The following is a 57671-nucleotide window of genomic DNA, read 5'->3' as shown; positions in this document are numbered from 1 at the left end:
GAGTACTTACAGTGTCGGAGTAAGCGCATTGAACGCTGCCCAAGCGGGTCTTACCACGACAAGCCATAACATCAGCAACGTCAATACGCCGGGTTTTCATCGCCAGCAAATTGTTCAAAGTACCAAAATTCCGCAGTATAGCGGGATCGGATTTCTGGGTCAGGGTACCCAGGTGGACACGGTGAAGCGCTTATACAACAACCTGCTGGACGGTCAGGTCATGCAGGCACAGGCACAGTCCAGCCAGCTTGACTCCTATTATTCCCAGATTCGTCAGATCGATAACATGCTTGCCGATCCCAACTCCGGGCTGTCTCCGGCGCTACAGGATTTTTTCAATGGCGTGCAGGATGTGGCAGCGAATCCTGCCTCGGTTCCATCGCGACAGGCGATGCTGAGCAGCGGGCAGACGATGGTTTCGCGTTTCCAGGCAATTGACCAGCGCTTTAGCCAAATACGTGATGGCGTTAACAGCGAAATCCGCAGCAGCTTAGAGGCCATCAATACCTACGCGCAACAGATCGCAAATATGAACCAGCAGATCGGGGTCGCACAGAGTTCATCGGGAGACTTGCAGCCCGCCAACGATTTGCTCGATCAGCGCGACCAGATGTTGGCGGAACTCAACAAGCTCGTCAAGGTGTCGACGGTCAAGCAGAGCGATGGCAGCCTCAGTGTCTTTATCGGCAACGGCCAGACGCTGGTGATTAATAAACAGTCGTTCGCCCTGGCCGCAGTTCCTTCCCTGGAGGATCCTGAACGTTTCGAAGTGGGGTTAAAAACAGCCGGCAACACGGTTCTTCTCAGCCAGGGAAGCTTGCAGGGCGGAAGCCTGGGTGGGATTCTGGCTTTCCGCAGTGAAACTCTGGATGCTGCGCAGAATCAACTGGGGCGCGTTGCGATTGGGTTGGCGCAAACATTCAATGACCAACACCAACTCGGTGTGGATCTGAATGGGGCAATGGGCACGAAATTTTTCAATGTTCCTCCCCCCAAGGTGATCCCGAATTCAACCAACCCGGCGGGGACGGTTAGTCCCACCGTAAAATTTAACAATGTCGCCGCCGTGACGACCAGCGATTATCGTTTGAGTTTTAGCGGAGCAAGTTGGAGTCTGCTGGATGCCACGACCGGGCAAGCGGTGGCCATGACAGGCGCGGGTACTGCGGCCAGCCCCTACTTTGCGGATGGCTTGAGTATCGAGGTGCCGAACCCGGCGCCTTCCGGTGCCGCCAGTTTCCTGATCAAGCCGACGATCAACGGGGCGCGCGATGTTAGCGTCGGCCTGACGGACCCGGCGAAAATTGCGGCTGCTGCGCCGATCAGGACTGAGGCCACGCTGAGCAATACCGGCTCTGGGCGTATCAGTGCCGGAACGGTTAATTCTTTCAACGATAAGGTGACGATCAAGTTTAATTCAGCCAGTGATTTTGACGTCGTGGATAATACCTCAGGCGCCACCTTGGCAAAAAATGTGTCATACACTTCCGGCAGCTCAATTAGCTACAACGGCTGGACCGTCAATATTTCGAACGGAACGGGCGCGCCAGCTGCCGGGGATGTCTTCACCATCGACAAGACGGTTACCTCGACCTCTTCGACCACGGCGACCATCGGTATGGCAACGCCGTTATCTCCGCCGGTCGATCCGAATTTGAGCAGTAACATACAGATCATTTTCGGCAGTTCGAATACCTATCATCTTGCCGGCAGAACCAATAATTTCACTGGCCAAAGTACGGTTGTAGGTACAAATGGATTTATGTCGGCGGCAGCTCTTGCGGCGGCAGTGGCCGGTGGTGGGAGTAATCCCGGCTTCACGGGTGTGGCCGGCGGAACGACCTCCATCGGCACGGGTGCCGGGTCTTACACCGCGACGGGTACGACCACGACCATTTCCGGCGGCACTATTAGCGGGCCGGTTGGGACTGTATATACCATAACCGGCGCAACACTGACGGTTGGAAATGGGACGTCGGCCAATACGAGCACAGTCAGCGGATTGACGATCACGGTTGATACGGCTGCTGCTGCCGGCACGGTGACGATTCAAGACCCTGCAACTGCTACCAACCCGGTTGCGTCTACCTTTACTTACACGGGCAAGCCGGCAACCGGGAGTTATGTTTCCGGTCAGCCGATTTCCTTCAACGGCTGGACAGCGCAGATTACAGGTTCGCCAGTTGCAGGGGATACTTTTACCGTCGGTGCAAATGCCGGTGGTGTGGCCGATAACCGTAACGCGTTACTGCTGGCGGGGCTGCAAACACAAAATACCCTCGCTGGAGGGACCGTCTCTTACCAGAGCGCCTACAGCCAGCTGGTCAGCATGGTGGGTAACAAGACCCACGAACTGGATGTGACCTCGAAAGCTCAGACCAGTCTGGTGGCTCAGACACAGGAAATTCAACAGTCGTTGTCAGGCGTCAATCTGGACGAAGAGGCCGCTAACCTGATGCGCTACCAACAAGCCTACCAGGCGGCGGGCAAGATGATGCAGATTGCCAGCACGCTGTTTGACACGTTGCTTAGTTTGGGAAGATAGGGAGTAAATCATGCGCATAAGCACGAGCATGTTGTTTGATAAGGGTGTTGCCAGTATTCAGCAGCAGACAGCCGACTGGATCAAAACGCAACAACAGGTTTCTTCTGGCCGCCGGATTTTGACTCCATCCGATGACCCGGTTGCCGCTGCGCGCGTGTTGGAGGTGTCGCAGTCTCAATCGCTCAACAAGCAGTTTGACGTCAATACGGGCACGGCAACCAGCAAGTTGGGTCTGGAAGACAGCATCCTGAATAGTATTGGTAATCTGATCCAGAATGCGCAGACAACAGCGGTGTATGCGGGGAATGCATCGCTTACAAGTAGTGATCGCGCCGCCCTGGCAACGGAGTTACGCTCGAATTATCAAGAACTGTTGGGCTTGGCAAACAGCACTGATGGTAATGGCCAATACATGTTTTCGGGTTACAAGGGAGACACTCGCCCATTCGGCGAGACTGCGCCAGGGGTGATGGCCTACTCGGGGGATGAGGGGCAGCGCCTGATTCAGATCAGCCCGTCACGGCAAATTCCGGTGAGTGATTCCGGATCTAGCGTTTTTCAGCAGATCAAGAACGGGAATGGTACCTTTGTCTCAAGAGCGGCGACGACTAATGCCGGGGCTGGGATTGTCGATCCTGGAACGGTCAGCGATCCGGCCAAATGGAATGCTGGTAGCAAGGATTACTCGATTCGTTTTGCAGCCAATACTGACGTGAAGCCCAGCTCGAATTTCGGAACTGGTGCAGTAGCGGCTACGATTAACAACGCAGCGGCGTGGTCCGCAAGCGGCAGTGGGCTTAAAATCGCCGTGGCTGCGGGGGCGGCTGTAAACACCTTCGACTACACCATTACTGATTTGGCGGTACCGCCGCATAGCTTTACTTTCAATTACGACACGACTCTAGCTCCTCCTGTTACCGTGAATCTGGATGGCACTCTTGGCACCATTAACGCAGGGATTAGTCTTGATCTTACGGGTGTGCCGCTGCCAGGGGATGGTTTCCGTGTCGCTGCCAATGGTGTAGTTGTAAACTCTCCTGCGAGTCCTAAGACTAATGGCGGCACGGTAGCGGTGACGGCAGGAATCGTGGATCAAGCGGCATGGAACGCAGGTGGCAAGAATCTGCTCGTTTCCTTTGCGGGTGCTGGCGCTCCCTTCACCTTCACCGTTACTGACACGGTGTCTGGTGCTAATACAACCGGGAGTTATACGCCTGGAACACCTCTGACCCAGAGTTTTGAGGGGGCGGATATCGTGTTCAATGGTACCCCTGTGGCTGGCGATAGTTTTGTCGTAGCGCCTAGTGCTACGGCGGGCTGGACATACGATATTATCAACAATAAAACCAATAATTCGCTACTGACTTCGGGTGCTTCGGGTTGGTCGTCAAACTGGCGAACCTACACGAGTGGGCAGACCATACCGTTAACCAGTCAGGGAACCGAGCCGGCTTTTGATTTCGGCGTGTCGACCAAGATAGAAGGCAACCCCGCCGGGGGCGATCAATTCACGGTCAAGGCAAGCCAGAACGAAGATTTGTTTACGACCCTGCACAACCTGATTACGGCTTTGGAGGCGGGTGTTGGTACCCCTGCGGCTGCAGCCAGCTACCAGAATAATCTGAATTTGGCCATGACCAGCCTTAGTAATGCGCAGACCAGCGTTCTGACCGTACGGGCGGCGGTGGGTTCACGGATGAAGGAAGTGGATTCGGTTAAAAGCACGGGTGAGGATTTGCAGTTGCAGTATCAGCAAACCATTTCAGGCTTGCAGGATCTGGACTACGCCAAGTCGATTACTGATCTGACTCGTCAGAAGGCCTCGCTGGAAGCGGCGCAGCAGTCTTTCGTTAAAATTCAGGGGCTGTCGCTGTTCAATTATATGTAGGCATTTTTATTACGATTTGGCGAATAGCTTGATGACTCCATCCAGACCGGCGCTTTCCAATGCGTAATGGGTCTGTGACTTGACCACGGGTTTTGCGCAATAGGCGATGCTGACTCCGGCAGTAGCCAGCATTTCCAGGTCGTTGGCACCGTCGCCGATGGCGATAGTCTGTTCCTTCGCAAGTCCAAGCTTCACCCGAATTTTGTCCAGGTAGCCAGCCTTGCCCTGGCCGTCGAGAATCTTGCCCGAAATCCTTCCGGTAAGCTTGCCATCCACGATTTCGATTCGGTTGGATATAGAGAAATCCAGCCTTAGTCGGATTTTCAGTCGCTCTGTAAAATAATCGAAGCCACTGGAAATGAGTACAGTCTTAATGCCTAGCCGCTTAAGCTCGGCGATAAGCAGTTCCGCACCGGGAGTGAGTCTCACACGCTCGTCGTAGATCCGCTGCAACACGCTTTGATCCAGTCCCTTGAACAGCGCGACCCTACGGGTCAGGCTTTCGCAGAAGTCGATCTCGCCTCGCATGGCCGCATCCGTGATTGGCGCTACCTGTTCCCTGATGCCGGCCAGGTCGGCGATTTCATCCAGAGTTTCGACGGTAACCAGGGTGGAATCCATGTCCATGGCCGCCAGACCAAATTCCGCGAGGCGGCGTTTCCCCGGCATCAATCCAGCACGTGCGACACCAGACCGTCGGCCAGTTTAGGCTCGAACCAGGTGGACTTGGGTGGCATCACCTCGCCCGCATCGGCGACGGCCATCAGGTCTTCCATGCGGGTTGCGCACAGGGCGAAAGCCACGGCCATTTCACCGCTGTCGACGCGTTTTTCCAGCTCAGCCAGGCCGCGGATGCCACCGACGAAGTCGATGCGTTTATCGCGGCGCGGATCATTGATGCCAAGCACCGGTGAGATGAGATGATTCTGTAGCAGGCTGACATCTAGGCGTGCTACGGGATCGTTTTGTGGAATCAGGTCGGCGCGAATTTCCAGACGGTACCACTGGCCAGGCAGATAGAGGCCGAACTCATTGGGTTTGGCTGGCTTGACCTGGGAGGCGCTCGCCTGCACAGAGAACTGTTCGGCGATGCGCTTGAGGAAAGCTTTCGTGTCCAGGCCATTCAGGTCGATGACGACACGGTTGTAGTCCATGATTTTCATCTGGTGATGGGGAAAGATCACGGACAGGAAATAGTTGTAGCTTTCCTCGCCGCTATGCTGCGGATTGGCGGCCTTGCGGGCGGCGCTGATGCGTGAGGCGGCGGCCGAACGGTGGTGGCCGTCGGCAATATAAATCGCATGCATGGCATCGAAGGCGGCTGTTAACTTGTCCAGCGTTGCGCTGTCGCGTATCACCCAGATCGTGTGGCGGACACCGTCCTCGGCGGTCACGTCGGCATCCGGTGCGGCGGATGCGGCAAGTGCCAGGATTTCGTCTACTTCCGGGGCATCGGGGTAGGCCAGCAGCACCGGGCCGGTCTGGGCATTCAGCGCATCAATCTGGCGCACCCGGTCGTCTTCCTTGTCGGGCCGGGTGAACTCGTGCTTGCGGATGCGGTTGGTGTCGTAATCCGCCACCGAAGCCGCCGCCACCAGGCCAATCTGGCTGTGCCCGCCCATGATCAGGCGATAGGCGTAATAGCAGGGCATTGTGTCACGCGCCAGTATGCCTTCGGCCAGCATTTTCTTCAGGTTCTCTGCTGCCTTCGCGTAGACCTCGGGTGCATAAGGATTGGTGCCAGCCGGCAAGTCGATTTCCGGCTTGGAAATGTGCAGGAAGCTCCAGGGATGGTCTTCGGCTCGGATACGTGCCTCATCGGTGGAAAGCACGTCGTAGGGCGGGGCGGCGACTTCGGTGGCGCGGTTGTGGGCGGGTCTGAGACCGGTAAATGGGCGGATCAGGTGCATGAAGAATTCCTTGGTTTTTTCAACCCGCCTATTTTAACCGTCAACACCGTCGGCAACTATAAAAAAAGTGGCAAATCGACCTGGGGCTGCGGTGCAGGGAAATTGGCCGGCATATTTTATTCATGCCGTAAAGCCTCGATCGGATCCAGTTGTGCCGCGCGGCGCGCCGGAAAGTAGCCGAAAATTACTCCGATCGCAGCCGAGAACAGGAAAGATAGCAGGTTGATGCCGGGATTGAAGAGGAAGGGTACCTGCATCAATTGCGCCAGTCCGATCGAGGCCAGGGTGGCCAGAGCAACGCCCACTAAACCGCCGAAGGAGGACAGGGCAACCGCTTCGATAAGAAACTGCAGCAGCACCTCACGTTCCAGCGCACCGATGGCGAGGCGAATGCCGATTTCACGAGTACGCTCGGTTACCGACACCAGCATGATGTTCATGATGCCGATGCCACCCACCAGCAGGCTCACCGCCGCCACTGCGCCGAGCAACCCGGTCATGATGCGGATGGTGCCAGACAGGGTTTCAGCGATCTGCTTGGTGTCGAGGACGTTAAAATCGTCTTCCTCATTACCGGAAATCTTGCGCCGCTCGCGCATCAGCAGGTTGATCTGCTCGATCACTTTCGCCGTGGAAGCGCTGGTCTTCACCGAAATCATCAGCATGCTCACATCCTGGCTGCCGGTCAGCCGGCGTTGCACCGTGCGCAGGGGCATGATCACCGTGTCGTCCTGATCCATGCCCATTGCGCCCTGGCCTTTCGATGCCAGCAGGCCGATGATCTCGCAGGAGAACTGTTTGATGCGGATTTCGTTGCCGAGGGGGTTCTGGTTGCCGAACAGTTCTCGCCGCACAGTCTCGCCGATCACGCACACGGATTTTCCGGCGCGCTCATCTGCATCGCTGAACGTGCGCCCGGCAGCTAGTTTCCAGTTGCCGGTCAGGAAATAGGCATTGGTACTGCCATTGATGGTGGTGGACCAGTTCCTGGCACCGTAAACTACGGTTACGCTTCGGCCGACTGTGGGCGCAACCGCATCCAGGCCACCAACCTGGGTTCGGATGGCATCGGCGTCGGCGATCTTGAAACTGGGCGCGCCGGCGGAATCCCGGCCCGGCCCGAGCCGCTTGCCGGGGCGCACCATCAGCAGATTGCTGCCGAGGCTGGAAATCTGGTCAGACACTACCTTTGTAGCGCCGTTGCCCAGAGTCACCATAGTGATCACCGCGCTGACGCCGATGACAATGCCGAGGATAGTGAGAAAAGAGCGCATCAGGTTGCGCCGGATTTCACGCAAGGCCAGCAGGAAAGTGCTCCAGATCATCAGGCTTGCTCCCCGTTGCGAATGTCGCTGTCCACCTGGCCGTCTACGAAATGCACGATACGATGGGCATACTGAGCCATATCCGGCTCATGCGTGACCATCAGGATGGTAATGCCCTGATCTCGGTTGAGGGCCGTCAGCAGTTCCATGATTTCGCGGCTGGTTTTGCTGTCCAGGTTGCCAGTGGGCTCATCCGCCAAGAGGACGGTTGGCTTTGTGACGATGGCGCGCGCAACGGCAACGCGCTGTTGCTGGCCGCCGGAGAGTTCAGCCTGGGTATGGTGCTCCCACCCCTTCAAGCCAACGGATGCCAGCGCCGCACGTGCCATCGCATGGCGTGAGGCTGCGCTTTCACCGCGATAGAGCAGGGGCAATTCCACGTTCTCCTGAGCCGAGGTGCGAGCCAGCAGATTGAATCCCTGAAACACAAAGCCGAGGTAATGGCGGCGCAGCAGCGCGCGCTGATTGCGGCTCAGCTGTTCCACATGGACGCCACGAAATAGATAGGCGCCGCTGCTGGGGATATCGAGGCAGCCGAGGATGTTCATCGCGGTAGACTTGCCCGACCCGCTTGGCCCCATGATGGCGACGAATTCCCCTTTCTGGATCGTGAGATCGATGCCGCTCAGAGCCTGGAAGGCAGCCTGCCCCTGGCCGTAGGTCTTGGTGATGGCGCTCAGTTCGATGAGTGAAGCGGGAGTGTTGTCGCCGTTCATTTCTGCGTGACCACGCTTTCCGTGATTACCTGCATGCCTGGTTTTAACTCGCCGCCGGTCACTTCGGTCTGGTGTCCGTTGCTCACACCCACGGTGACCGGCACGGCCACGGGCTGCCCGTCGCGCAGCACCCACACCAGTTGCGAGCTGTCTTTTGTGGGAGAACCGACTGGTTTTGACGAAGTGCTGCTGGGTGGTTTGGGCAGCAGGTTGGAAACAAAGCTGCCGCTTTTTTTATCCTCTTTGCCGGATTGCTTCGGCGGTGTGAAACGCAATGCTGCGTTCGGCACCAGCAGTACGTTCTCGCGCGTCGCCGTGGTGATCTCGGAGGTGGCCGTCATGCCGGGGCGCAGGCTGAGGTCATCGTTGTCCACCTTGAGGATGGTCTTGTAAGACACCACGCCATCTTTGGTCTGCGAGCCGTAACCGACGCGGATGATGTTTGCCGGGTACTTGCGCCCGGCGTAGGCGTCTACGTTGAAGGTGGCGGACTGGCCTGCGTGTACCTGGCCCACATCGGCTTCGTCCACATCCACCTGGAGTTCCATCTGTGCCAGATTTTCGGCCAGGGTGAACAGCACCGGTGCCTGGAGGGAGGCGGCGACGGTCTGTCCCGGCTCCACCTTACGCGCCAGCACCACGCCATCGATGGGGGAGCGGATCGAGGCCTTGGCCAGGTTGGTCTGGTCGGATTTGAGTGTGGCGCGCGCCTGCGTCACTGCGGCGTGGGAACCCGCCTCGTTGGCGGTGGCCCGGTTCAGGGTGGCTTGTGCGGTATCGAGCTCGGCCCTGGATGGTACTTTACCACCAGATAGTTCGGCTACCTGCCGCAGCCGCGCAAGGTTGGCGCGGGACTCCTCTACTGTCGCCCGCATCAGATCAACCTGGGCTTCGGCAGAGACAAGCGCCGCCTCGGACTTGGCGACCTGATCGTTCAGCTTGGAAAGGTCTAGCCGGGCAAGAAGCTGGCCTTTATGCACCCGGTCGTTGTCGTCTACCAGAACTGATTCGATGGTGCCGGAAAGTTCGCTGCCCACGTCCACCTGGTTGGTGGGTTGCAGGTTGCCGGTAGCCGAGACTGTGACAGTGAGATTGCCACGCACTACTTCCTCGGCGAGGTATTGGGGTGTTGAAGCAGCGCTGCGAGCACGCAGGTAAAATACACCGATTGCCATGAACAAGACCAATACAACGATCACCCAGACACGGCCAGAGAGTCCCAGAAAACGCGCTGATTTTTCCGCCGCGACGATTCGGGCCAGTGGGTCTTTTTCATCGATAGAGGCGTTATTCATGATGTGCTGCCTTGCTGTAGAGGTGGGGTTTCGTTAACTGCAGCGGGCTTCCAGCCGCCGCCCAGGGCCTTGTAGAGCCGAATCAGAGTTGAAATACTTTCTGCTTCCGTGACCTTCAGACTGTCCTGAACCGTGAGCAAGGTGCGCTCGGTATCGAGCACTTTCTGGAAATCGATAATGCCGGTTGAATAACGGTGGTGCGCCATGAGCACGGCGTTATGGGCCGCATCTGCAGCCTCACGCAGGGCCTGTTCGCGCTTGCGGCTGTTGGCGTGGGAAACCAGTGCGTTTTCCACCTCTTCCAAAGCGCTGAGCACGGTTTTTTCATAATTGACCAGGGCCTGTTCCTGGACTGCGTTCTGGATTTCGATGCGCTGCCGGATGCGGCCGCCGTCGAACAGGGTAGTGGCGACGCTGCCCAGCAGGGAGCGGGCGAGACTGTCGCCGCCGCCCAGGGCACCAAAACTCAGCGCCTCCCAGCCGATGGAGCCGCTCAGTTTGAAGCCGGGATAAAGGGCGGCAGTAGTTTCTCCGATACGCGCGGTTTCCGCTGCCAGCCTGCGTTCGGCGACGCGCACATCGGGTCGCTGGCGTAGTGTGTCGGCGGGTATGCCGATAGCCACGCTGTCGGGTGCCGTCGGAATCAGTGCGGGCTTTGCCAGCTTGTCGTGCAGTGTGCCCGGCGCCTGGCCGAGCAGGATGGCCAGACGGTGTTCCGCCTGGGCGAGGCTGGTTTCCAGGGCGGGGATCTGGGCGCGCGTCTGCTCCCGGTTGGTGCGCGCCTGCTCCACGTCCAGCGAACTGGTCAGCCCGGCCTCTGCCCGCCAGCCGGTCAGTTCCAGGGTTTCGCTCTGGCTCGCCAGGTTGTCCCGGGCAATGCCAAGCCGGGCCTGGAAGGCGCGCAATTCCACATAGTTGAGCGCTACTTCTGCCACCAGCGAAACCTGGGTGTTATGCAGGCTGGCCTCGCTACCTTCCAGATCGGCCTGGGATGCTTCAAGCGCGCGCCGGGTGCCGCCGAAGATGTCCGGTTCCCAGCTAGCATCGAAACCCGCGCTATACAGCTCGCGCGTCAACCCGCTGCCGGTCGCGGCGCTGCTCTTGCTACGGCTTTCCGAGACGGAAGCGCTGACGGTCGGGAGCTGGTTGGCTCCTGCAAGTCCGCGCCGGGCGCGTGATTCGCGCAGCTTTGCCTGCGCACTGCGCAAATCGGGGCTGGCTTTGAGCGATTGTTCGATGAGATCGGACAGCAGCGGGTCATGCAATTGCTGCCACCACTGTGACAGATCTTGCGCCGCATCGGATTTTGTCGATGCATTTGCCCAATTCGCTGATATTCCCATATCAGGCTTGATGTAGTCAGGCCCGACCGAGGCGCAACCGCTCAGTACAGCAAGAAGTATGGCTGGCAGGGCAAAGCCTGTGAGTTTTTTCATAACTGTTTTTTGCTTACCTACCTGGATGTTAAGGAACTGCAAATTTATTCATCACCCCAGAGAAAGCCAGGATCTGGCTTGTTGATTCATCTGGATTCTGGCCTTCGCCGGAATGACGGAATTTGATTTCTACGGCATCTCCTTAAATTAACAAAGCACCCATACCTTATTTTGTCCGTTACTGGAAAATATCAGTCAGAGTCAACTGCCGCCACCCAGAGCCTTGTAAAGCTGGGCGGCAGTGGTGAGCCATGCGCGCCGGATTTGCACCGTGGTTTGCTGGGCAGTAAAAGACTCGCGTTGCGCATCCAGCATTTCGAGGTGGCTGGTGATGCCCGCCTTGTAGCGGGCTTCTGCCAGGCGCAGGCGCTCGTTCTGGGCCTTTTCTGCCGCCTGTTGCGCACGCAGTTGCTCAACCAGATAGGTGCGGGCGGCGAGGAGGTCGGCCACTTCGCGGAAGGCCTGCTGGATGGTCTTTTCGTACTCGGCCACGGCGATGACCTTGCGAGCCTCAGCGAGATCCACCCCGGCGGCGCTGCGGCCACCATCGAACAGCGGCAAGCGCAATGCCGGCTGGAAATTCCAGCTTCCGCTGCCGCTGCCGAACAGGCCGGAAAGCGCGCTGCTCGCCGTCCCCAGTCCTGCGGTCAGGCTGATGCGCGGCAGGAAGGCTGCGCGGGCGGCACCGATGTTGGCATTGGCGGCAATCAGCCTTTTTTCCGCGGCCAGTACATCGGGGCGCTGGAGCAGAACTTCCGCTGGCAGGTCAGCGGTCAGGTCGGCAACGATGCCCTGATCCGTGAGCATGCGCCCCTCGGGCAGGCTGGAAGGCTGCTGGCCGACGAGCAGCGCCAGTGCATTTTCGGCGGCGGCCTGCTGGCGCTGCAGGCTGGCAAGTTCCACACGCACCAGTTCCAGGGCGCCGTCCGCCTGCAGGAAGTCGAGGTCGCCGGCCAATCCCACTTCCCGCCGGCGAGCGATCAGGGTGCGGGTTTCCTCACGGCTCTTCACGGTTTCACGCGCAAGTTGCGTGCGCTCATCCATTTCCAGCAGAGTGAAATAGGCATTGGCGACCTCGGAAATCAGCGACAGGCGCAGAGCGTGTTGTGCTTCCTCGGTGGCAAGGAAGCTGGCCAGTGCCGCTTCATCGAGGCTTTTCACCCGGCCCCAGAAATCCAGCTCGAAAGAAAGCAGGGAAAGCCCCACGTCGTAGCGATGGCTTATATTGGCTTTTCCGGTGGAGGAAAGGTCGCCTGGCGTGCGCATAGCTTGTCCACCGGCAGCCGCATCGATACCGGGCAAGCGGTCGGCGCGGGTGATGCCATGGAGAGCGCGAGATTCTTCGACACGCGCGGCGGCAATGCGCATATCACGGTTGTGTTCGAGCGCGGTTGAGATCAGGGCTTGCAGCCTTTGATCAGGGAAAAAAGTTCGCCATTCGGTAGCTGTTGCCTTGCGCACGCCACCCGTCTGGGCAGCTTGCGGCCATTGCGCGGAAACTGGAGGTTCTGGTCGCTGGTATTCTGGCATCAGCGAACATCCTGCCAGAGTGGCACCCAGGATGATGAAGAGTGACTTACGCATGATCGTTCTCCTCGTGTCGGCGGGGATGGCCAGGAAATATTTTGCGCACCACGACGAAAAATACCGGGACCAGGAAAATTGCCAGAAAGGTCGCCGCAAGCATGCCGCCGATGACGCCGGTGCCAATCGCATGACGGCTGTTGGCGCCGGCGCCGGTTGATATCGCCAGCGGCATTACGCCGAGAATAAAGGCGAAGGAAGTCATCAGGATCGGTCTGAATCGCAAACGGCAGGCTTCCAGTGTGGCATCGACCAGACTCATGCCCTGTTCCTGCAAGTCACGTGCAAATTCGATAATCAGAATGGCATTTTTGCTGGAAAGTCCAATGATGGCGATGAGGCCTACTTTGAAATAGACATCATTGGGCAATTCGCGCAGGGTGACAGCCAGCGTTGCGCCGAAGATGCCCAGCGGCACGACCAGAAGCACGGCAAAGGGAATCGACCAGCTCTCGTACAATGCGGCCAGCGCTAGGAAAACCACCAGCAGCGAAAGCGCGAAAAGGAAGGGCGCCTGACTGCCGGAGAGTTTTTCTTCGAATGAAGTGCCGGCCCATTCATAGCCAAACCCGGCGGGCAGTTTTTTGGCCAGTTCTTCCATGGTTTGCATCGCTTCGCCGGTGCTGTGGCCGGGGGCAGGGGAGCCCGCTATTTTCATGGCGGGCAGGCCATTAAAACGATCCAGCTTGGGTGAACCGACTATCCAGCGTGGAGTAATCAGCTCGGCTAGTGGCACCATGCCTCCAGCCTTGTTTCTGACTGACAGACGTAACAGATTTTCCGGTGTAGATCGCAAATCTGATTCGGCCTGCATCTGCACACGCAGGATCCGGCCCTGACGTTCAAAGTCATTAATGTAGGCGACACCCAGAGTGGATTGCAGTGTTTCGTTGAGATCGGCAATTGAAACACCGAGGGTTTCAGCTTTGCGCCGGTCGATGTCGAGCAACAGTTGCGGTCCGGCCTCCTGACCTTCCGGGCGCACGCCGGCCAGACTATGGTCTTGCCCGGCTATCCCCAGCGCCATATTGCGCGCTTCCAAAAGTTTTTCACGTCCGGCACCGGCGCGATCCTGCAAACGGAAATCGAAACCGCCGGTGGAAGCGAGTTCAGGAATCGGCGGTGGATTCACAGCAAAAATCATCGCCTGTTTGATCTGGAACAGCGCCATGTTGGCGCGCTGCACCATCGCGGTTGAGGAATGTTCCTGGCCTTTGCGTTCGTCCCACTCCTTGAGCCGTACGAAAGCGAGAGCAGCATTCTGGCCACGACCAAAAAAGGAGAAGCCGACCACGCCGATGACCTTGGCGACTTCCGGTTGTTTGAGGTAATACTCCTCGACTTGCTTGAGAACCTCGATGGTGCGTTCCTGCGAGGCGCCCGGTGGGAGTTGCACCATGTTGATGAAATAGCCCTGATCCTCATCGGGCAAAAAACTGCCTGGCAGGTTCATGAACAGCCAACCCGTCGCGCCGATGATGGCTGCGTAAAGCACAAGGTAGCGTCCGGTTTTCCCGATTGCCCGCGCGACCCAGGACTGATAGCCCAGCGTGGTGCGGTCAAAAAAACGATTGAACCAGCCGAAGAAGCCCGTGGTAGGCCGGTATTCCTTGCCGGCTTCGTGCTTGAGCAGCGTGGCGCACAGGGCAGGAGTCAGCGTTAGAGCCATCAAGGCCGAGAACAGCATGGTGAGGATCAGGGTAACGGCGAACTGGCGGTAGATGACGCCAACCGAACCGCCGAAAAAAATCATCGGTGCGAAGACGGCAGAAAGTACTAATGTAATGCCGATGATGGCGTTGAAAATCTGGTCCATCGCCTTGCGAGCCGCTTCGCGAGGTGCAAGCCCTTCCGAACGCATGATGCGCTCCACTGCTTCCACCACTACGATGGCATCGTCTACCACGATGCCGATGGCTAGCACCATGGCGAAAAGGGTGAGCACGTTGATMGAGTAGCCGAACACGTAGAGTCCGGCCATGGCACCGGTCAGTGCGACGGGCACGACGATGGTAGGAATCAGCGTGGCGCGGAAATTTTCCAGAAACAGAAACATCACCAGGAATACCAGCACCACGGCTTGTATCAGAGTCAGCAACACCTCGTGGATGGAAATATCAACGAAGCGGGAGGTGTCGTAGGGAACGTCCCAGGTCAGCCCCTTGGGGAAATAGGGCGCCATTTCCTCCATTTTGGCGCGCACTGCCTTGACCACATCGAGTGCATTGCCATTGGGCGCGACGCGGATGGCAATGGCTGCCGCCGGCTGCTTGTTGAGGCGGGCAAAAATGTTGTAGTCCTGCGAACCCAACTCTATGCGGGCAACGTCTTTTAATCTGACAGCAGAGCCATCTGCCTGCGTGCGGATGAGAATATTGCCAAATTCTTCAGGCGTGGACAAACGGCTACGTGTCACGATCACGGCGTTCAACTGCTGACCGGCTGCGGCAGGCGCCTGACCCAGTTCGCCAGTGGCGAGTTCGACGTTCTGGGCACGCACCGCTCGGGTGATGTCGGCAGGTGAAAGCGCGTAGGCATGAAGCTTTTCAGGCTGGAGCCAGATGCGCATCGAGTATTCTGTGCCGAAAAGAATCGCCTCGCCAACGCCTTTGACTCGCCGTAGCGGGTCGAGCACGCTGGCAGCGGCAAAGCTGCCCAGATCGACGGCTTTAAGACTGTTATCTGGCGAGTGCAGTGCGACAAACATCACATAGTTACGCGATGGCTTGGTTACCGTCACGCCGACCCGGCGCACATCGTCGGGCAGGCGCGCTTCAATGCGTTTGTAGCGGTTTTGTGCTTCTACCGAGGCGATGTCTATATTGGTGCCGGGCTCGAAGGTCAGGGTGACTGTGCCAGTGCCCAGTTCAGAGGCCGACTCCATGTAAAGCAGGTGTTCTATACCGTTCATTTCCTGTTCGATCAGGGCGGTGACGGTATCCTCGACAGCCTTGGCCGAGGCACCCGGATAAACGATGTTGAATGCGATGGAAGGTGGCGCAACTGCGGGATACTGGGACAACGGCAGACCTCGGATGGAGAGGACGCCGGCGAGCATGATTGCCAGTGCAATCACCCAGGCGAAGACGGGACGGTCGATGAAGAATTTGGCGAACATGACTAACCTCTATTTCTTCTCAACCGCCGGCGGTTGCGCGGCTGGGGTGGCGTTAGGGTTCCATTGAACGGGCTTGACTGGTGTACCGGGACGCGCCTTCTGCAGGCCGTTAACAATCACTTGTTCGCCGCCTTTCAAACCTTCGGCAATGACGAAATCGCCGCCGCTCATGCCGCCAGTTTTGACCGGTCTAGGCGCAGCTTTGCCTTCGCCATCCACAATCATGACCATTTGACCCTGTTGGCCAGGCTGCACGGCGCGCTGAGGTACACGGATAGCTTGGTCGAGGCTGGCTTCAGGGAAGCGGATGCGCACAAAGGCGCCGGGCAGCAACTCATGCTTCGGGTTGGGAAACACGGCGCGCAGAGAAACACTGCCGGTGGCCGGGTCGATGGCGAGATCAGAAAACAGCAGCTTGCCCGGCAGCGGATAGATGCTGCCGTCTTCCAGAATCATTTCCACCCTGGCCTGTTCTGCTGCCTTGAGCTTACCATCCTTGATGGCTTGCCTGAGTCGCAACAGATCGGCGCCGGGCTGGGTAAAGTTGGCGTAGATGGGATCAACCTGCTCGATGGTGGCCAGATGCGTTGCTGTGTCTTTGCTGACCAGCGCCCCTTCGGTCACCAGAGCGCGTCCTATGCGACCGGAAATCGGAGCCGGTACGGTGGTGTTTTCCTGGTCGATACGGGCTCGGGTTAGCGCAACTTCGGCCTGTTTCACCTTGGCCTCGGCCAGATCAACTTCTTGTTGGCTCACCGCCTTGATTTCAAGCAGGGGGCGGTAGCGATCCAGAGTCAACTTGGCAACGACGAGATCTGCCTTGGCCGCGTCGAAAGAAGCCTGATAGTTGCGTGGATCGATGCGAAACAAGGCGGCGCCTTCCTTGACATCGGTGCCTTCGGCAAACAGGCGTTTCTCCAGAATGCCATCCACCTGCGCCCGTACTTGAGCGGTGCGAAATGCCTGCAACCGGCCCGGCAGTTCCTGGGTGAGGGTGGCCGAACCCGGCGTAGCGGTGATGACATCGACTTCCGGTGGCGGCATGGCCGGACCCCCGGGACCAGCGGCGGATTTTTGGTCGCCCCCTTTACCGCAACCCGCAAGCGCGGCTGTCAGCAGAAGCATCAGCAGAATAGTTCGGTTCATGTTCGGCTCCTTGTTAGTGATTCGGGGCGTAGGCGCGCAGGAAGCAGTCGGTAATCTGCTCGATTCGAGCTTTTTCGTGGGGTTCAGATAACTCGGTATTGCCGCTGATGTGGCGGAAATGTTCAATGTTCTTGAGCATGCCTATCAGCATTTCGGCGGCAAAGCGTGGGTCGTCCTGGCGCAGCTGGCTGGCAGCCATTGCGCGGCCGAGGAAATTCGCCAGTCGGGCGGTGGTCTGCTCCGGTCCCTTGGCGAAGAAGGCCTGGGCCAGGGTAGGGAAGCGTACCGCTTCGGCCATAAGGGTGCGGAACATGGCTAGCCCCTCGGCTCCGAGTACCTTCTGGCGGAATGTCGTGCCAAAGCGGATGAGCGTGGCACGCACGTCGTCGGTCTGACCATCCAGCGAAACCACAATGGCATCTGAAACCTGGCCGGCTGACTCGCTGAACAACTCGTCCTTGCTGGGGAAATGGTTGTAGAGCGTCTGTTTGGCCACGCCGGCACGGGATGCGATGCTATCCACGCTGGCCCGGTAACCTTCCTCCATGAAGGCTTCTCTGGCCGCCTGGATCAGGCGGTTGCGGGTCTCGGTGATGGCGGATTCGGCAGGGTGGCCCATGGTGTTTCTCTAACATTTAATTAAAATAGACTGGACAGTCTAGTCCATGAATTGGCAAGGGTCAATCGTGGTGTGATGAATGACAGCGATGATCAGCAGACCGGGTCAGGCTGTCGCTGTTACGCTACCAACTGCACCCGCTTGATTTGATCCGTGCCCACTATTACTTACGCGCGCCAGCCGCCATCACTGCGTCATATGCCGATGAGCCGACATAACCGTCGGCATCGAGATGATGGGCATGCTGGAAATCACGCAAGGCGCGGCGGGTATTAGGCCCGGCCAAGCCGTCTGGCTGGCCCGAATTATGCCCCAGCGCATTGAGAGCGGCCTGCAATTCGCGGGTTTGTGAAAGGGTCAACGGGACATTGTCTTTCGGCCAAGGCCCGACAAAGGCCTCGCCACCGGCAATACGATCAGCTAGATGCGCAACACCGAGTGCATACGAGGTGGAATTGTTATAGCGCTTGATCACCCGAAAATTCGGGAAAGTCAAAAACCCCGGTCCGGCTCGACCTGCAGGCAGTTCCAACATGGCAGACCGCACCAGATCATCGGCCCCCCAGGGTGCATTGCCAACAAGGCGAAGCCCAAGCTTCGCCCATTCACTGACCAGGCGGCTGCGCTCGGGGTCCCACTGATCCAGTTCAAATGTGTCGGGAAGCACCACTTCCAGCACCACCGGCGCGTCAGCTTGCCAACCTGCCTGCTTGAGCAAATTGGCGGCAGATGCCAGGGCATCAAACTCATCAGTCCAGATGTTGCGGCGACCATCGCCATCCCAGTCAGCGGACCATTCCAGATAAGTCGTAGGGATAAATTGTGTTTGTCCCATTGCACCGGCCCAGGAGCCGGTGAGCTGATCGCGTGTGGCAAAGCCGCGGTCGATCATTTGCGCGGCAGCGATGAGCTGGCGCTCCGCCCAGTCACGGCGGCGGCCTTCCCAGGCCAATGTTGCCAAGGATCGAACGATATCATTTTTGCCGATGGTCGCACCGTAAGCGCTTTCCAGACCCCAGACGGCGAGCAGAATTTCAGCGCGCACACCATAGTGCTCGGCAATTGCGTCTATAGTTTTACGACGCGATGCATAGGCCTTCTGCCCGTTGGATATCCGCAAATCGGATGCCGCAATGTCGAGATAGGACCAGATCGGACGAACAAACTCCGGCTGACTTTGGTCACGCTCGATAATGCGTTCATCGGGCTCAAGACCATCAAACATCGATACGATCGTCTCAGCCTTGGCACCGGAATGGCTCAATCGGACACGAAATCCGGTAAGCCAATCGGAAAAGCTCTCCCTCTTCGGCTTCGCATCCGTCAGGTCTGCAGTTTTTAAATCACAGCTGACACAGGGTTCAGTCGCCAAGGGTTGGCTTTGGGGGGCGGGTGTATCGACATCTCGCACCTCTGTTGCACAACCGAAGGTTGCCAGAATAACCGCTAATGTGGCCGCTTTCGCAACTATTTTCATATCAATTATTCTCATCCGGCCTCATTCCTCATTCTTGATTCGGCAGGTCAGATATTTCTGTTTTTCTTGATCAAGTCGTAGGCAAGCTGAATCTCTTTTGCTTGCTCAGTTGCAACGGCGATCATATCTTCCGGCATGCCCTGTCCCATCAATTTGTCGGGGTGGTATTGGCTCATCAACTTGCGGTAGGCGCGCTTGATTTCCTGATCCGTATTTTCTTTAGTAACCCCCAAGGCTTTATAGGCATCATCTAATGCTTCTGCTGGATTGGTTTGTTGACTGCCGAAGCGGGATTGATTCAGCACCATGTCCATCAACTGCTTGAACGCAGCCTGGTCGTAGCCAAGATAACGTGCGACCTCAGTGAGCAGTGCTTCTTCAACCGGATGGAAGTGCCCGTCCGCCAGTGCGATGACGATGAGATATACCAGCAGCACTTGCTTCAGATCCCGGGTCTGGCCGCAAATAGACATAAAACGTTTGCACGTCGGCTCAATTTCGAATGCCGGGTCAGCCCCCTTGTTGAACCATCTGATCGCCTGCGTGCGGTGATCTGTTGTCATGCCCAGTTTCTGTATGAACTGCTCGACATGATCTATTTCGATTTGTGAGATCTGCCCGTCAGCCTTGGCCAGTTTGCCCATCAAGAGGAACACTGTTTCCAGGAATACGCCTTGGCGAAGTGCATTCGTCAGGGGGTTCATCCCGCCGGCGCCCAGGGCTCTCGCGCGATCAATAATAGCCCCGACGATATAACCAAGGATCGAACCGAAAAATCCGAACAAGAGAAAACCTGCAATGACGCCGATGAACTTAAACAAGGTGAAAACTCCAAAGTGAATAATTGAGCGGGACGGACTGCGCTGAATACATGAATTATACCGACATCCATGTCGCTGTTTCACCCAATCACGGCAACACGGCGTAATGCCTGTCTACTCAGCAGTAGGCGGGTATGCGGAGTCGACTTTTGCTATGATAGCGTCTTTTCACTGGCCAAGCTGGCGCCACTGCCTAGGCCAGCGGACCCTCTACGGAGTAGCACATATGGCTTCCTTCCAAGATCAGTTTTTGAAAGCTGGCCTGGTCGACAAAAATAAAGTCAAACAGGCCAATCATGACAAGAGCAAGCAGAATAAGGTCGAGCGCCGGACCGGTACGCAGAGTGTTGATGAAGTGCGTCTGGCTGCACTCGAAACGCAACGCAAGAATGCCGAGCGGGCCCGCGAACTCAATGCTCAGCGCGATGCAGCTGCCACCCAAAAGGCGATCGTGGCGCAAATTGCACAGATGGTGCAAGAGAATCGCCAGAGCAAGGGCAACGGCGACATTGCCTACAATTTTACCCGCGACAATAAGATCGAACGGCTGTATGTGTCGGCCACGGTCCAGGCACATTTAACGGCCGGCCGCCTGGTGATCGTCTGCCAGGGCGGTTTCACCGAATTGGTACCCAGAGTTATCGCCGACAAGATCGCCGAGCGCGATGCCTCGCTCGTCGTTCGGGTGAACAAGGCCAACACCGAGATCGATGCGAACGATCCGTATGCCGCCTTCCAGATCCCGGACGACTTGATGTGGTAGCTCGTTGGCTGCCTTGCGCGGGACCGTGCCATGAGCAGCTGCTCAGATTATCCGATGTGTATGTCCTCTCCTCGGCAATTGCTGCCGGTGGCATCCAGAGGCGCCAATGGCTGGTATGAAATCTTGGATTCAACCGGTGGATGCAACAGATTGGCTGAATCGTTCAGCAGGCGTTTCGTAGTTTAGTGTTTTCCTTGGCCGCTCATTCAATTTCCTAGCCACGGCATTTAGTTGTGCTTGTGAGTAGTTTGAGATGTCGGTTCCCTTGGGGAAATACTGCCTCAACAGCCCATTCGTATTTTCATTAGACCCGCGCTGCCAAGGACTATGAGGATCGCAGAAGTAGACCTGCTTGCCGTGATTGATTGGGCGAGCCGCCGAGTATTGTCGTGGCGGTTGTCCAACACCCTGAGCACAGACTTCTGCGTCGAGGCGGGACAGGAGTGTTGAGCATAGAGCAGCCACTAGCGCTAAATGCTAAAATTGGCCCATCGATTCTATAGCAGTCATTCGTTGTTACCGATTTTTTAGCCTCGCTGACTGGCGGCTTAGGCAGACAAGATGAAGATCGTGTAAAGCCGGTAAGAGGTGGTTATCTTCTAGCAGTTGTCCACGTTCAGTTGCAGCCACAGTTCCAGCAGGGCCAGGTGCCATAGCTTGCTGCCCTGGATACGGGTGAAATGGGCTTCCGGTTCGGCCAGCAGCTTGTCCACATAGGAACGCTGGTAGAGGCCGCGTTTTATGCAGGCGTCCGACAGCAGGATGCCGCGCATGAAGTCGAGGAAATCCCCGCGCACGTATTTTAGCGCCGGTACCGGAAAGTAGCCCTTGGGGCGGTCGATCACCGCATCCGGGATTATGCCGCGGGCGATGGCCTTGAGTGGAAACTTTCCGCCTTCCTTGAGTTTCAGCGAAGGCGGCATCTTGGCCGCCAGTTCCACCAGTTCGTGGTCGAGGAAGGGGACGCGCGCTTCCAGGCCCCACGCCATGGTCATGTTATCGACACGCTTGACCGGGTCGTCGACGACCAGCGTGGTGGCGTCGAAACGCAGCACCTGGTCGAGGAAACAATCGGCTTTGGGTTTGGTGAGTTCCCGCTCTACCAGTTCGGCGGTGACGTCCGGCACATGCCAGGCCGGGGCGACGGTTTCCAGGTACTCGACATGGTCGCGGTCGAAATAGTTGAGGCGGAAGCGGTCGATGGCGGAGTCTGTGGCTTCGTCCATTCGCGGATACCAGAAGTAGCCGCCGAATACCTCGTCCGCACCTTGCCCGGAGAGCACCACCTTCACTTCATCCGCAACCCGCTCGCCGAGCAGGTAGAACGCCACCGCGTCCTGGCCGACCATCGGTTCGGCCATGCTGGAAACCGCCTCGGGCAGGCGCTTCAGGACTTCAGCGTTGGGTATCAGGTATTTGTGGTGGCGGGTCTTGAAGCGTTCCACCACCTGGTCTGAATACTCGAACTCGTCGGCCTTTTCCGCGCCTTCGCCGACATCCTCGAAACCCACCGAGAAGGTCAGCAGATCGTCCACATGGTCGGCCAGCAGGCCCACCAGCAGGCTGGAGTCCAGTCCGCCAGAGAGTAGCACCCCGACCGGCACGTCGGAGGCCAGGCGATGGCGCTCCACGGCGCGGGTCAGCACGGTGCGGGTGGCGCTAAGCCAGTCCTGTTCGGACAGTGCATGCGCCGGGCGGGTGGCGTCCAGGCTCCAGTAGGTGCGCTGGGTAAATTGGCCTTCGGTACTTACCGTCATGGTGGTGGCCGGGGGCAGTTTTTTTACGCCGTTGAGGATGGTTCGCGGGGCAGGCACTACGGCGTGCAGGGTGAAGTAGTGGTGCAGGGCGATCGGGTCGATACTGGTGTCCACGCCACCTGCGGCAAGCAGCGCCTGGACGCTGGAAGCGAAGCGCAGGCTGGCGCCGTCCAGCGAGTAATACAGAGGCTTGATGCCGAAGCGGTCGCGCGCCAGAAACAGGCTGGTGTGGCGCATGTCCCAAACGGCGAAGGCGAACATGCCGTAGAAGCGCTCCACGCACTTCTCGCCCCAGGCATGGTAGCCCTTGAGTATGACTTCACTGTCGCCTTCGGAGAAGAAAGTGTAGCCCATCTCCACCAGTTCGCTGCGCAGTTCCTTGTAATTGTAGATGGTGCCGTTGAACACCAGGGAAAGGCGGAGCTCCTTGTCCACCATCGGCTGGTCGCCGCTGGGGGAGAGGTCGATGATGGCGAGGCGCCGGTGACCGAAAGCCAGCGGGCCGTCGCTGATCAGGCCTTCGTGGTCGGGGCCGCGGCGGGCGAGTTTGTCCGACATCCGCTGAATGGCCGCAGTGTCAGGAGAGGTGTTGTCAAAGCGCAATTCGCCGCAGATGCCGCACATGGTTAAAGGCCTATGCCACAGAGTTCACAGAGACATTGATACCTCCATTCTGTGAACACTGTGGCAAAAAGAGGTTAGATCCCGCGCAGCAGTTCGTTGATGCCGACCTTGGAGCGGGTCTTTTCGTCGACCTTCTTCACGATCACGGCGCAGTACAGGCTGTAGCTGCCGTCCTTGGAGGGCAGGTTGCCGGACACCACCACCGACCCAGCGGGAACGCGGCCGTAAGTGACTTCGCCGGTTTCGCGATCGTAGATCTTGGTGGACTGGCCGATGTAGACGCCCATCGAGATGACCGCGTTGTCTTCGACGATAACGCCTTCGACCACTTCGGAGCGGGCGCCGATGAAGCAGTTGTCGCCGATGATGGTGGGGTTGGCCTGAACCGGTTCGAGCACGCCGCCAATGCCGACGCCGCCGGAGAGGTGTACGTTCTTGCCGATCTGGGCGCAGGAACCGACGGTGGCCCAGGTGTCGACCATGGTACCTTCGCCGACATAGGCGCCGATGTTGACGTAGGATGGCATCAGCACCACGTTTTTGCCGATAAACGAGCCACGGCGTGCAGCGGCAGGCGGCACCACGCGGAAGCCGCCATCGCGGAAATCCTTGGAGTTGTAATCGGCGAATTTGGACGGCACTTTGTCGAAGTAGTTGGTAAAGCCGCCCTTGATGAAGAAGTTGTCTTCCATGCGGAACGACAGCAGCACCGCCTTCTTCAGCCATTGGTGGGTGACCCAGTCGCCGTTGATTTTTTCCGCTACGCGCAACTCGCCTTTGTCCAGCAAGTCGATCACCTGCTCGACGCTGTCCTTGAGTTTGGAGTCGACGTTGCGCGGGGTGATGTCGGCGCGGCGTTCAAAGGCTTCATCGATGATGCTTTGTAGTTCGTTCATGTTGTTTTTCCTGATGACAAGGTTTTGACGAGATTCTGGATTCTTTCCGCTGCTTCCACGCATTGCGCCAATGGAGCGACCAGTGCGATGCGGACGAAATTGGTGCCGGGGTTGAGTCCGTGCGCCTCGCGCGCGAGAAAACTGCCGGGCAAAAGCGTGACATTATAATCCCGGTACAGTGCTTTCGCGAATTCCGTATCGGATACCGGTGTCTGTGCCCACAGGTAAAACGCGGCATCGGGCTCCTCTACTTTGAGGGCCTGCTGCAGAAGCGGGGTGACGGTGGCAAATTTTTCCCGGTAAAGGCGGCGATTTTCCTCGACATGGGCTTCATCGCTCCAGGCTGCCGCACTAGCTGCTTGTATCGCAGGGTTCATGGCGCAGCCATGGTAGGTGCGGTAGAGCAGGAATTTTTCCAGGATCGACTCGCAGCCGGCGACGAAGCCGGAGCGCATGCCGGGCACGTTGGAGCGCTTGGAAAGGCTGTTGAACACCACCAGTCGGCCGTAGTCCTCGCCGCCCAGCTGGTGCGCGACCTGCAGCGCGCCGAGCGGGGGTACATGCTCAAGCGGATACAGTTCCGAATAGCATTCGTCGGCGGCGATAATGAATCCGTATTTGTCGGACAGATCGAACAGATGCGACCATTCCTCGATATTCATCACCTTGCCGGAGGGGTTGCCGGGAGAGCAGGCATAGACCAGCTGGGTGCGTTTCCAGATTTCCTCAGGGACGCTGGAAAAATCCATGGAGTAGCCATTCTCCGGTGTGGTATTGAGGAAATAGGGCGTAGCCCCGGCGAGCAGCGCCGCGCCTTCATAAATCTGGTAAAACGGGTTGGGGCAAATGATGATCGGGTCAGGCTTGCTGGTGTCGATGACCGCCTGAGCGAAGGCGAACAGGGCCTCGCGGCTGCCGTTCACCGGCAGGATCTGGGTGTTCGGGTTGAGCGGTGGAATGCCGTAGCGGCGCTCGATCCAGGCGCCGATAGCCTGACGCAGCGCATCGCTGCCCTGGGTTGTGGGATAATTGGCCAGTCCGTCCAGATTGTCAGCCAGGGCGCGGCGGATGAAGTCGGGCGTAGCGTGCTTCGGTTCGCCGATGGAAAGATTGATCGCACTGTAATCCGGGTTGGGCGTCACGCCGCGGAACAGGTCGCGCAGCTTCTGGAACGGGTAGGGGTGGAGCAGGTCGAGGTTGTGGTTCACGATTTTCGGTACGGTAACGTTTCTAGATGCACAACATTATAAAGGCTCGCAGCGTGGCATCCAAAGAAAAACTTCTGGCCATTTCCGGTTTGCTCTCGGGCGCGATCATCTGGGGATTGATCTGGTATCCCTACCGGTTACTCGAACAGATGGGTGTTTCAGGCGCGCTTTCCAGTTTTGCCACCTACTTGATTCCGCTGATACTGGGCTTCACCCTGTATTCAGAGCGTTTGCGGCTGCGCCATTTCCCCCCGATTCTGTTGCTGATCGGGCTGACGGCGGGCTGGACCAATCTCGCCTACGTGCTGGCAGTCATCGACGGCGAAGTGATGCGGGTGTTGTTGCTGTTTTACCTTTCGCCACTGTGGACGGTGCTGCTGGCGCGCCTGCTCCTGCACGAACGCCTCCGATTTCACGGTTACCTGGTGATGGTGCTTTCTTTTGCGGGCGCCGTGGTGATGCTGTGGCGACCGAACCTGGGCCTGCCGCTGCCGCAGAATACGGCGGAATGGATGGCGCTTTCCGCCGGCTTGACGTTCGCCGCCACCAATGTGCTGTCACGCCGCGCCGAGGCATCCGATATCTGGCTGAAATCGCTGAGCGTATGGGTCGGCGTCAGTGTGCTGTCGTTGCTGGCGCTGATCTACCAGCCCGCCACGCTGGCGGCTTTGCCGATGTTGCCTGTTTCCGGATGGATGTGGCTGCTGTTGGTCAGTATCCTGATTTTTGCCGTGACCCTGACCGTGCAATACGGCTTGGCCCGGGCGCCGGCTAACCAGGCGATCGTGATTTTCCTGTTCGAGCTGGTAGTGGCGGCGGTAGCAAGCTACCTCCTCGCCGGCGAGGTGATGACAGCTCAGGAATGGCTGGGCGGCGCGATGATCGTTGCCGCCAGCCTGTTTTCCGGTAAGCTGGAACATGATACTTACCCAGCCTAGTAAAATTTGAGCGGACTAAATATTCTATGCCTGAAATTAGCGGATTTTTGCATGCCTCCCTGCTGGTCTCAGACCTGGCACGGGCTCGCACCTTCTATGAAAACGTGCTTGGGTTGACCCCTTCATCCGCCAGGCCGGAGATGTCCTTCGATGGCGTGTGGTACGAGATTGGCGCACAGCAGATTCATCTGCTGGCGCTGCCCAATCCTGATCCCGTGGAAGGGCGGCCCGCACATGGCGGACGCGACCGCCATATCGCCCTTGCCATTAACGACCTGACTGTGCTCAAACAGACACTGGATCTGGCTGGCGTTGCCTATACTTTGAGCAGCTCCGGCCGGCCCGCATTATTCTGTCGTGACCCGGATGGCAACGCGATCGAGCTAATTCAACAGGTGCGATATTCACATGACTACAGCACTTGATGCCGTGCTGGCTTACCACCAGCGCAGCAAGCACCAATTCCAGCGTTATGCAGCGGGGCCGGACGGGATGGACTGGAACAGCCAGCCTGATCCCTTCCGCACCTATGCCGGCAGCCCGCGATTGGAACTGCCTTTGCTGGATGCGTCTGCCGGCCCAGGCTATGCCGAGCTCTATCAGCAGCCAAGCATCGCGCCTCAGCCGCTTGATCTGAACAGCCTGGCTGCATTGCTGCAGTTGTCTTTCGGGATCTCGGCCTGGAAGCAATATGATGAGACTCGTTGGGCACTGCGCTGCAACCCGTCCAGTGGCAATCTGCATCCGACCGAAGCCTATGTGGTGGCGCAAGGCTGCTTCGGGCTTGTGGATGGGGTGCATCATTACGTGAGTCGTGATCACCTGCTGGAGCAACGTTGCCGTTTTGCCGACGTAGAACGCGTCTTGCCGACGAACGTCTTTCTGCTCGGACTGACCTCGATTCATTGGCGTGAAGCCTGGAAATACGGCGAACGCGCCTTCCGCTATTGCCAGCACGATGTCGGACATGCCATCGCCGCTGTACGCTATGCAGCCGCAGCGCTCGGCTGGACGGTGAAATTGCTGGATAGCTGGTCGGATGTCGAGATTGGCCGAGTGCTTGGCACAGACCGGAGCGAGGATAATGTCCAGGCTGAACGAGAACACCCTGACATCCTGTTGCAGGTGTCGCCACTGACTGGAACTGAGGCGGTCAAGCCAGAAAAATTGTTGCGGGCATCTGGCGCTGGCGGGTGGCTAGGGCAGGCAAATACGCTCTCCGTCTACCACATGCACGACTGGCCGGCCATAGACGAAGTCGCAGCAGCCTGCACCAAGCCTGAAACGCAGGAAAGCACCTGGCAAGCATCGAAGTTGCCTGAGCCATTGAATTCGTCCTGTATCCTCAGCGCCATTGAAATCATTCAGCAGCGACGCAGTGCCCAGTCTTTTGACGGTATCGGCAGCATTCCGATCAACGTCTTTTTCCGGATGCTCGACATGACCCTGCCGCGCCCTGGCATCCCGCCCTGGGATGAGATTTCATGGGCGCCACGGATTGATCTGGTGCTGTTTGTTCATCGTGTCGATGGTCTGGAACCGGGGTTGTATCTATTTCTGCGTAATGCGGAACGTGGGGACACGCTACGCACCTTGTTCAGCAAGGAGTTTGAATGGAAACGGGTGGACGGCTGCCCTGCGCATTTGCCGCTATTCCGCTTGGTGGCGGCCGATATGCGCGATGCCGCGCGCGCTTTGTCTTGCCATCAGGAAATTGCTGCAGACGGCGCCTTCAGCCTGGGTATGCTGGCCGAGCACGAAGCGAGCCTTGCTTTGGGACCTTGGGTTTACCGGCAACTCTTTTGGGAAGCGGGCATGTTGGGACAGGTGCTGTATCTGGAAGCAGAAGCGGCCGGAGTGCGCGGCACGGGAATCGGGTGTTTCTTTGACGATGGGGTACATGAGGCGCTGGGGCTGCAGGGGAATAGAATGCAAAGTCTTTACCACTTCACTATTGGGGTGCCTTTAACGGACACCCGCTTGCAGACCTTGCCCGCCTACGGTCACCTGAAACGCTGATATATCCTAGCGCGAATGTTGCTGCACCTCGCGGCGATGGTAGCGGAAAACGGTGCGGGAGAGCCAGTCCTGGGCTTCTTCGCTGAGATGAGTGAATGTGGCGTAGATCCTGGTGCCACCCGACTCTGACTGAATGGATTTGATTTTTGCGGGCAGAACCAGCGGTTGTGGCAATTTCGGGCTGATGTAAGCGGAAATAACAATATCATCCCCCTCCATGGCCGCTTCTTTGCTGATCCATTCCATGCCCTCGGCGCTGACAAAGACGGGGCAGGTCGAGGGCCGGACTGCATGCTGTGTCAGCAGCTTGGCAACCAGACTAAGTGTCAGGTCGATTTTGAATTCGAGGCGCTCCAGCACTTTGCCTACGCCAGCCCCCAGGTCACCATCCAGCTCCGGTTGCATCGCCTCGATCGTGGCCAATGCCCGTAGCAGCGTGACGTTACCATACATCCAGACGGCGATATCCCCATCCGAAAGCTCAGCCTCCGGGTGCCAGCTCAGAGGGATAGCGGTGAAGTAGGAAACCCCTTCCTGAGATAACACTCTGTTCAGTCTGTCCATTTTAGTTTTTTCTCTCCGCTTGTGATTGCTCGTAGCATAGCAAATTTTCTCCTCTGGCCGCCAGCAGTGCGCTGCCAAATGCAGCTTCAACCTGGGAGGAAGGCTGCACGGGTACGCCAAGGAATCGGGTGCGCATCGAGGTCCATGCCGGATTGTCGGCCCCGCCTCCGGCAGTCAGTACCGATTCGAGCGGGTCTGCACCCAACTCCTGTAGCAGGCGGTAACCCTGTGCCTCGATTCGGGCTATCCCCTCCAGCAAGCCATGCAAAAACAGGGCATCCTCTTGCGGTCTGGGTGTCAGGCGCGGTTCAAATTCGGGATCGTTGATCGGGAAACGCTCTCCAGGGCAGGGCAGGGGGTAATAATCCAGGCCGCTATCTGTTTCTGGAGGAATGCGGGAACTCAATACTTTCAGTCGGGGGTCGCTGAAAAATGATCGCAGCACCGCGCCGCCGCTGTTGGAGGCGCCGCCCGCCAGCCACAGGTTGCCGATACGGTGGCTGTAGATGCCGTATTGCGCAGCATCCACCCGTTTCCGGCTGAGCAGTTTCAATACCAGGGTCGAGCCGAGCGATGTGACCGCCTGGCCGGGGCGGCAGGCTCCACTGGCGATAAAGGCAGCGATACTGTCGGTGGTGCCGGCACGAATGAGGCAGTTGCGGGGAAGGGAGAGGTGCGCGGCGATTTCTGCGGTAACCGGACCGATCGCGGTTCCCGGTGCCAGAACGCGCGGCAACAGAGGGACTACCTCCAATTGCAATAGCCATTCCGGGTAGCGCAAGGTTTCCGGATCGAAACCGAGCTTGAGGCTGTTGTGATAATCGCTGATGCCCGGTCTGCCATGCAACAGTGAGGCCAGCCAGTCAGCCTGGTGCAGAAAAAAACGGGCGCAGGGAAATTCGGGCTGTTTCTGGAACCAGAGCAGCTTCGCCAGACTGGAGCTTGCACTCAGCACCGGGTGACCGGGTGGGGTAATCTGCGCCAGCTGCTTTGCCTCGTCCTGAGCCCGCGCATCGTTGTAAAGCAGCGGCGGGTAAAGCGGCCGGTTTTCAGCATCGCATAATAGCGCGGTGGTTGAAGTGCCGTTGATGGCGATGGCACTGAGTAATCGCCGGATGTCTGCCGGAATCTGGCCGATCAGGTCAAACAGGGCTGCACGCCAGGCTACTGCGGTTTGATCGGTATAGCCAGATCGCGCCTCGGCTAAAGTGTCTCCGTTGCTGTTGATCGCAATGGCACGAGCACCGCTGGTGCCGAAATCGATACCTAAAAAAGCGTGAGGGGTGAGGAGTGAGGGGTGAGGAGTGGGTTTGTCCGAAGGTTTTAAGTCCCCATTCCTCATTACCTTATCCTCGCGTATTGGAATTGGCCTCGAATGCGGTCAAGTCGACGCGGGGTTGCGGTTCCCAGCCCGGTTTGCGGTGTTCGGCTACGACATTGGTGAAGATGCCGCCGCGTACGTAGAATTTCGCCGTCAGGCGCATGAAGCGTGGCTGAGTCGCGGTCACCAGGTCGTTCAGGATACTGTTGGTGACGGCTTCGTGAAATGCGCCCTCGTTGCGGAACGACCAGATATACATCTTCAGGCTCTTCAGTTCGACACACTTTTGATCCGCGATATAGTCGAGATACAGCGTGGCGAAATCGGGTTGGCCGGTCTTCGGGCACAAACAGGTGAACTCCGGGATTTCCATGTGGATGTGGAAATCCCGTTCCGGGTTCGGGTTCTCGAAGGTTTCCAGGCTTTTGCTGGGTTGGCTGGACATGGGTGTATTTTCCTAGGTTAGATGCCGGCAATTATATCCTGATGAGTGGTATTTGGCTTTGGTGGATGCTATGATGACCATGTAAATGACCATGAGGACTAGCCTATGAATACCGTCAGCGTTGCCGAAGCCAAAGCCCACTTGAGTGAATTGCTGAATCAGGTCGAAGCGGGCGAGGAGATCGTGATTACCCGTCGTGGACAACCGGTGGCGCGCATCAAAGGGTTTGACAAGGCATTGAAGCCGATCGATTTTGAAGAAATGGATCGCTTGCGGGCGAGCTTGCCTGCATCTACGGTGTCAAGCGCTGAACTGATCCGGCAAATGCGCGACGAAGGGTATTGATGCTCTACTTCGATACCAGTTTCATCGCTCCACTTTACATTCCTGAGCCGAATTCGGATGAAGTTCGTCAGTTGACTTATACCCTGTCCCAGCAATACATCGCGATCAGCGAATGGACGTGCGTCGAATTTTCCAGCATGGTTGCGCGCAGGGTGCGCATGCAGCAACTGGGCGAGAATGTGGCGCAGGGCCTGCTGACCGCGTTTGAACGCATTTCTCATACCCAGTTCGTGATTTTGACGCCAAGTCAGGTGGATTACCGTCTGGCTGACCAGTTTCTGCGCAATTTCGCCACCGGTTTGCGTGCAGGCGATGCGCTGCATCTGGCCATTGCCAAAAACAATGGAGCCAGCCATATCTACAGCCTGGATCAGGGGCTGATCAAGGCCGCTGCAATGCTTGATCTTCCTGCCGGTAGCGGCCTTTAACCTTGCGCCTCACCCACATCAAACTCGCCGGCTTCAAGTCCTTCGTCGACCCCACCACGATTCCCGTCCCCGGACAACGGGTTGGCGTTGTCGGCCCGAATGGGTGTGGCAAGTCCAACGTGATCGACGCGGTGCGCTGGGTGCTGGGCGAATCGCGGGCGCGGGAACTGCGCGGCGAATCCATGCAGGACGTAATTTTCAGCGGCTCTGCCACGCGCAAGGCGGTAAGTCGAGCCAGTGTCGAGCTGATCTTCGACAACAGCCTGGGTAAAGCCGCCGGACAATGGTCGCAGTACGCTGAAATCTCCGTCAAAAGGGTCCTCACACGTAGCGGGGAATCTTCCTACCATATCAACAATCTGCACGTCCGCCGCCGCGATATCACCGATATTTTCCTGGGTACCGGGCTGGGCGCGCGCGCCTACGCCATCATCGAGCAGGGCATGATCTCGCGCATCATCGAGGCGCGGCCCGAGGAGTTGCGCGTTTTTCTGGAAGAGGCGGCGGGAATTTCCAAGTATAAGGAACGGCGCCGAGAAACCGAGCTGCGCATGAAGGATACGCGCGAGAACCTGCTGCGCGTCGAGGACGTACGTCAGGAACTGGGTAAACAGATAGCCAGGCTGGAAACTCAGGCTGAGGTGGCACAGCAGTATCTGGGCCTGCAGGCTCAATTGAAGCTGTCGCACAACCTGCTGGCTTTGCTCAGAAAACGTGAGGCGGCGGCACAGTGCGAGCGCTGGCAGCGCGAAGTGGCGCGCCTGAGCAATGAGCTGGAAGCTGAAAATGCATGTCTGCGCCAGGCCGAGAGCCAGCTGGAACAGTCGCGGGAAGCCCATTACGCGGCCAGCGATGCGCTGCATGAGGCGCAGGGCGGTATTTATGCGGCCAATGCCGAGGTTTCCAGACTGGAGCAGAACCTGCAGCACCAGCGTGAAAGCCGCCAGCGCCTGGCCGCACAGTCTTCTTCCCTGCGCGAACAAGGCGAGCGCCTGGCAAGGCAGCGCGACGAGGCAATCGCAGCCTTGGCACACTGGCGCGGCGAATTCGCAGTGGCGGGTGAGCGCTTGGTGCAGAACAAGGAACAGTTGGAGCAGGAGGGCTGCAATCTGCCACTTGCCGAGGAGAGTTTCCGTGATTGCCAGCGTCGCTACAGCGAGCTGCAACGTGGCCTCGCTCAGGCCGAGCAGGCGAAGCAGATCGAGGAAACCCATCGCACACATGCGCAAAGGAATGTTCAGCAACTGCAAGCCAGGCAGCAGCGTTTGCAGCAGGAGGCCAGCAGCTTGCCGAGCTTCGATGTTGCGGCGCTGTCGCTGAAAGAGGTTGAGCTTACCGATGTGGCGGGCCAGTTCAAAACGCTTCAGGCTGAATTGGCGCAGCTGCTTGCGGTTCTGCCTGAACTGGAAAAGGGTGCACATGAAGCCAGGGGCGGGCTGCAAGCGGAGCAGCGACTGGCCACCGAGTTGGAGGCCCGGCTGAATGCCCTGAAACACCTGCAAAGCCGCCTTGACCATAACCAGAAATTGCAGGCGTGGCTGGCAAAACACCAGCTGGAAAGCTTGCCGCGGCTGTGGAGCAGTCTGCGCATAGAAGCGGGCTGGGAGGATGCGCTGGAAAGCGTGCTGGGCGATCGCCTGAATAGCATTGCGCTGGAAAACATCGAGCAGGCGCAGGAATGGCTAGGGGATGCACCGCCTGCGGCGGTCACGGCATTTGAGTCATCTGGTGGAGCGCATGAATCCGTATCTGATGCGGTACTTACCCTTCTGTCCCGCCATGTTTCCTTGGCGGATGGCGGTGCCCCGGCATTCCTCGGCGACTGGCTGGCTGAAATCTATGTAACCGAGAGCGCCGCCGATGGCTTTGCTCAGCGTAAAAATCTGCCGTGCGGGGCGATGCTGGTGTCGCGGGCGGGCCATGTTTTTACCCGCCACAGCATTCGTTTCCATGCGCCGCAAAGCGAGCTGCACGGGGTGTTGGCACGCCAGCGCGAAATCGAGCAGTTGCAGGCGGATCTTGAAGTGAAGCAGGTAGAACTGGGACAGCGGCTAACCGCGATGGTCCAGGCCGACTCTGCGCTGGCACAGCAGCAGAAGGAGATTGCCCGGCTGCGCAGCGTAACGAGTGAAGAGCAGCAGAAGCTGCACCGCCTGCAGCTTGAGGTGCAGCGGCTGGTTCAGGTCAGGCAGCAGGCCGAGCAGCGTCAAAAAGGGATATCGGTGGAACAGGTGGAAATCGCCGAACAGCTTGAGTCTGAAAGCGAGCAGCTTGCGGCGGCGGAGGAAAGCCTGAAACTGGGTCGCAACCAGACCGAGGTGCTCCGCGAGCAGTTGGATGAAACTCGCCAGGAGCGTTCCGGTGTCGAGCAAAATCTTAACCGGCAACGCGAAGCGCTAAGGCAGACGGAGCGTGCCGCACAGGAGGCGGTGTTCGTCGAGAAGAACTGTCAGAGCAAGATCGGTGAGCTTGAGGTTTCAAGCGCCCAGCTCGCCGAACAGGCCGAAGAAGCGGTCATCCAGCTTGAAAACCTGCTCGCCGAGCAGCAGGGGGGCAGCGAGGAACCGTTAAGTCATGCGCTACAGCTGGCGCTAAGCCAGCAGCAGGAAAAAGAGAAGGCTCTGGCGTTGGCGCGCGACGCCCTGGCCGAAGCGGCTAACCTTCTGCGCGAACTGGAGCAGCAGCGCATGAGCAGCGAGCAGAAACTGCAGCCGCTACGCGACCAGATCAGCGAGATGCGCCTCAAGGAACAGGAGGCGCGTCTTGGCCAGGAGCAATACGAGGGCCTGCTCAGGGAAGCCGGTGCCGACGAGGCAGAACTGGTGCAAGCGATGGAGAAAAACCTCAGGCCCAATGCCCTGCAGGGCGAGATCGTCAGGCTCACGGCGGAACTCGAAGCGCTCGGCGCGGTCAACCTGGCTGCGCTGGAAGAGCTGCAAGGCAGCCGGGAGCGCAACGGCTATCTTGAATCCCAGGCCAAAGACCTGAACGAGGCCATCGATACCCTGGAGCAGGCGATCCGCCGCATCGACCGTGAAACGCGGGAGCGCCTGCAAAGCACTTATGATCAGGTAAATCGCAATTTTGGCGAACTTTTCCCATCGTTGTTCGGCGGTGGCCAGGCCAGACTGATGCTGACCGGCGAGGAACTTCTCGATGCCGGGATACAGATCATCGCCCAGCCGCCGGGCAAGAAAAACAGTTCGATCCACCTCCTGTCCGGCGGAGAAAAGGCTCTGACCGCGCTGGCGCTGACTTTTTCCCTGTTCCAGCTCAATCCGGCGCCCTTTTGTCTGCTCGACGAGGTGGATGCACCGCTCGACGATTCAAATACCGAACGTTTCTGCGAACTGGTAAAAAAAATGTCGATACAGACCCAGTTCGTTTATATCAGCCATAATAAGATCACGATGGAAATGGCGGAACAACTGGTTGGGGTCACCATGCAGGAAATGGGCGTGTCGCGCGTGGTGGCGGTAGACATCGAAGAGGCAATGCGGATGAAGGATGAAGTGCCGGCGTGAGTTATAATTTGCACAGCAATAACCCGAAAAAATGCGTTTACCGCAAAGGACGCGGAGGAAAAACAAGTCATTGCCGTGTTGTGCCAAGTCTCCCGCTAAGCGAGTGCGTTTTTTCGTCAAGCATTTGAATTCCTCTGCGTCCTCCGCGGTTCAATAGATTTTGTAGAATAATGGAAATTTTATGAGCGAATTGCAGATCAGTTTGCTGGCGATCGGTCTTCTGATCGTTGCCGGTGTGTACGGTTTTAACCGTTACCAGGAAAGGAAATATCGGCGCATTGCCGAGAAGGCTTTCCCCGCCAGGCAAGAGGATGTGCTGCTTGAGGGCGGCGCCGACACAGTACCCGATACCCCTACGGATGCGCACGAAGTTGCCAATTTTCGCGATGAGTCGCGGATCGAACCGGTTATTTCGATGTCGCCGGAGGAGATGCCAGTGGAGCCGGCTGAAGAGCTGGCGGCAGCCGACGTGAGCATTGAGCAAATCGAGCCCGTCCCCGCAGTTGTATCGCCTGAAGAGAAGGCAAAGCCACTTCTCAGCACTCAGCTCGAAGACAGACCGGTCGTGTCGCAGGATGAAACCATCAATTACCGGGTTCAACTTCACCCGAGCGAATCGATTGGTGCAGCTGCTCTCAATGAGGCGATACAGCGCCAAGGCGATTTCGGTAAACGTGCGCACTGGTTCGGCATGAATTCACTGACCGGCGGATGGGAAGAAGTCGGGCAGGGAAGTGCTGAGGAATACCTTAATATTGCCGCGACATTGCAGCTGGCGAATCGCACCGGGCCTGTTTTCGATTCTGATCTGGCTGCTTTTTGCAGCCAGGTTCAAACTGTTGCAGACGAACTGGTGGCGGTCGCCGAATTCCCGAAACGGCAGCCCGCGTTGGCGCTCGCCGCTGCACTTGACCAGTTCTGTGCCGATGTTGACGTGCTGATCGGCGCCAATATCATCACGCAGAATGGCGAAGCCTTCGCTGCCACCAAGGTTAGGGCCATGGCTGAAGCGGCCGGAATGAAATTACAGTCGGACGGTGCGTTCCACTATTTCAACGACGATGGTGCAGATTTGTTCTCGCTGGCCAATCTGGACCCGACGCCGTTCTCCGCAGAAAACATCCGCCAGCTCAGCACCCATGGCATCACCTTTCTGTTCGATGTGCCCAAGGTTGCCGACGGCGTGCGCGTATTCAACCAGATGCTGATGGTAGCCAGGCAGATGGCCTCCTCTCTGGGTGGGCAGGTGGTGGACGATAACCGCCGACCGCTGAGCGATGCCGGAATCGCCAAGATCAAGCAGCAGCTTGCCGACATTTACGCAAGGATGGAGGCGCAACAGATCAAGAGCGGTAGTGCCCGCGCGCTGAGGCTGTTTTCCTAAATGCTGTCATCCATAAACATCCATCGCCCTCGCCCATTTGAAGCATCTCACACTCCTCCCCCTTGATGGGGGAGGGCGGGGGAGAGGGTGATGGAAAGGGTGATAAAGCATGAAAATTCTTACCCCTCTCCCCAACCCTCTCCCGCAAGGGGAGAGGGGGAACAGCATCACAGGATGAATACTGGAATGGTTTTACCCGCCGACATCGTTGCCCGCGCCCGTTTCTTGCGCGAGGAACTCGAGCGGCACAACTACCTATACTACGTTCTTGATGAGCCGGAAATTCCGGATGCCGAGTACGATAAACTGTTCCGCGAACTGGAGTGGCTGGAAGCGGAAAATCCGCTGCTCGCTACTCCCGATTCACCCACTCGGCGCATTGGCGCTACCCCCCTAGCCGAATTTTCCCAACTGACTCACCGCGTGCCCATGCTTTCCCTCAACAATGCGTTCGAGGATGAGGAAGTGGCGGCATTCGACCGGCGCGTGCGGGAGGGCCTCGGTGTTGAGAGGGTGGAATATGCGGTAGACACCAAATTCGACGGTCTGGCGATCAGTCTGATCTATGAAAACGGCATCCTGCTTCAAGGCGCGACGCGGGGCGACGGCTACACTGGTGAGGATGTGACCACCAATTTGCGGACGATCAAGGCCATTCCGCTGCGGCTGCATACGACAAATCCGTCGCAACTGCTGGAAGTGCGAGGTGAAGTGCTGATACTCAAGGCAGACTTCGAAAAGCTTAACCGCCAGCAGCGGGATAAGGGCGAAAAGGAATTCGCCAACCCGCGCAACGCCGCCGCCGGTTCGCTACGCCAGCTCGATCCACGCATTACGGCCACGCGTCCGTTGACCTTCTTTGCTTACGGTCTGGGTAGTGTCGAAGGGGTGAATTTGCCACGTAAACTAAGTGCTGTCATGGATTACCTGGAAAGCCTGAGAGTGCCGGTTTGCCGTGAGCGCAAGGTGGTGCAGGGGGTTGATGGCCTGCTGGAGTACTATCGCATGATCGGCGCCAGGCGCGATAGTTTGCCTTACGATATCGACGGCGTGGTGTACAAGGTCAACGACCTGGATAGCCAGGAGCGGTTGGGGTTCGTCGCGCGTGCGCCGCGCTTCGCCGTTGCTCACAAATTCCCGGCACAGGAAGCGATGACCGAACTGCTGGGGATAACCGTGCAGGTAGGGCGGACTGGCGCATTGACCCCGGTGGCGCGGTTGAGGCCGGTTTTTGTTGGCGGGGCGATGGTGTCCAACGCCACGCTGCACAATGAGGACGAAATTCGCCGCAAGGATGTGCGCATTGGCGACACTGTGATCGTGCGTCGCGCCGGCGACGTCATTCCGGAGGTAGTGGGCGTGGTGCCGGGGAACCGTCATGCCGGCGCGCAGGAATTCAGTTTGCTGGAACTATATCCGGTGTGCCCGGTATGCGGCTCCCATGTCATCCGCCTGCCGGATGAGGCGGCGGCGCGTTGCAGCGGCGGGCTGTTCTGCCCGGCGCAACGCAAGCAGGCTATCCTTCACTTCGCCAGTCGCCGTGCCATGGATATCGAGGGCATGGGCGACAAGCTGGTGGATCAACTGGTGGACAAGGAACTGATCCACACCCCGGCCGACCTGTATAAACTGAGCATGAACACCCTGGCCAATCTTGACCGTATGGCGGAAAAATCCGCGAGCAATACACTGGCGGCGATCGAGGCCAGCAAGAAAACCACCCTGGCGAGGTTCATTTTCGCCCTCGGTATCCGCAACGTGGGCGAGGCGACTGCCAAGGATCTGGCGCGCCATTTTGGCGGCCTCGACGCCCTGATGGCTGCAGATGATGGGGCGCTGCAACAGGTGCCGGATGTGGGGCCGGTGGTGGCACAGAGTATCGTCCAGTTTTTTGTTGAGCCACACAATTGCGAGGTGATCGCCCAACTTGTCGCCGCCGGTGTGCACTGGGAGGAGGGTGCAGGGTCGCCTGTCAGCACCAGCCCGATCAGCGGAAAAACCTTTGTGCTGACCGGAACCTTGCCGAACTTGACACGGGATGAAGCCAAGGAAAGAATCGAGGCTTTGGGTGGCAAAGTAACGGGTAGCGTGTCGAAGAAGACGGATTTTGTGGTTGCCGGCGCAGAGGCGGGCAGCAAACTCATCAAAGCGCAGGAGTTGGGCGTGCTTGTGCTGGATGAAATTCAATTAAAAGAAATGTTGGGGGAGTAAGCATGGAAAGAAGAGTTTCTGGGGGAGTCGGCACGGAAAGAATCACCAAGGCAGTTTTTCCGGTTGCGGGTATGGGTACACGTTTTTTGCCGGCAACCAAGGCCAGCCCGAAGGAAATGCTGCCGATCGTGGACAAGCCGTTGATCCAGTATGCGGTCGAGGAGGCCGTGGCAGCGGGTATTACCGAACTGATTTTCGTCACTGGACGTAGCAAACGCGCCATCGAGGACCATTTCGATAAGGCCTATGAAATGGAGGCAGAGCTTGAGGCGCGCGGCAAGACCAAAATTCTTGAGATACTGCGCAGCATTATTCCTCCCAACGTGACGTGCGTCTATATTCGCCAATCCGAGGCGCTGGGTTTGGGGCATGCCGTGTTGTGCGCCAAGCAGGTGGTAGGGAATGAACCGTTTGCGGTAATCCTGGCTGACGATCTGCTCGATGGCGAGCCGCCCGTGTTGAAGCAGATGGTTGACCTGTATGCGCATTATCACAGCTCGGTGATCGGGGTGCAGGAAGTGCCGCGCGAGGAAACCTCGGCGTACGGCATAGTTGATGGCAAAGAACTCGATAATGGTATCTACAAGATGAATGGTATCGTTGAGAAGCCTAAGCCTGAGGAAGCGCCTTCCACGCTGGGTGTGGTGGGGCGCTATATTCTGACGCCCCGCATTTTCAGGCATCTTGAGAAGGTACAGGCCGGTGCGGGTGGCGAAATCCAACTGACCGACGGCATTGCCTCGCTGCTCAAGCAGGAGCAGGTGCTGGCCTACGCGTATAAGGGCACCCGTTACGACTGTGGCAGCAAGATCGGCTATCTCAAGGCAACCATACAGTTTGCCCTGAAGCATCCGGAAGTGAACGGCGAATTCCGGAATTATCTTTCTTCTCTTGAACTAAAATAATGATTTCGGCGCAAGAAGCACTGGATATTCTGGATGGGGCAGAGCAAATCTGTACCGCCGAGGAAGTCACCGCCACTGTCAAAAGGATGGCCGGTGAAATCGGCGCGTCCCTTGGGGAATCTCACCCGCTGGTGTTGAGCGTGATGGGGGGCGCTGTGGTATTTAGCGGCCAGTTGTTGCCGCTGCTCAATTTTCCGCTGGATTTCGATTATATCCATGCCAGCCGCTATGGCAATGAAACGCAGGGCAACACATTGCAATGGAAGGTGATGCCCAAGGAGAATGTGGCGGGGCGGGTAGTGCTGGTGCTCGACGACATTCTGGATGAAGGCCACACCCTCGCGGCGATCCGCGACAAGGTGCTCGAACTGGGAGCCCGCTCGTTTCACTGCGCCGTATTTTCAGACAAGGTAACAGGCCGGCCAAAGCCAATCCAGGCTGATTTTATCGGGATCAGCCTGCCCAATCGTTACGTGTTCGGCTTCGGTATGGATGTGCGCGGGGCATGGCGCAATTTGCCCGCGATATATGCGGTCAAGGAGTCCTGAGCGAAAAGCAGTCCTGAGTCCTGAGTGGGAAGTGCTGAGTGCGTGGTGTCGCTGCGCGATGATTCTTTGGACTCAGGACTCAGGACTCAGGACTCAGGACTCAGGACTCAGGACTCAGGACTCAGGACTCAGGACTCAGGACTCAGGACTCAGGACTCAGGACTCAGGACTCAGGACTCAGGACTCAGGACTCAGGACTCAGGACTCAGGACTCAGGACTCAGGACTCAGGACTCAGGACTCAGGACTCAGGACTGGATAGGGTGGGAGTGTCATGGTAGTTCAAAAGTTCGAGGACTTGGTTGCGTGGCAAAAGGCTCGTTTACTGACGAAACGAATTTATTTACTTACAGCGAGCGAAGTATTTTCACGGGATTATGGTTTAAAGGGTCAAATTCAGCGGGCTGCTGTTTCAGTGATGTCCAATATCGCAGAAGGGTTCGAGCGTAGCGGCTTGCCAGAATTCCACCAATTTTTGGTGATCGCAAAGGGTTCATGCGCAGAAGTCAGGTCCCAGCTATATATTGCGTTGGATATTGGTTACATCAGTGAAGCCGAATTTGATGAAGCCAGTTTGTTGGCAGAAGAAGTTGGCAAAATAATCGGTGGTTTAAGGTCTTCAATTAAGCGCCAAATTTAATCAGAATTCAGCACTGCTTTTACTCAGCACTCAGGACTGCTTTCAACTCAGGACGTTACTATTATGTTAGGAATTATCGGCGGTACCGGATTGGCTCAGCTGGCAAATCTGGAGATTACGCATCGGCAGGTGATCCGCACTCCTTTTGGCGAGCCATCCGGCGCGCTGACTTTCGGCAAGATCAAGGATCATGAAGTCGTGTTCATGGCACGGCACGGCTACGGCCACTCCATTCCTCCACACGAGGTCAACTACCAGGCCAACATGTGGGCGATGCAGGCTCAAGGGGTGAAGAATGTCGTGTCGATCGCCACGGTCGGCGGAATCAACCCGGATTACGAGCCGGGTTCCATTGTCATTCCCGATCAGATCATCGATTACACCCACGGGCGCAAGGCTACTTATTTTGATGGAAATGGCAAATCGGTCACCCATGTCGATTTTACCAAGCCTTATTGCGAAAAAATGCGCCAGCAGTGCATGCAGGCGGCAGCGGAGGCCGGTGAGAAAGTCATTGATGGTGGCGTCTATGCCGCAGTGCAGGGGCCACGCCTGGAAACAGCGGCGGAGATCAACCGTCTGGATCGTGACGGTGCCACCATGGTGGGCATGACCGGCATGCCGGAGGCAGTGCTCGCCCGCGAGTTGGGGCTTTGTTATGCCGCCATTGCGGTGGTCGCCAATCACGCCGCAGGGCGAAATACCAGCAAGCACGCCATCAGCTTCGAGGAAATCGACGTCGTGCTGAATCAGGCCATGCAGCGTGTGCGACTCATCCTGGAACACGTGGTGGGGCTGGATGGCGATTAAAACCGTATTACGCATGGGTGACCCGCGGTTGCTGGAGATGGCAGCGCCAGTGGTCGCATTCGATACCGCCGAATTGCACGAGCTGTTGCAAGACATGCGCGATACCATGGACGCCCTCAGCGGCGCAGGGTTGGCCGCCCCACAGATCGGAGTCGGCCTGCAAGTGGTGATTTTCGGCGTGGCCGCCAACCCGCGCTACCCGGATGCTGAACTGGTGCCGGACACAGTACTGATTAATCCGGCGCTAACGCCGCTTGGCGACGAAATGGATCAAGGTTGGGAAGGGTGTCTGAGCATACCGGGTCTACGTGGCTTGGTGCCCCGCTACAAGCAGTTGCGCTATCAGGGATTCGATCAGTTCGGCAATCCGATAGACCGCACCGTGAGCGGTTTCCATGCGCGGGTGGTGCAGCATGAGTGCGACCATTTGCAGGGCATACTGTATCCGATGCGGATCAGGGATATGAGTCAGTTTGGATTTGTCGAGGAATTGTTCCCCGATAATAGGCCAATTGCTGAGTAGGCGTGACCAGTGAAGCAACTGTCCGGCGGATGCAAATCCAAGAAATCAAGGTAGGCTCACTCGTTTCAAATATCCATCTGGCGCCACGGTAATGAGCAGTTTATGGGGAATGCTTTTGTCGATCTCAAATTCGGGATGAGTTTTCAAGTATTCCCATACTGCGGTTTTCGGGTTGTTTCCAGGCCCCCAAGGGCGGTCGGGATACATGTCCATGGGCAAATCCTCGATGATGGTGTCAAACACTACGCAATAGCTGCCAACCGATGCCAAGGGTGCGTAAGCTTCCAGCTCCGCCAAGACGTGATCGTGGGTATGGTTGGAGTCTAGAAAAACCAGGACGCGCTGGTAATCCTTCGCAATCGCTTTAACCTGTTCGATAACTTCTGGTGCGATGCTGGAACCCTGAATCATCTGAATGCGCAACGCCATGGGATGCGCCTCGATGGCGGCTCGGTTATGAGCCCGGATATCGATATCGATGCCCAGCACCTTGCGATTAGAGATTTTCGGGTCGAGTTTCTCACCTGCCTCGATGGCATCACACATATCCAGCATTGCCAGCATGGAAGCGCTAAATATGAGCGACCCTCCGTGCGCAATCCCTGTTTCAATGATGAGATCTGGTTTGATTGACCAGATCAGTTCCTGCATGGCCACCATGTCCTGAGGGTACTGGATGATGGGACGGCCTTGCCATGAGAAGTTATATGAATAGTTATGTTTGGCGCTGTCGCGAATCCACGCTACTGAGTCTTTACAAAGGTTGGTGTCTGAACCCAATTGTTTAATGTTTGATGTGACTAGATCTTGATGGTTCATTGATAAATCCTTATAGCTTTTTCAGGCAAATCAGACGAACAGGGCCAAACTCTCCCGCAAAAGGAAGGCCAGCTGCAAACCGGTGGTGATCGTCAAAATAATCTGGTTGCTGACCTGTTTCCGCACAAATTTTTGAGTAAATTACCCTGCTCATTAAGTAATAGGTGCTACTTATATTAACTTCCTCATCAATTTTGAATCGGCCATCAATATAATCAAAAAGGCGATCTCTCTGGAAAAAGAAGTTGTGCTCTCTTATCGGAATTTCCGATAAGCCATAGTTTTTTCTTACTTGATTGAAATTTTTTTGACCCTCAATGAAATTTTCAACCATCAAATAAACGCCACCGATTGATAAAGCGCCATGAATGTTATCGATGGCGATTTTCTGAAGATCCCAGGATGGAAGATTAATCAGGCATCTGGTTGTGTATATCAGGTCAAAAGTCTCTTTCAGTCCTGCACATATATCCAGCTGATCAAACTGAATGTTTGATAATTCTTCAGTTAGGGAATTGTGACGGGCATTCTCAACCATGAATAATGAATAGTCGAATCCGGAAAAAAGGACATTTGGGAGTTTGCCCGCAAGCCGTGCAGTTGTTCGTCCATCCCCACAGCCTACGTCGGCCACAGAGTCAGGTGAATATTTTTGAATTTTCTCGAGTAAAACGTTGTATTCGATCTCTCGAAGATAAAAATCTTGCGTGGTCGATTGTGCGCTGGAATCCCCGGCTGCGCGATCTTCCCAGTATTTTTTTATCTCTTCGAAGTTCATCATGATTGCAAATTTCCATCCAGTATTTTCGTCATGACATTGATCACACGATCCTGTTGAGAGAAGTCCATTTCATGGAAGCTTGGCAAATTGATCGCCCTGCCTGGAAGATTCCATGCCAACCGATTTTGCGGTTGATCTTCAAACATCGGCAGGCTCGACAGGGGGTGAAAAAACACTCTTGCATCAATGTGTTCCGCTGTAAAGGCCGCTTGCAGGCTTTCACAGGTTATGCCTGTTTCTGGATGGAATACCACAGTTGGCATCCAGGCTCCATTGACCGTACCTGCTGGTTCTGGATTCATGGATAGACCGGGAAGAATAGCCAAGTGATCGCGGTAGTAAGAAAGAATCTCGCGTTTGCGCCGCGTTAATTCATCGATGCGCTCAATCTGTGCGCAGCCTATCGCCGCCTGGATGTTCGACATCTTGTACTTAAAGCCAATCATGTCTGGCCAAAACTGCTTGGTCTGTCCTCGTGCTCGCCCATGATTGCTCAGTGTGAGCATGTGTTCGTATAGTTCTGGGTCGTTGGTGACAAACATCCCACCTTCACCAGTTGTAAGCGTTTTGGTGCCGTGAAACGAGAAGGTACCGAACTTGCCCATCGACCCTGCGCGTTTGCCATGGTAGATAGAGCCAATCGCTTCAGCGGCGTCCTCAATGACTGGAATGCCATGTTTTTCTCCTATGGCGAGGAGTTTACCCATCTCACAAAGATTCCCATACAAATGGACGGCGATAATTGCCTTGGTACGAGGTGTAATAGCTTGTTCGACCAACTCAGGATCAAGGCACCAGGAATCTGGAAGAATGTCGACGAAAACAGGATTTGCGCCTAAATGAACGATCGGTGAGGCCGTCGCAATCCAGTTGGTGTCAGCCATAATGACTTCGTCACCTGGGCCGATGCCTATCGCAGCCATGCCCATGTGAAGTGCCCCGGTGCAGCTTGATGTGGCGATGGCGTAATTGACACCCAAGTGTGTTTTGAATGCCTCTTCAAAGCGACTGATGTACTCGTAACATTTTTCTCCCCAGCCATTGGCAGCAGCATCAGTTGCATAGTGAACTTCCAACTCGGTGATGGAAGGCTTGGTGTAGAAAATGCGCGACTTCATTTAATCTCCAAAACAGGCACTGACGTAACAAACTGTCCGCCCCATTCGCGGATATAAGCCAGTTGCGCCATCACCTCCTCGCGTAAATTCCACGGCAGTATTGCCACATAATCTGGTTGGGTTTGTTGCAAATGCGCTTCGGCAACAATCGGGATACGGCAACCAGGCAAGAATTTATCTTGCTTGGCGGGGTTGCGATCCACAACGTAAGGCAGCAAGTCCGATCGAACACCCGCATAATTTAGAAGGGTGTTCCCCTTGGCGGCTGCACCATACCCCGCGACTGCTTTATTAGCGCGCTTAGCGTCAATCAAAAAAGCCAAAAAATCATTTTTTATGTGATCTGCTTTGGTTTGAAAACCCGCATAAAACGCTTTGTCAATCATGCCTGCCGCTGCTTCATATGCCGAAATCGCTGCCACATTCGGACTTTGTTTACGCACCCCAGAATCGCTGCGTTGTGCGTATACACGCAGACTGCCACCGTGGGTTGGCAACTCCTCCACATCAAATACACTCAACCCGTTGTGCTCGAAGATGCGTTTTACTGTAGTCAATGAAAGGTAGGAGTAGTGCTCATGGTAAATGGTGTCGAACTGATTTTCGGACACTAGTCGCAGAAGGTGAGGAAACTCGAAGGTGGAGACTCCCGCCGGTTTAAGCAGAAGGCTGAAGCCGGCAACAAAATCGTTAATGTCCGGTACGTGGGCCAACACGTTGTTGGCTACAGTCAGGTCAGCCTGCTTTCCTTGACCTACAAGGTCGCGGGCGAGGCGAACACCGAAAAAAGCCTTGACGATCTCAATACCTTTTTTCCGCGCAGCGCCAGCTGTGCCGGCGGTAGGTTCCACCCCAAGGCAAGGGATATTACGTGCTTTGACGTATTGAAGCAGATAGCCATCATTTGCCGCCACTTCGACAATACGGGAATTCCCATTCAGACCAAAACGCTGCACCATATCCGCCACATACTCTTCAGCGTGGTTTAACCAGGTCGTTGAGAAGGAGCTGAAGTAAGCGTAATCGGCGGAAAACAGTTCGTCTGCACCTGCGTAATCCTCGGTCTGCACCAGCCAGCATTCGGTACACACCAACACGCGCAATGGAAAATATTTTTCTGGCGCATGCAAGGTCTGTGAAGTGAGGTAGGCGTTGGACGGTGGCGCCGCTCCCAGGTCGATGAACGGCAACGTCAGTTCAGTCTGGCAGTGCCGGCATTTCATAAAACAATTCCTTGTGAATCCAAACCGATAAATGAATGATTGCGGTCTCGCTCGGAAAGATCGTCTATCGGCAAAGGCCAAGTAATATTTAGCCTTGGATCTGCCACGTTCAGCGCACCTTCTGCATCGGGACGATAAGCGGCTGTATGCAAATAAATAAGCTCGCAATCCTCAGTCAGTGTTTGGAAACCATGGGCAAAGCCTTCAGGAATGAACAAACTCTTGCGATTTTCGGCAGAGAGAGTTTCACCATGCCATTGCAGGAAAGTTGGTGAGTTGCGCCGGAAATCAACTGCCACATCCCATATTGCGCCCGTTAAACAACTTACCAGCTTGGTCTCGGTATGAGGTGGATGCTGAAAATGCAGGCCACGCACCGCGCCTTTATTGTGGGTGATCGTATGATTGATTTGGGCAATAGGTTTATTAATGCCGGCTGCACAAAATTCTTCGACACAATAAAGGCGTGACAGAAGGCCTCGATAATCTTCTATTACCTTACGTTGCACCACCATAAGGCCCACCAAGGGGGTTGGAATAAAATCAAAGCGCTGCATAGTTAAGCGTTCTGCGTCAAGGAATGGTAATTACTGATCTGTGCCATTGTGACAGATCTCATGTCTTCGGCCTTACGCCACGCTTCATGCCATTCCATCGTCTTTTGCAAGGCAGTCCGCAATTGCCAGCGTGGCCGCCAGTTCAACTGGTGGTGTGCCTTGCTGCTATCCAGCTTGAGATAGCGTGCTTCATGCGGTTGCAATGATTGGTCGCATTGCCAGTTTAGGTCTTTGCGCATTTCTGCCAGGCATTCGACAATCCATTGCACTGTGCGGGCACCCTCATCTGAAGGACCAAAGTTCCAGGCCTCGGCAAAAATGGCGCCATCCGTATAAAGCCGTTCCGCCAGCATCAAATAGCCTGACAGCGGCTCCAGTACATGCTGCCATGGGCGCGTGGATAGAGGGGAATGCAACTTTAATGTTTCGCCTGCATCCAGGGCGCGTAGAAAATCCGGGATCAATCGGTCTGCCGCCCAGTCGCCGCCACCAATCACATTCCCCGCCCGTGCGCTCGCCAGCGCGATGCATGCTGATTCAAGGAAAGATCGTCTATAGGCGGCGGTCACTAATTCGGCACAGCCCTTGCTGCTCGAATATGGGTCAAATCCCCCCATGGCTTCAATCTCGCGGTAACCCCATATCCACTCGCGGTTTTCATAGCATTTGTCTGTGGTGACATTCACAACCGCCTTCACGCTGGATGTGGCACGTACGGCTTCGAGCATATGCACCGTTCCCATCACATTTACCGCGTAGGTCTCTACAGGGTGAACATAAGAGTAACGTACCAAAGGTTGGGCAGCCAGATGAAATACAATTTCCGGGTGAGCCACTTGCATGGCACGGCTGAGTTTGTCGGCATCGCGGATATCCGCAATTTTGCTGCTCGCCATGCCTTTGCCAACCTCCGCTACGGTAAAAAGATTGGGCTCTGTTGGCGGGTTAAGCGCGTAGCCATGTACTTCCGCACCCATGGATTGCAGCCATAGCGATAGCCAGCCGCCTTTGAATCCGGTATGGCCGGTGATAAACACGCACTTGCCACGCCAGAAATTTGGATTCATTTCCACACTTTCCATGGAGCCTTGCCACTTTGCCAAAGATTTTCCAGGTGATTTTTGTCGCGTAACGTATCCATTGGCTGCCAGAACCTATTGTGTTCATATGCCATTAGCTCGCCTTGCGTTGCAAGCTGGCTGAGCGGCGCACCCTCCCAGGATGTGGTGTCATCGATAACAAGGTCAAGGCAGGCTGGCGACAATACAAAAAATCCGCCATTAATCCAGCCGCCGTCACCTTGCGGCTTTTCAATAAAGCCGCGCACTGAACCGCCATCCATGGCTAACGCACCATAACGTCCGGGCGGCTGAACTGCTGTCACAGTCGCATGCTTACCGTGCTGCCGGTGAAAGGCTACCAATGCTGAGATATCCACATCCGCTACGCCGTCACCATAGGTAAAACAAAATGCTTCTTCGTCTTTGATATATTGAGCAACACGCTTCAACCGCCCGCCCGTCATGGTGTCGTCACCGGTGTCCACCAGCGTGACACGCCACGGCTCGGCGTGTCGTTCATGCACTTCCATCTGGTTGTTCTGCATGTCGAAAGTTACATCTGACATGTGCAGAAAATAATTGGCAAAATATTCCTTGATGACATAGCCTTTGTAGCCGCAACAAACCACAAAATCATTGATGCCGTGGGTCGAGTACAGTTTCATGATATGCCACAACACAGGCCGACCGCCGATTTCTATCATCGGCTTGGGCTTGACCGATGTCTCCTCGCTTATCCTTGTCCCTAACCCACCCGCAAGTATGATCGCCTTCATGTTTTGTCATCCATATGAAATTTTATAGCCATCTTCGGACACGGCAACACATCTACACTCGATGTTCGTCACAGTTCGCCCGGTGGTACCGATGTTTCCCATTGAGCGACGGTCTAGTGATCCGACGGTAACTCACACCAATGTTGCCACATTTGCCGATACGCATTCTCTACCTTGCGCGCAAAACCGGCCTCGTCCCTGATCGGGCTGTTATCCATTTCTGTTCGTAATTGCGAGCGTATGCTTGCCAGGTGATCCCAATTGCCAGCCAGCTTGACTGCCTTGGTGATATATTCATTTTCGCTCTCGGCAATCCATTCCGGGTGGCCTACCGCTTGAAGGATGCTACTGCCCAACCGTCCGACTGAAGGCCGCCCCGCCAACGTGATGTAGGGTACGCCCATATAGAGCGATTCAAATAGGGTAGTGCCGGAGTTGTGGGGGAAACAATCCAGGCCGATGTCGATGCCCCGAAATACATCCCAGGGAGGGCTATGATAGCCGATTTCCAGCCGCTCTCGAGCTATGTCATGTTCCTCAAATCTGGTAGCCATCCGTTCCTGCATCAAGGGGTCTTTGAAGTTGCGGCTGTCGATGACAAGGCGTGAGTTTGGCATGGCTTTGAGGATCTCCGACCACACCCGTATCGTGCGGTGATTGATACGTATCGAGCGGGTCAGGGTGCCAAATGTAATGTAACCGCGTTGTTGTGCTGGCAGATCGCCAACCTCACCCATGTCTACGGCTGGTCGATAGGCATGAGGTGGGTTTTCCAGCCTCCAAGGCTGCTCGGCAAATAGGCTATCGCTGCCCAATGGAGCGCTGACAGCATCGGTAAGGTAGTAGTCGATTGCGCTCAGACCCGTAGTGTAGCCATAGCCCATCCAGCTTAATGAAACAGGGGCCGGTTTTCGGGCAAAGACAGTCAGTCGATTACTCGCGGTATGTCCCGCCAGTTCGACCAATATGTCGATACCATCGTCACGGATACGCTGCGCAAGCGCTTCGTCGTTCATGCCTTTGGTAGGTATCCAATGATCTACATAACTTCGGTAGCGGGTGGTGGCGTCATCTTCCTGGGTCAGCTCTGCATAGGCGTAGACCTCCACCGAGGACTTGTCATGCCATGCCAGTAGTGGCTCCAGGAAGTTTCGAACGGCATGCTGGCGAAAGTCGGGAGAGACGTAACCTATCTTCAGACGGCGGGCAGGGTTCTTGTCGTTGCGATGAGGAAGCCAGGTCGAGCGCAGCGGCAACCCTGTTTGGGTGTCGTACTCCTGGTATGCCCGAAAAATTTCTTCCGCGCTCAGGTCGGGATGATAATTAAATCCGAACAGCAGATTGTTCTGCGCTGCCAGATGGCCTGGTTTTGATTTCAGGGCGTGGCGCATCAAGGGAATGGACTCCTCAAGTCGCCCTTGATCCTGCAGGGCCAAGCCAAAATTGTTAAGTATGTCAGGATTGTCAGGATCGAGTTCCAGCGCCCGGTTATAGCTTGCGATCGCCTCATCGATCCTGCCCTGTTTTTCCAAAATCATCCCCAGGTTGCTGTGGGCATCAACATAATCCGGCTTGATTTCCAGTGCGCGACGCAGGTTGGCTTCTGCTTCGGGAAAACGGCCCTGGTCGTTGAGGGTGATGCCCAGGCCGCAAAGCGCCTCAGCCGAATCCGGCTTGATTTCAAGCGCGCGACGAAAACAGGCTTCGGATTCAGCTAATCTGCCTTGCTGTTGCAGGCAGACACCCAGGTTGCTCAGTGCCGGAACATAATCTGGTTTGATTTTCAGCGCTTCCACGCAACTGATTTCAGCTTCGGCCAGCAATCCCTGTTCAGTTAAAAGAGAGCCTAGATTGTTGAGCGCTTCATGGTAGTCTGGTTTGATTTTAAGCGCCTGCTGAAAGCATGGCTCTGCTTCCGATAGTCGCTCCTGCTTCATCAGCGCGATGCCAAGATTGTTGTGCGCATCAGCGTGGTTGGGCTTGATCTCCAGCGCTCGACGTAAATTAGCTTCAGCTTCACTTAACCGGCCTTGTTCGACGAGAACAACACCCAGGTTGCATTGCGCTTCGGCGAAGTTCGGCCTGATTTTTATCGCCTGCCGGTAGCTGGTTTCGGCTTCGCTAAAACGACGCAGATTCTTCAGCGCATTGCCAAGGTTGCTATGTGCTTCCGCATCATCCCTTGATAGCGCAATTGCCCTCTGTAAAGCATCCAATGCCTCGGAACTTTTCCCCTGACCTGATAGTGCTGTTCCCAGAGCCTTCCAGCCTATCCCATACCTGGGGAACCGCATCGTCCAATCCCGGGCTACCGCCTCCATTTCGGAGTGGCGGCCTTGGCTAAACAGCGCTACTAATTCATTGATTTCTTGCCTGTTCGGCTCTACTCCTCTGTGTGAGTTGGTTTTTTTGGCTGGTTTGGCACGTTTAGGCGGTATCCCGGGCTGGGGTTGGGGGCGGGCTCATCCGCCTTTACATCTGCCAGCCGAATCGCTAACGCTTCCAGCGCCTCGCTATGCAACCCATGCTGCTTGGATTGTGCCAGCAACTGGCGCGCGCTAGATATTTCTCCGGATTGAATTAGCGCATCGATGTAACTCAGCAGGTAACGCTCATTTTCCGGGTTGGATTCCAGTGAGGTCTTGAAGTAACACAAGCTCGCAGCAGGCTGTTGCATTTGTACTGCAAGCACCCCTAGATTGTGGTTGGCATCCGGGTGTCGTGGCTGTATCTGCAGGATAGCACGGTAAAGATGCTCGGCTTCCTGCAACCGACCGGTTTGGTGGTGAGCAACAGCCTGCTGTATGGCCATTTGAATAGCTTGTTGCTGAGCCGGATCCAACATCGCTGTTTCGGCATTCGTTCCTTGATTCATTCCCGTGATTACCCTTTCCTGCCAACAAGTTCAACTTTCAGCGTTCTGGTTAAAGAAATTCCAGGCACTTGATGTAGAGTGAATAATAGCAGCGGAACACTTGTTACGGTGAGCGCAAAAGGAATTCATGCAATTTGCAGAAGTATTGTTTCTTCAATTCGCTTGATTCAGTGTTCAGTTTAATTCGACGCTGTGTCTCTCAGACTCGTATGTGTTGCTGTAGGAATGTTCGCGTCTAGGAGGCATCTAGCTTTAGGGGAAGGTGACAGTGCAGCCAATTGGGCGGAAAAATTGTTTAAAAAATATTAAAGTTTTCTCATGGTGACCCGATAAAGGTACTGACAGCGGATTAAGTGGCTCTGATTATTTAGGGCAACCAAAGTCGGAGGCGACAACGCCAGCAGTTAAACTACCCTACCAAGGAGACATAAAATGCCCCAAATTATCAATACCAACATTGCCTCGCTGAATGCGCAGCGCAATCTGAATACGTCCCAGGCCGCGTTGCAAACGTCTTTGCAGCGCTTGTCTTCCGGCTTGCGTATTAACAGCGCCAAGGACGACGCAGCCGGCTTGGCGATTTCCGACCGGATGACCTCCCAGATTCGCGGCCTGAACCAGGCTGCACGTAACGCCAACGACGGCGTTTCCCTGGCGCAAACCGCAGAAGGCGGATTGGCCGAGGTAACAAATAACCTGCAGCGTATCCGCGAACTGGCCGTGCAGTCTGCCAACTCGACCAACACTGCGTCAGATCGTACTTCGCTGAATGCTGAGGTAGTGCAGTTGCTGGCGGAAATCCAGCGCGTGGCGACCACCTCCCAATTTAACGGCCAGAATATTTTGGATGGCACCTTTACTGCTTCCCAATTCCAGGTTGGCGCGAATGCCAATCAGACCATTACTGCGAGCACAGGCAATTCGCAAACAACGGCGCTTGGCTCATATCAGGTTACCAGCAACAGTATTACTGCAGTAACTGGCACAGCCCTAACAGCAGGTCAGTTGACCCTGAACGGTCAGGATGTCGGCAGTTCAACATCCGGTTCGGCCGAAGCGATTGCCGCTTCCATTAATAGTGTGTCCTCCAAGACCGGTGTGGTTGCGTCTGCCGCGACCTCGGTTACCAGTACTAACGCCTTGCTGCGCAATCAGACGCTGCAATCCGGCGATCTGGTGATCAACGGTGTGAGCGTCGGCGCAGTGGCTGGTTCCAGTAATGTCGCGACCCAGGGCGCCAACGTCGCTGCCGCGATCAATGCCGTATCAGCTCAGACCGGCGTGACAGCAGCGGCAAATGGCGGTACCGGCGCACTGACGCTAAGTTCCAACACCGGCAAAACCATCGACATCACCACCAATGCTGCCACTACGGCTGACGGCGCCACCCGCGTAGAGAATGCCACCGGCCTCGAATTGGCGGGTGCTACCAAGGCCTTCGGCAACAGCGTCATCACGGTCTCCAGTGGCGCACGCCAGGTCGTGACCAATACTTCCACGGGTACTGCCGCGATTACCGACACTCTGACTGTGGCTGGCGTTACCTTCACGTACAGCGCGGCCGCCAATAGTGCGACCAACATTCAGATCGCTACTGATTCCGCAGCTTCTACTCAAGGCGCTAACGTTCGTGCCGCGCTCGCCTTGAATTCCACGGTAACGAACGCATTCACCATTACGGGTGTGACAACTGATGCGATTCTGACAGCAAAGAGCAACGTAAAATCGACTGGTTTCGCGGATGGTTTGGCGACGGCTGCGGCAACCGCTAATGCCAGCTCCTGGGCTTCAACCACGGTGGGTGCAGGCGTTGCGATTGGCGACACGCTGAAAGTCGGCGGTCTGACCTATGAATTCACCGCACATAATGCAAGCGGCCCTGCCACCGCCGGCAACATCCAGGTCAAGTTGGGCACTGGTGGTACGGCTGCGACTGATGACGATATTCTGACTGCGACCAATCTGGCCTCGGCAATTTCCGCACAACAGGCTGCCGGCAACGGCACAGTGGGCTTCACCTCCAGAACCGCCGGTGCGCTTACCGTGACTAATACCCTGTACGGGGGTACCGGAGTTGTGGCCGCGCCGACTGAGCCGGTTACCCTAGGCACTGCCGGTGCCGTGGCCAGCGTCGATACGGCTGGCACCAGCGGGGTTTATGCTGCTAACAGCACCAAAGGCACGTTGTCGCTCAATTCCGCCAACACCTTCAGCATCGGCGGCACCTCGCCTGGCGCAGCAGGATTGAGCGCTGCCAGTGTTGGCCTGACCACGATTGCCGGAGTGGATATCACCACGGTATCTGGCGCGAACAACGCGATCTCGCTGATCGACGGCGCGTTGAGCCAGGTCAGCACCATTCGTGGCAGCATGGGTGCGTTGCAAAACCGCTTTACGAGTGTGGTAGCCAGTTTGACAGCTTCATCGGAAAACTTGTCTGCTGCGCGTAGCCGGATTCAGGATGCGGACTATGCGGCAGAAACCGCTCAGTTGACCCGTAACCAGATCCTGCAGCAAGCGGGCACAGCGATGTTGGCTCAGGCGAACCAGTTGCCTAACTCAGTGTTGACCCTGTTGCGTTAAGTGGTTATTTCAATGTAAACCATTCCCCTGCCGGTTCAAGCTGGCAGGGGAATTTCCCATGGGGGAGGTATCATGGATATTCAGCTTAATGGTGGGATACAGTCAGGTGGTAATGTAGCGGATACGGCGTACAAGGCAAGGTCAATAGCGGTCCCGCAATCTGCCACAAGTGTGGTTGCACAGGAGAAGTCGGTTCAGTCGGTAACTTCGGCGACTGTGCAGGATCAAGTAAAAAATGCAGTGGAAAACGTGAACCAGGTGTTGCAAAATATGCCGCACGGATCGAATATTGAATTTACTGTTGATAAGGATACCAAGATAAACGTGATCAAGGTCATGGACAAAGTCACCGGTGATGTCATCCGTCAATTTCCTACTGAAGAGATATTGTCTATTGCCAAGTCGATCGATACCTTGCAGGGCTTGATTATCCGCCAGAAGGCATGACGGCGAGTATGCTTTACATTTAAGATGTAGAATTGAGGTCCTTTAAGTAGAGTGCTCAGCCCGCACTATAGCAAGACAGTTGTTCACGCAAGGAGGCAATCATGGCCGTTTCAGCTTCAAGTCTCGATGTAGCCGGCATCGTCAGCCAGTTAATGCAGGTGGAGCAGAAACCACTGGTTGCTCTGAACACGAAAGAGGCTAATTATCAGGCCAAAATCTCGGCCTTCGGCAGCATCAAGAGTGCTGTTGCAAAGTTTCAAACGGCGGTTCAAAGCTTGAACGATCCCGCTAAATTCAACTCCAATACGGCAAATTCAACTGACCCCACGGTTATGGACGCAAGTGCCTCGGACTCGGCTGCGATTGGCAGTCATTCGATTGAGGTGCTAAAGCTCGCGCAAGCGCAGAAATTGGTTGCGCCAGGCCAGTCCAACGCGGTTTCAGAAATTGGCGTCGGCACGATCAGTTTCGATTTCGGCACCATTACTGATGCAGCTACACCTACATTCGATGCGGTTACCGGTAAATATGCCGGCCCAGGTGTGACCTTTGCCAGCAGTAATGCGATTAAAACTATTACCATCGACAGCGCACACAATACGCTTGAAGGTATTCGCGATGCCATCAATGGCGGGAATGTCGGCATTACCGCCTCGATCGTTAACGATGGAGGCGATTCCCCTTATCGTCTGGTGCTGAGCTCCATCTCCAGCGGCAAGACACAGAGCTTGAAAATTAGCGTTAGCGGCGATGCCGCATTGTCAAATTTGCTGGCGAACGATCCGACTGGCACTCAGAACATGTCTGAGGTAGCCACTGCTCAAAATGCCGAACTGAAAGTGGATGGTGTGTTCGTCAGCAAGACGACCAACACGGTGGACGATGTACTGCAAGGAGTCTCACTGAAGTTGCAGAAGGCCGGTACATCTACGCTGAGTGTGGCTCGTGATACGGTGACCATGAAGTCGTCGGTGCAGGGCTTCGTGACAGCGTTTAACGATATGAACAATACGCTCAATAGCTTGTCCGCCTATGACCCCGCGACCAAAACAGCAGGTATCCTGCAGAGTGATTCCTCCGTGCGTACGATCATGGGTCAGATGCGTAGCATGATGGTCACTCCCATCAGCGGTTTGACCGGTACCAATACCACACTGTATTCGATTGGCATTAAGACGCAGAAAGACGGTTCATTGTCTTTGGATGCCAACAAGTTACAGAATGCAATCGATACGAATTTTAAGGATATCGCCGGTATTTTTACGGCGCTAGGTAGTCCCTCCGATAGTCAGATCAAATTCGTGAGTTCCTCAGCGAATACTCAGACCGGTACTTATGCCATTAATGCGAGCAACCTCGGCACCGCTAGTTCGTCAGCGGCGGGGACGATAGGTGGCGCTACTGCGGAAGGCGGTGTCCAGACATTGTCTGGTGCAATCGGCACTTCGGCGAGCGGCCTGCAAATCCAGATTCTTGGGGGCGCTACAGGTGATCGCGGAACGGTGACATTCACTCGCGGCTATGCGGATCAACTGAATGGCCTGCTCAGTAAATTTCTTGCGAATGATGGTGTGATTGCATCCCGTACTGCAGGCTTGAATCAGAGTGTCAAGAATATTGGTAGCAGCCGGGATGCTTTGAATATACGGCTTGCCCGTTTGCAGGCGAACTACACCAAGCAGTTTTCCGCATTGAACACCATGATGAGCCAGATGCAGTCAACCAGCGATGCCTTGACCCAGCAGCTGGCTAATTTGCCTGGGATAAAGGCAAGTTTGTAAGCCAATATTTTTTATGGCAGAAATTAAATGGAGAATAAGTTGATGAATGCCGTGAATCGCGATGCCATGAAAGCCTACTCTAACGCCAGTGTTGAGGCCAACCTGGATGGAGTTTCTTCGCATCAATTGATTGTCATGCTTTTTGATGGTGCGGTCAGATCGGTGGCCAAGGCCCGAATGGCGATGCAAAAAAATGATGTCATCACGAAATGTGCATCGATATCCAGGGCGATGGCAATTATTCAGGATGGTCTGCAATTAAGCCTCGATATCAAGGCAGGTGGAGAGATGGCTCAAAACCTGAATGATTTATATGATTACATGTGCGACCGTTTACTGATGGCAAACATGAAAAATGAAATTGGTGCCTTGGATGAAGTCGGCCGCTTGCTGGTAGATTTGAGGGGTGCTTGGGCGGCGATTGGCCAAAAGCCACTGCCGTCAAAACCCATCGAGGTCGCCAATGGTGCCCCGCCGCAGCGTAACTCGGCGGTTAGCTACGGCAAGGCCTGAGTGTGAGTAGTGCTGAATTAATTGAGCAATATGATGCAATATGGCGGCTTACGCAGAAAATGCTGGAGGCTGCCAATCAAGCGGAATGGGATCGACTCATTGAGCTTGTACAGGTGCGTGCGGCTCTAACCGATACCCTGATGAAACAGGAAAATGAGGATCTGTGGGCGCGAGAAGAACAGTTTCGAAAAGGTGAACTGATCCATAAAACTCTTTCTGCGGATAAAGAAATCAAGATGCTAACCGAAGCATGGAAGGGTGAATTGCAGGAAATACTGGGCAGCATCGGAGCGGAAAAAAAGCTGCTAAAGGCGTACGAAACACCCTGACCATGCCTTGATTTTTCGCGGAGAGGTGATGTATCAACAGCAAACTCTGTCTGCAGAGCCATACCAAATAGTTATCCAGCCTCATTTGGCCTCGACAGACTCAGTCGGCACTGTCAGCGACTCTGTTCCAGTCCACCCTGAAAATAAGCATCCGTCATTCGACGATTTCAAGCATAGAAATAACCGCAAGCCCCTTCCGGTGCAGTCCTCTGAAGAATCCGACAGCAAACGTCCAGATCCGGATCATCTGATCGACGAATATGCCTGAGTAGTTGGTAAAACAGATACACAATGATATTGTGGATTATTTTTTAAGCCGAGATCCAATTTGGAATCCTTTGTAATTACCTGGCGTGAATTGCTCATAGGCGCGGTGCTGGTGCTGGCGGTTTATATCGCCGAGATGCTGCTGTTGATGCGCTCTGCTAAACCCCGTGGATGGCGGATTTGGCAAAGAGGGGCTGAAGCCCACGCCAAAAGCCGTGAGGTGCAATCTCTGGAGATGGAGTTCGCTCAGCTTCAGGGTCAAGTCGACAAGTTGCAGAAGGAGCTTGAGAAACTGAAGACACAGCAGGTTGCGGTTACCCCATATACCCACGCGATACAAATGGCTCAGCAGGGACTCAACGTGAATGAGGTGGCTGCCAGTTGCGGCATTTCACGCGGCGAGGCGGAATTGATCGTCGCTATGCACCGTAATCAATCCAATGATTCATAATGATGTTTTAAATCAGCTGCAACTGCTGATTAAAACCTCAGCGCCACCTCTCATTGATGTCGCTCAGACTCCGCTGGAGGAGGCCCAATGGGTACCTGGCCAGCGCTTGTCAGCCGTGGTGCTGGCTAGCCTGCCGAATGGGCGATTCCAGGTGCAAGTCGGTGATGCCTCGCTAGACATGAATCTGCCCCGCAATACCCAGCCTGGTGATAAGGTTGAGTTGACCTTCGTTTCCAATCAGCCTCGCCTCACCTTCGCGCTTACTCGCGATTTGCCTTCCGCGGCAGGCAACAATCTTGCGGCTGGCGCCAAACCGCAAGTCAGCCTCAGCGATTCGGTACGTTATCTCGGCGCTCTG

The 57671-nt window shown here is 56.1% G+C and carries 52 protein-coding genes and 1 pseudogene (2 of these 53 running past the window's edge); 25 read left to right on the top strand and 28 right to left on the bottom strand.

From position 1 onward, the window contains the following. Positions 1-2545 carry the 3' portion of a flagellar hook-associated protein FlgK gene (gene flgK / locus SCD_RS15685; RefSeq protein WP_009205527.1) on the top strand. 2 nt of this gene lie to the left of the window's left edge, so 2545 of the gene's 2547 nt are visible here — the last part of the coding sequence; its start codon straddles the left edge of the window (only 1 of its three bases is visible, at position 1); the stop codon is at positions 2543-2545. A gap of 10 nt (positions 2546-2555) precedes the next feature. Then, positions 2556-4433, top strand: coding sequence for a flagellar hook-associated protein FlgL (flgL, locus tag SCD_RS15680; RefSeq protein WP_009205528.1), 1878 nt, complete (start codon positions 2556-2558; stop codon positions 4431-4433). A gap of 9 nt (positions 4434-4442) precedes the next feature. Here flgL and serB read toward each other — a convergent pair whose 3' ends face one another. The 12 genes from serB to djlA form a co-directional block, all read right to left on the bottom strand. Beyond that, on the bottom strand, positions 4443-5102 hold the full coding sequence (gene serB / locus SCD_RS08375) for a phosphoserine phosphatase SerB (protein WP_009205529.1): 660 nt from the start codon (positions 5100-5102) through the stop codon (positions 4443-4445). Beyond that, positions 5102-6343, bottom strand: coding sequence for a DUF1015 domain-containing protein (locus tag SCD_RS08370; RefSeq protein ID WP_009205530.1), 1242 nt, complete (start codon positions 6341-6343; stop codon positions 5102-5104). The genes serB and SCD_RS08370 overlap by 1 nt, the downstream gene beginning before the upstream one ends. Positions 6344-6459: 116 nt before the next feature. Further along, positions 6460-7668 (bottom strand): ABC transporter permease, encoded by a 1209-nt coding sequence (locus SCD_RS08365; RefSeq protein WP_009205531.1) that lies wholly within the window; start codon positions 7666-7668, stop codon positions 6460-6462. Beyond that, the gene (locus tag SCD_RS08360; protein ID WP_009205532.1) at positions 7668-8384 is read right to left on the bottom strand and encodes an ABC transporter ATP-binding protein; all 717 of its coding nucleotides are present in this window, start codon (positions 8382-8384) and stop codon (positions 7668-7670) included. Before SCD_RS08360 ends, SCD_RS08365 begins: the two co-directional genes overlap by 1 nt. Continuing rightward, the gene (locus SCD_RS08355) at positions 8381-9679 is read right to left on the bottom strand and encodes an efflux RND transporter periplasmic adaptor subunit (RefSeq protein ID WP_009205533.1); all 1299 of its coding nucleotides are present in this window, start codon (positions 9677-9679) and stop codon (positions 8381-8383) included. The genes SCD_RS08360 and SCD_RS08355 overlap by 4 nt, the downstream gene beginning before the upstream one ends. Further along, positions 9676-11115, bottom strand: a complete 1440-nt coding sequence (locus SCD_RS08350; protein ID WP_023506906.1) for an efflux transporter outer membrane subunit — start codon at positions 11113-11115, stop codon at positions 9676-9678. The genes SCD_RS08355 and SCD_RS08350 overlap by 4 nt, the downstream gene beginning before the upstream one ends. Positions 11116-11316: 201 nt before the next feature. Continuing rightward, positions 11317-12699, bottom strand: coding sequence for an efflux transporter outer membrane subunit (locus SCD_RS08345; RefSeq protein WP_023506905.1), 1383 nt, complete (start codon positions 12697-12699; stop codon positions 11317-11319). Continuing rightward, positions 12692-15817 carry an efflux RND transporter permease subunit gene (locus tag SCD_RS08340; protein WP_023506904.1) on the bottom strand — a complete coding sequence of 1042 codons (3126 nt, stop codon included), beginning with the start codon at positions 15815-15817 and terminating at the stop codon, positions 12692-12694. The genes SCD_RS08345 and SCD_RS08340 overlap by 8 nt, the downstream gene beginning before the upstream one ends. A gap of 9 nt (positions 15818-15826) precedes the next feature. Then, positions 15827-16963: an efflux RND transporter periplasmic adaptor subunit gene (locus tag SCD_RS08335; RefSeq protein WP_009205537.1), complete on the bottom strand. Its 1137-nt coding sequence runs from the start codon at positions 16961-16963 to the stop codon at positions 15827-15829. A gap of 13 nt (positions 16964-16976) precedes the next feature. Next, positions 16977-17582 (bottom strand): TetR/AcrR family transcriptional regulator, encoded by a 606-nt coding sequence (locus SCD_RS15675; protein WP_009205538.1) that lies wholly within the window; start codon positions 17580-17582, stop codon positions 16977-16979. Positions 17583-17745: 163 nt separating this feature from the next. After that, positions 17746-19059, bottom strand: a complete 1314-nt coding sequence (locus SCD_RS08325; protein WP_148290762.1) for a lytic murein transglycosylase — start codon at positions 19057-19059, stop codon at positions 17746-17748. A 47-nt stretch (positions 19060-19106) separates the two neighbouring features. Further along, on the bottom strand, positions 19107-19880 hold the full coding sequence (djlA, locus tag SCD_RS08320) for a co-chaperone DjlA (protein ID WP_009205540.1): 774 nt from the start codon (positions 19878-19880) through the stop codon (positions 19107-19109). A gap of 226 nt (positions 19881-20106) precedes the next feature. Here djlA and SCD_RS08315 point away from each other — a divergent pair, with 226 nt between their 5' ends. Beyond that, complete coding sequence (locus tag SCD_RS08315) at positions 20107-20643, top strand: DUF2058 domain-containing protein (RefSeq protein WP_009205541.1); 537 nt, start codon at positions 20107-20109, stop codon at positions 20641-20643. Between the two features lie 129 nt (positions 20644-20772). Here SCD_RS08315 and SCD_RS16115 read toward each other — a convergent pair. Continuing rightward, a pseudogene (locus SCD_RS16115) lies at positions 20773-20994 on the bottom strand (IS30 family transposase); the annotation flags it as partial. On the opposite strand from SCD_RS16115, the gene SCD_RS16995 reads away from it, so the two are divergent. Then, on the top strand, positions 20971-21093 hold the full coding sequence (locus SCD_RS16995; RefSeq protein WP_269763893.1) for a hypothetical protein: 123 nt from the start codon (positions 20971-20973) through the stop codon (positions 21091-21093). The pseudogene SCD_RS16115 and the gene SCD_RS16995 overlap by 24 nt on opposite strands. 149 nt (positions 21094-21242) lie before the next feature. Here the strand turns inward: SCD_RS16995 and SCD_RS08310 are convergent, their stop codons facing one another. From SCD_RS08310 to dapC, 3 genes are all read right to left on the bottom strand, one after another. Continuing rightward, positions 21243-23024 carry an N-acetylglutaminylglutamine amidotransferase gene (locus tag SCD_RS08310; RefSeq protein WP_009205543.1) on the bottom strand — a complete coding sequence of 594 codons (1782 nt, stop codon included), beginning with the start codon at positions 23022-23024 and terminating at the stop codon, positions 21243-21245. Between the two features lie 74 nt (positions 23025-23098). Beyond that, a complete protein-coding gene (gene dapD / locus SCD_RS08305) occupies positions 23099-23920 on the bottom strand; it encodes a 2,3,4,5-tetrahydropyridine-2,6-dicarboxylate N-succinyltransferase (protein WP_009205544.1) in 822 nt (273 codons plus the stop codon). Then, positions 23917-25128 (bottom strand): succinyldiaminopimelate transaminase, encoded by a 1212-nt coding sequence (gene dapC / locus SCD_RS08300; protein ID WP_009205545.1) that lies wholly within the window; start codon positions 25126-25128, stop codon positions 23917-23919. Before dapC ends, dapD begins: the two co-directional genes overlap by 4 nt. A gap of 53 nt (positions 25129-25181) precedes the next feature. Between dapC and SCD_RS08295 the strand changes: the two genes are divergently transcribed. The 3 genes from SCD_RS08295 to SCD_RS08285 are packed head-to-tail and all read left to right on the top strand — an operon-like array spanning position 25182 to position 28085. After that, positions 25182-26066, top strand: a complete 885-nt coding sequence (locus SCD_RS08295; protein ID WP_009205546.1) for a DMT family transporter — start codon at positions 25182-25184, stop codon at positions 26064-26066. A gap of 26 nt (positions 26067-26092) precedes the next feature. Continuing rightward, positions 26093-26491 carry a VOC family protein gene (locus tag SCD_RS08290; protein WP_009205547.1) on the top strand — a complete coding sequence of 133 codons (399 nt, stop codon included), beginning with the start codon at positions 26093-26095 and terminating at the stop codon, positions 26489-26491. Beyond that, the gene (locus SCD_RS08285; protein WP_009205548.1) at positions 26475-28085 is read left to right on the top strand and encodes a SagB family peptide dehydrogenase; all 1611 of its coding nucleotides are present in this window, start codon (positions 26475-26477) and stop codon (positions 28083-28085) included. Before SCD_RS08290 ends, SCD_RS08285 begins: the two co-directional genes overlap by 17 nt. A gap of 6 nt (positions 28086-28091) precedes the next feature. On the opposite strand, the gene SCD_RS08280 is transcribed toward SCD_RS08285, so the two are convergent. From SCD_RS08280 to queF, 3 genes are read right to left on the bottom strand one after another with little or no spacing between them, the layout of a single operon-like run. Further along, positions 28092-28649, bottom strand: coding sequence for a PilZ domain-containing protein (locus tag SCD_RS08280; protein ID WP_009205549.1), 558 nt, complete (start codon positions 28647-28649; stop codon positions 28092-28094). Position 28650: 1 nt separating this feature from the next. Continuing rightward, positions 28651-29991: an FGGY-family carbohydrate kinase gene (locus SCD_RS08275; protein WP_009205550.1), complete on the bottom strand. Its 1341-nt coding sequence runs from the start codon at positions 29989-29991 to the stop codon at positions 28651-28653. Positions 29992-29995: 4 nt separating this feature from the next. Beyond that, the gene (queF, locus tag SCD_RS08270) at positions 29996-30415 is read right to left on the bottom strand and encodes a preQ(1) synthase (protein WP_009205551.1); all 420 of its coding nucleotides are present in this window, start codon (positions 30413-30415) and stop codon (positions 29996-29998) included. A 105-nt stretch (positions 30416-30520) separates the two neighbouring features. Between queF and SCD_RS08265 the strand changes: the two genes are divergently transcribed. From SCD_RS08265 to def, 10 genes are all read left to right on the top strand, one after another. Continuing rightward, a complete protein-coding gene (locus SCD_RS08265; protein WP_009205552.1) occupies positions 30521-30760 on the top strand; it encodes a type II toxin-antitoxin system Phd/YefM family antitoxin in 240 nt (79 codons plus the stop codon). Further along, positions 30760-31188, top strand: a complete 429-nt coding sequence (locus SCD_RS08260; RefSeq protein ID WP_009205553.1) for a type II toxin-antitoxin system VapC family toxin — start codon at positions 30760-30762, stop codon at positions 31186-31188. Before SCD_RS08265 ends, SCD_RS08260 begins: the two co-directional genes overlap by 1 nt. A gap of 2 nt (positions 31189-31190) precedes the next feature. Beyond that, positions 31191-34712, top strand: coding sequence for a chromosome segregation protein SMC (smc, locus tag SCD_RS08255; protein ID WP_009205554.1), 3522 nt, complete (start codon positions 31191-31193; stop codon positions 34710-34712). A gap of 181 nt (positions 34713-34893) precedes the next feature. Next, positions 34894-36096 carry a cell division protein ZipA gene (locus SCD_RS08250; RefSeq protein WP_009205555.1) on the top strand — a complete coding sequence of 401 codons (1203 nt, stop codon included), beginning with the start codon at positions 34894-34896 and terminating at the stop codon, positions 36094-36096. A gap of 186 nt (positions 36097-36282) precedes the next feature. After that, complete coding sequence (gene ligA / locus SCD_RS08245) at positions 36283-38307, top strand: NAD-dependent DNA ligase LigA (RefSeq protein WP_009205556.1); 2025 nt, start codon at positions 36283-36285, stop codon at positions 38305-38307. Positions 38308-38309: 2 nt separating this feature from the next. Continuing rightward, on the top strand, positions 38310-39212 hold the full coding sequence (gene galU / locus SCD_RS08240; RefSeq protein WP_009205557.1) for a UTP--glucose-1-phosphate uridylyltransferase GalU: 903 nt from the start codon (positions 38310-38312) through the stop codon (positions 39210-39212). Beyond that, the gene (locus tag SCD_RS08235; protein WP_009205558.1) at positions 39212-39760 is read left to right on the top strand and encodes a hypoxanthine-guanine phosphoribosyltransferase; all 549 of its coding nucleotides are present in this window, start codon (positions 39212-39214) and stop codon (positions 39758-39760) included. Before galU ends, SCD_RS08235 begins: the two co-directional genes overlap by 1 nt. A 273-nt stretch (positions 39761-40033) precedes the next feature. Further along, the gene (locus tag SCD_RS08230; protein ID WP_009205560.1) at positions 40034-40399 is read left to right on the top strand and encodes a four helix bundle protein; all 366 of its coding nucleotides are present in this window, start codon (positions 40034-40036) and stop codon (positions 40397-40399) included. A 63-nt stretch (positions 40400-40462) separates the two neighbouring features. Continuing rightward, positions 40463-41209, top strand: a complete 747-nt coding sequence (locus tag SCD_RS08225; RefSeq protein ID WP_009205561.1) for an S-methyl-5'-thioinosine phosphorylase — start codon at positions 40463-40465, stop codon at positions 41207-41209. Then, positions 41199-41732, top strand: coding sequence for a peptide deformylase (gene def / locus SCD_RS08220; protein WP_009205562.1), 534 nt, complete (start codon positions 41199-41201; stop codon positions 41730-41732). The genes SCD_RS08225 and def overlap by 11 nt, the downstream gene beginning before the upstream one ends. Before the next feature lie 45 nt (positions 41733-41777). On the opposite strand, the gene SCD_RS08215 is transcribed toward def, so the two are convergent. The 9 genes from SCD_RS08215 to SCD_RS08175 all read right to left on the bottom strand — a co-directional run bounded on the left by SCD_RS08215 (position 41778) and on the right by SCD_RS08175 (position 50942). Then, positions 41778-42551 carry a cephalosporin hydroxylase family protein gene (locus SCD_RS08215; protein ID WP_009205563.1) on the bottom strand — a complete coding sequence of 258 codons (774 nt, stop codon included), beginning with the start codon at positions 42549-42551 and terminating at the stop codon, positions 41778-41780. A gap of 10 nt (positions 42552-42561) precedes the next feature. After that, positions 42562-43332 carry a class I SAM-dependent methyltransferase gene (locus tag SCD_RS08210; RefSeq protein WP_009205564.1) on the bottom strand — a complete coding sequence of 257 codons (771 nt, stop codon included), beginning with the start codon at positions 43330-43332 and terminating at the stop codon, positions 42562-42564. After that, positions 43329-44450: a DegT/DnrJ/EryC1/StrS family aminotransferase gene (locus SCD_RS08205; RefSeq protein WP_009205565.1), complete on the bottom strand. Its 1122-nt coding sequence runs from the start codon at positions 44448-44450 to the stop codon at positions 43329-43331. The genes SCD_RS08210 and SCD_RS08205 overlap by 4 nt, the downstream gene beginning before the upstream one ends. Further along, positions 44447-45673 carry a class I SAM-dependent methyltransferase gene (locus tag SCD_RS08200; protein WP_009205566.1) on the bottom strand — a complete coding sequence of 409 codons (1227 nt, stop codon included), beginning with the start codon at positions 45671-45673 and terminating at the stop codon, positions 44447-44449. Before SCD_RS08200 ends, SCD_RS08205 begins: the two co-directional genes overlap by 4 nt. Beyond that, the gene (gene rfbC / locus SCD_RS08195) at positions 45670-46230 is read right to left on the bottom strand and encodes a dTDP-4-dehydrorhamnose 3,5-epimerase (protein WP_009205567.1); all 561 of its coding nucleotides are present in this window, start codon (positions 46228-46230) and stop codon (positions 45670-45672) included. Before rfbC ends, SCD_RS08200 begins: the two co-directional genes overlap by 4 nt. Positions 46231-46232: 2 nt before the next feature. Further along, positions 46233-47297, bottom strand: a complete 1065-nt coding sequence (gene rfbG, locus SCD_RS08190) for a CDP-glucose 4,6-dehydratase (protein WP_009205568.1) — start codon at positions 47295-47297, stop codon at positions 46233-46235. After that, positions 47294-48067, bottom strand: a complete 774-nt coding sequence (gene rfbF / locus SCD_RS08185) for a glucose-1-phosphate cytidylyltransferase (RefSeq protein ID WP_009205569.1) — start codon at positions 48065-48067, stop codon at positions 47294-47296. Before rfbF ends, rfbG begins: the two co-directional genes overlap by 4 nt. Before the next feature lie 113 nt (positions 48068-48180). Continuing rightward, positions 48181-50361 (bottom strand): tetratricopeptide repeat protein, encoded by a 2181-nt coding sequence (locus tag SCD_RS08180; RefSeq protein ID WP_232504396.1) that lies wholly within the window; start codon positions 50359-50361, stop codon positions 48181-48183. An 89-nt stretch (positions 50362-50450) separates the two neighbouring features. Further along, complete coding sequence (locus SCD_RS08175) at positions 50451-50942, bottom strand: tetratricopeptide repeat protein (protein WP_009205571.1); 492 nt, start codon at positions 50940-50942, stop codon at positions 50451-50453. Between the two features lie 432 nt (positions 50943-51374). Between SCD_RS08175 and SCD_RS16990 the strand changes: the two genes are divergently transcribed. The 8 genes from SCD_RS16990 to fliK form a co-directional block, all read left to right on the top strand. After that, complete coding sequence (locus SCD_RS16990; protein ID WP_009205572.1) at positions 51375-53525, top strand: flagellin N-terminal helical domain-containing protein; 2151 nt, start codon at positions 51375-51377, stop codon at positions 53523-53525. A gap of 72 nt (positions 53526-53597) precedes the next feature. Further along, a complete protein-coding gene (locus SCD_RS15670) occupies positions 53598-53972 on the top strand; it encodes a flagellar protein FlaG (RefSeq protein WP_009205573.1) in 375 nt (124 codons plus the stop codon). 101 nt (positions 53973-54073) lie between these two features. Then, entirely contained in the window at positions 54074-55753 is a 1680-nt protein-coding gene (fliD, locus tag SCD_RS08160) for a flagellar filament capping protein FliD (protein ID WP_009205574.1), read from the top strand. A 42-nt stretch (positions 55754-55795) separates the two neighbouring features. Continuing rightward, on the top strand, positions 55796-56266 hold the full coding sequence (fliS, locus tag SCD_RS08155; protein WP_009205575.1) for a flagellar export chaperone FliS: 471 nt from the start codon (positions 55796-55798) through the stop codon (positions 56264-56266). 2 nt (positions 56267-56268) lie between these two features. Continuing rightward, the gene (locus tag SCD_RS08150) at positions 56269-56595 is read left to right on the top strand and encodes a flagellar protein FliT (RefSeq protein ID WP_009205576.1); all 327 of its coding nucleotides are present in this window, start codon (positions 56269-56271) and stop codon (positions 56593-56595) included. Between the two features lie 28 nt (positions 56596-56623). After that, on the top strand, positions 56624-56863 hold the full coding sequence (locus SCD_RS08145) for a hypothetical protein (protein WP_009205577.1): 240 nt from the start codon (positions 56624-56626) through the stop codon (positions 56861-56863). A gap of 60 nt (positions 56864-56923) precedes the next feature. Continuing rightward, positions 56924-57313 carry a DUF2802 domain-containing protein gene (locus SCD_RS08140; RefSeq protein WP_009205578.1) on the top strand — a complete coding sequence of 130 codons (390 nt, stop codon included), beginning with the start codon at positions 56924-56926 and terminating at the stop codon, positions 57311-57313. Then, positions 57303-57671: the beginning of a flagellar hook-length control protein FliK gene (gene fliK, locus SCD_RS08135; protein ID WP_009205579.1), read on the top strand. Its footprint extends 693 nt past the window's final position; the window shows 369 of its 1062 coding nt (coding positions 1-369); it begins with the start codon at positions 57303-57305; its stop codon lies off the right edge, out of view. Before SCD_RS08140 ends, fliK begins: the two co-directional genes overlap by 11 nt.

This window comes from Sulfuricella denitrificans skB26 (genome assembly GCF_000297055.2).
Classification (GTDB): Bacteria; Pseudomonadota; Gammaproteobacteria; order Burkholderiales; family Sulfuricellaceae; genus Sulfuricella; species Sulfuricella denitrificans.
This window is presented reverse-complemented; position numbering and strand designations above follow the sequence as displayed.

Coding starts and splice junctions, on each gene's coding strand:
- flgL (WP_009205528.1), top strand. CDS start 2,556: ATGCGCATAAGCACGAGCATGTTGTTTGATAAGGGTGTTGCCAGTATT.
- serB (WP_009205529.1), bottom strand. CDS start 5,102: ATGCCGGGGAAACGCCGCCTCGCGGAATTTGGTCTGGCGGCCATGGAC.
- SCD_RS08370 (WP_009205530.1), bottom strand. CDS start 6,343: ATGCACCTGATCCGCCCATTTACCGGTCTCAGACCCGCCCACAACCGC.
- SCD_RS08365 (WP_009205531.1), bottom strand. CDS start 7,668: ATGATCTGGAGCACTTTCCTGCTGGCCTTGCGTGAAATCCGGCGCAAC.
- SCD_RS08360 (WP_009205532.1), bottom strand. CDS start 8,384: ATGAACGGCGACAACACTCCCGCTTCACTCATCGAACTGAGCGCCATC.
- SCD_RS08355 (WP_009205533.1), bottom strand. CDS start 9,679: ATGAATAACGCCTCTATCGATGAAAAAGACCCACTGGCCCGAATCGTC.
- SCD_RS08350 (WP_023506906.1), bottom strand. CDS start 11,115: ATGAAAAAACTCACAGGCTTTGCCCTGCCAGCCATACTTCTTGCTGTA.
- SCD_RS08345 (WP_023506905.1), bottom strand. CDS start 12,699: ATGCGTAAGTCACTCTTCATCATCCTGGGTGCCACTCTGGCAGGATGT.
- SCD_RS08335 (WP_009205537.1), bottom strand. CDS start 16,963: ATGAACCGAACTATTCTGCTGATGCTTCTGCTGACAGCCGCGCTTGCG.
- SCD_RS15675 (WP_009205538.1), bottom strand. CDS start 17,582: ATGGGCCACCCTGCCGAATCCGCCATCACCGAGACCCGCAACCGCCTG.
- SCD_RS08325 (WP_148290762.1), bottom strand. CDS start 19,059: ATGAAAATAGTTGCGAAAGCGGCCACATTAGCGGTTATTCTGGCAACC.
- SCD_RS08315 (WP_009205541.1), top strand. CDS start 20,107: ATGGCTTCCTTCCAAGATCAGTTTTTGAAAGCTGGCCTGGTCGACAAA.
- SCD_RS16995 (WP_269763893.1), top strand. CDS start 20,971: ATGAGGATCGCAGAAGTAGACCTGCTTGCCGTGATTGATTGGGCGAGC.
- SCD_RS08310 (WP_009205543.1), bottom strand. CDS start 23,024: ATGTGCGGCATCTGCGGCGAATTGCGCTTTGACAACACCTCTCCTGAC.
- dapD (WP_009205544.1), bottom strand. CDS start 23,920: ATGAACGAACTACAAAGCATCATCGATGAAGCCTTTGAACGCCGCGCC.
- SCD_RS08290 (WP_009205547.1), top strand. CDS start 26,093: ATGCCTGAAATTAGCGGATTTTTGCATGCCTCCCTGCTGGTCTCAGAC.
- SCD_RS08285 (WP_009205548.1), top strand. CDS start 26,475: ATGACTACAGCACTTGATGCCGTGCTGGCTTACCACCAGCGCAGCAAG.
- SCD_RS08280 (WP_009205549.1), bottom strand. CDS start 28,649: ATGGACAGACTGAACAGAGTGTTATCTCAGGAAGGGGTTTCCTACTTC.
- SCD_RS08275 (WP_009205550.1), bottom strand. CDS start 29,991: ATGAGGAATGGGGACTTAAAACCTTCGGACAAACCCACTCCTCACCCC.
- queF (WP_009205551.1), bottom strand. CDS start 30,415: ATGTCCAGCCAACCCAGCAAAAGCCTGGAAACCTTCGAGAACCCGAAC.
- SCD_RS08265 (WP_009205552.1), top strand. CDS start 30,521: ATGAATACCGTCAGCGTTGCCGAAGCCAAAGCCCACTTGAGTGAATTG.
- SCD_RS08260 (WP_009205553.1), top strand. CDS start 30,760: ATGCTCTACTTCGATACCAGTTTCATCGCTCCACTTTACATTCCTGAG.
- SCD_RS08250 (WP_009205555.1), top strand. CDS start 34,894: ATGAGCGAATTGCAGATCAGTTTGCTGGCGATCGGTCTTCTGATCGTT.
- ligA (WP_009205556.1), top strand. CDS start 36,283: ATGGTTTTACCCGCCGACATCGTTGCCCGCGCCCGTTTCTTGCGCGAG.
- galU (WP_009205557.1), top strand. CDS start 38,310: ATGGAAAGAAGAGTTTCTGGGGGAGTCGGCACGGAAAGAATCACCAAG.
- SCD_RS08235 (WP_009205558.1), top strand. CDS start 39,212: ATGATTTCGGCGCAAGAAGCACTGGATATTCTGGATGGGGCAGAGCAA.
- SCD_RS08230 (WP_009205560.1), top strand. CDS start 40,034: ATGGTAGTTCAAAAGTTCGAGGACTTGGTTGCGTGGCAAAAGGCTCGT.
- SCD_RS08225 (WP_009205561.1), top strand. CDS start 40,463: ATGTTAGGAATTATCGGCGGTACCGGATTGGCTCAGCTGGCAAATCTG.
- def (WP_009205562.1), top strand. CDS start 41,199: ATGGCGATTAAAACCGTATTACGCATGGGTGACCCGCGGTTGCTGGAG.
- SCD_RS08215 (WP_009205563.1), bottom strand. CDS start 42,551: ATGAACCATCAAGATCTAGTCACATCAAACATTAAACAATTGGGTTCA.
- SCD_RS08210 (WP_009205564.1), bottom strand. CDS start 43,332: ATGATGAACTTCGAAGAGATAAAAAAATACTGGGAAGATCGCGCAGCC.
- SCD_RS08205 (WP_009205565.1), bottom strand. CDS start 44,450: ATGAAGTCGCGCATTTTCTACACCAAGCCTTCCATCACCGAGTTGGAA.
- SCD_RS08200 (WP_009205566.1), bottom strand. CDS start 45,673: ATGAAATGCCGGCACTGCCAGACTGAACTGACGTTGCCGTTCATCGAC.
- rfbC (WP_009205567.1), bottom strand. CDS start 46,230: ATGCAGCGCTTTGATTTTATTCCAACCCCCTTGGTGGGCCTTATGGTG.
- rfbG (WP_009205568.1), bottom strand. CDS start 47,297: ATGAATCCAAATTTCTGGCGTGGCAAGTGCGTGTTTATCACCGGCCAT.
- rfbF (WP_009205569.1), bottom strand. CDS start 48,067: ATGAAGGCGATCATACTTGCGGGTGGGTTAGGGACAAGGATAAGCGAG.
- SCD_RS08180 (WP_232504396.1), bottom strand. CDS start 50,361: ATGCGGTTCCCCAGGTATGGGATAGGCTGGAAGGCTCTGGGAACAGCA.
- SCD_RS08175 (WP_009205571.1), bottom strand. CDS start 50,942: ATGAATCAAGGAACGAATGCCGAAACAGCGATGTTGGATCCGGCTCAG.
- SCD_RS16990 (WP_009205572.1), top strand. CDS start 51,375: ATGCCCCAAATTATCAATACCAACATTGCCTCGCTGAATGCGCAGCGC.
- SCD_RS15670 (WP_009205573.1), top strand. CDS start 53,598: ATGGATATTCAGCTTAATGGTGGGATACAGTCAGGTGGTAATGTAGCG.
- fliD (WP_009205574.1), top strand. CDS start 54,074: ATGGCCGTTTCAGCTTCAAGTCTCGATGTAGCCGGCATCGTCAGCCAG.
- fliS (WP_009205575.1), top strand. CDS start 55,796: ATGAATGCCGTGAATCGCGATGCCATGAAAGCCTACTCTAACGCCAGT.
- SCD_RS08145 (WP_009205577.1), top strand. CDS start 56,624: ATGTATCAACAGCAAACTCTGTCTGCAGAGCCATACCAAATAGTTATC.